Here is a 54,998-nt window from a genome sequence, read left to right as displayed (position 1 = left end):
CGGCAGCAGGCGAACATGTACGGCAGGCGGCAGCCCAACGCGGCGTTGGCGGTGGCGTCCGGATCGTCGTACTCCTCCGGCTTGGCCAGCGACTGCGCGCTGATGAAGGCGGCCATGTCCGAGTTCTTGCGATGCACCAGCGGCATCAGGCCCATCTTGTCCAGCTCCGCCGAGCGGCGGTCGGTGATGGCGATCTCGGTCGGGCACTTCATGTCCACGCCGCCGTCGTCGGTCGGGAAGGCGTGCACCGGCAGGCCCTCGACCGCGCCGCCGGACTCGATGCCGCGGATGCGCGAGCACCAGCCGTAGGCCTTGAACGAGCGATTGATGTTCACCGCCATCGCGTAGGCGGCGTTCTGCCAGGTGTACTTGTTCGAGTCGGCGCCGGCGGTGTCTTCCTCGAAGTCGAACTCCTCCACCGGGTTGGTGGTGGCGCCGTACGGCAGGCGGGCCAGCGTGCGCGGCATCGCCAGCGCCAGGTACTTGGCGTCGTCCGATTCACGCAGCGAACGCCAGGAAGCGTAGTCGGGCGTGGAGAAGATCTTGGCCAGGTCGCGCGGGTTGGACAGCTCGTTCCAGCTCTCCATGCCCATCAGGCTGGCGTTTGCAGCGGCCAGGAACGGCGCGTGCGCGGCGGCTGCCACCTGGGCGATGCCGCCCAGCAGCTCCACATCCGGCGGGCTGTGGTCGAAATAGTAGTCGCCGACCAGGCAGCCGTACGGCTCGCCGCCGAGCTGGCCGTATTCCTCTTCGTACATCTTCTTGAAGATCGGGCTCTGGTCCCAGGCGGTGCCCTTGTAGCGCTTGAGCGTCTTGCCCAGCTCCTTCTTGGAGATGTTCATGACGCGGATCTTCAGCAGCTGGTCGGTCTCGGTGTTGTTGACCAGGTGATGCAGGCCGCGCCAGGCGCTTTCCAGCTTCTGGAAATCGGCGTGGTGCATGATCTCGTTGAGTTGCTCGCTGAGCTTGCGGTCGATCTCGGCGATGTAGGCGTTGATGGTCTGGGCGACGTCGTCGGAGACGATGTCGCCCTTGCCCAGCACCTGTTCGGCCAGCGTGCGGACGGCCGATTCGACCTCTTCCTTGGCGCGCTCGCTCTTGGGCTTGAATTCCTTGCTCAGCAGCGCGGCGAAATCGCCGGCTTCGAGTGTTTCGGTGGCTTGACCGCGTTCGGCAACGGCTTCAGTGGACATGTGTGCTTACTCCCCGTCCGTCGGCTTGGCGGCCGAAACCAGCGACTGCAGCAGCGCCGGATCGTTGATCGCCTGGGCGATCAGCTTCTCGGCGCCGGCCTTGCCGTCCATGTAGGTATTGAGGTTGGCCAGCTGCGTGCGCGCTTCGAGCAGCTTGGCGACCGGGGCGACCTTGCGTGCCACCGCGGCGGGCGAGAAGTCGTCCATGCTCTCGAAAGTGATGTCGACGCTGAGGTTGCCCTCGCCGGTGAGCGTATTGGGCACCGCGAAGGAGACGCGCGGCTTCATCGATTGCAGGCGGTTGTCGAAGTTGTCGACGTCGATCTCCAGCGCCTTGCGCTCCTCGATCGAGGGCAGCTCGGCGTTGTTGGCGCCGGACAGGTCCGACATCACGCCCATCACGAACGGCACCTGCACCTTCTTCTGCGCGCCGTAGACCTCGACGTCGTATTCGATCTGCACCCGCGGCGCGCGGTTGCGCGCGATGAACTTCTGACTGCTTTGCTTGGCCATGCGGCTGTCTCCTGGACGTGAGGTCTTCCGGTTGGAACGCGACGCCTGCGGGCGCGACCGCGAAACCCGTCGCGGCGCAGGCGCGCGCCGTCCCTGCAGCGCATCGGGCCGTCGCGGCCGCCGCGGAACGCATTGGTTCCGCGCACGGCAGTCGCTTCGGACGGGCGTGGCAAAGGGCGGGCTGAACGCCTTCCCACTGTTCTAGTGCGTGGAGGCCTTCACGGATCGGCCACGGAGATGAACGGCTCGTTCAGAGTGCGTTCACGTAGAAACCACGCCCGCCCCAGCCCTGTAGGAGCCCTACGAAGGCAGGGCCTCAGCCCTGCATTTCCCGCTGCAGCCAGGCTCGCGCCAGGCGCCACTCGCGTTGCACGGTGGTGGCGGAAATCCCCAGGGCGGCGGCGATTTGCTCGGCGCTCAGGCCCACGAAAAACCGCATCGAGACGATGCTGGCCTGGCGCGGGTCGATCTGTTCCAGTGCGTCCATGGCATCGATCAGCGCGACATAGTCCACGTCGGGCTTCAGCGAACCGGAGATCTCCGACAACTCGATGCGGTCGCAGTCCTGCGGGCGCTTGGCGGCCTGGCGGCGCCGGGCCGAATCGACCAGCACCTCGCGCATGGCGCGCGCGGCCACGCCCAACAGGTGCCCCCGACTTTCCCATCGCGGCGAGCCGCCGCTGCCGAACACCTTGATGTAGGCCTCGTTGACCAGCGCGGTGGCGCTCAGGGTGCGCTCGCTGGTGTTGCGGCGCAGCTGGGCGCCGGCCAGCCGGTGCAGCGCGGCATACATCTGGCGCAGGGCTTCCTCCAGCGCGGCGGTATCGCCCGCCTGCGCCGAATGCAGCAGCCGCGTCACCTCGACACTGTTGTTCACTGGCTGGCGATCCCTTCCCACCCGGGGGGCCGTGGGCGCGACTGGTGCCGCCCCGGTACGTCACGGCCGCTCGGCCGTGTGCAAAAAAGTATAGGCCAAGGCGTCTGGCCGCGACAGGAACAGTATCCGGATTGCGCACTACAGGGCCCCGGCAGGCGCCCTGCTAGACTCGATCGCATGCTCAAGATCGATACGCACGCGCACATCCTGCCCCGCGACTGGCCCAATCTGGCGGCCAAGTACGGCAACGACCGCTTCCCGGTCATGACCCACACCGACGGCCGCCACCGCATCTACAAGGACGGCAAGTTCTTCCGCGAGGTCTGGGATTCGGCGTTCGATCCGCAGACGCGCATCGACGACTACGCCCGCTTCGGCGTCGACGTGCAGGTGATCTCCACCGTGCCGGTGCTGTTTTCCTACTGGGCGCCCGGCTACCAGGCGCTGGAGCTGCATCGCCACCTGAACGACCACATGGCGCAGATGTGCCAGCAGCACCCGCGCCATTACGCGGGCATCGGCACGGTGCCGCTGCAGGCGCCGGACCTGGCCATCCGCGAGCTGGAGCGCTGCATCGACGAACTGGGCCTGCAGGGCGTGCAGATCGGCTCGCATTGCAACGACTGGAACCTGGACGCGCCGGAGCTGTTCCCGTTCTTCGAGGCAGCGGCCGACCTGGGCGCTGCGATCCTGGTGCATCCGTGGGACATGATGGGCGCCAGCACCATGCCCAAGTACTGGATGCCCTGGCTGGTCGGCATGCCGGCCGAACAGTCGCGCGCCGGCTGCTGCCTGGCCTTCGGCGGCGTGCTGGAGCGGCTGCCGAAGCTGCGCATCATGCTGGCCCACGGCGGCGGCAGCTTCCCCTGGTCGATCGGTCGCATCGAGCACGGCTTCCGCATGCGTCCGGACCTGGTCGCCACCGACAATCCGCGCAACCCACGCGAGTACCTCAAGCGCCTGTATTTCGACTCCTGCGTGCACGACGAGCGGGCGCTGCGGTATCTCCTGGATGTGACCGGCGTCGATCGCGTGATGCTGGGCACCGATTATCCTTTCCCGCTGGGCGAGCAGGAGCCCGGCAGCGGTATCGAGGCCCTGGGGCTGGATGAAACCGACCGCGCGCGGCTGTTCCATGGCACCGCGCTGGAATGGCTGGGCCTGCCTTTGCAGCGTTTCAACCAGGGGATGCGCTGAGCATTCCCTCCATTGCGGAGCGTTCATGAGCATCTATCGCAGCATCCTGGTGGCCGGCGCGTTGCTGCTGGCCGGCCCCGCCTGTGCCACCGAGGTCAGCATGGCCGGCGGCCGCGTGGCTTTCAGCGCACCGGACGCCTGGGTGCCGATCATGCAGACCCAGGGCGAAACGGAAATGCGCGTATTCCAGGTGCCCGACCCCTCGCCTACTGCCCGCGACAACCTGTCCTACGTGACCGTGGTGGTCAAGCAGGTCGGCGACCTGGCGGCGTTCGACCAGTACGTCGGCATCGCCACCCACAAGGCCCAGGCGCTGCCCGGCTACCAGCCCGCCGGCACGCCGGTCGGCCCCAACAGCTACGCCTATACGGCGCAGGAGAACCACGTGGCCTACCGCTACAGCGAGCGCTACTGGTTCGCCCACAATCACGCGATCCAGCTGCGCTGCGCGCGGCCGGCGCACAGCGAAGCCGGCGCCGCCTGGGCGGCTGCCTTCGACAAGGGCTGCGACGCCGTCGCCGCCAGCCTGGCACGATGAGGTTCCACGCATGACCCAATACCACGCGTCCGCGGCATGGGCTGCCGCGGCCGATGACTCCGATCCGCTGCGCGCGTTCCGCGACGAATTCCTGATCCCCCCCCACGAAGGCCGCGATTCGCATTACTTCTGCGGCAATTCGCTCGGCCTGCAGCCGCGCGCGGTGCGCGACGCTGTCGCCTCGGAACTCGATTACTGGGGCGAACTGGCCGTGGAGGGCCACTTCAAGGGCCGCCTGCCGTGGATGGACTACCACGAGTTCGTGCGCGACGACCTGGCGGCCGTGGTCGGCGCACGGCCCGGCGAAGTGGTGGCGATGAACACGCTGGGCGTGAACCTGCACCTGATGATGGTGAGCTTCTACCGCCCCACTCCCGCGCGCCACGCGATCCTGATCGAGGCCGGCGCCTTTCCCACCGACCGTTACGCGGTCGAATCGCAGATCCGCTTCCATGGCTACGACCCTGCCACCGCGCTGATCGAGCTGGAGGCGGACGAAGCCAACGGCACGATTTCCGAAGCCGCGTTCGAGCGTGCGCTGGCCGAGCACGGCGCACGCACGGCGCTGGTGATGCTGCCGGGGGTGCAGTACCGCACCGGCCAGGCATTCGACCTCAAGGCGATCGCGGCACTGGCGCATGCCCAGGGGTGCCAGGTCGGCTTCGATCTTGCCCACGCGGTCGGCAACCTGCCGCTGCAACTGCACGACAGCGAGGCGGACTTCGCCATCTGGTGCAGCTACAAGTATTTGAATGCCGGCCCCGGCGCGGTCGGCGGCGCATTCGTGCACGAACGCCACGCGCGCGCGGCGCTGCCGCGCTTCGCCGGCTGGTGGGGCCACGACAAGACCACCCGCTTCCAGATGGGTCCGCAGTTCATGCCCACGGCCGGCGCCGATGGCTGGCAGCTGTCCAATCCGCCGATCCTGGCACTGGCGCCGCTGCGGGTATCGCTGGAGATCTTCCGGCGCGCCGGCATGGCGCGGCTGCGCGAAAAATCCGAGCGCTTGACCGGCTATCTCGAATGGCTGGTGCGCACGCAACTGGGCGACGTGCTTCAGATCGTCACCCCGGCCGAACCCATCCGGCGCGGTGCCCAGTTGTCCATCCGCGTACTCGGCGGGCGAGCGCGGGGACGGGCACTGTTCGAATACCTGATGGAAAACAGCGTCATCGGCGACTGGCGCGAGCCGGATGTGATCCGCATCTCTCCCGCGCCGCTCTACAACCGCCACGCCGATTGCCTGGCCTTCGCCGAGGCGGTACGGGACTGGGCCGGCGCCTGAGCGCGCGGCCCCCTCAGACCTGCGCGGCGAGCGGATAAGCTCGCGGCCCTCGCGCTGGATGCGCTGGTGCAACGCCTTGAACACGGCATTGGCCTCGTCGCGGAAGCACTGCGGATCGCCGGCCAGCCTGGCCGGCAGGTTCCAGCGCGACACGAACGCGCCGTAGCCCGCCGCGATACCGCCCATTTCCTGCTGGAACTGCTGCCCGACCCGCGCCACGCGCGGGTCGGCGGCGCCCGCCAGTGCTGGATAGAGCACGCGGTCCTCGGCCGCCAGGTGCAGCTTGACGAGCGCGCTCATGGCCACCAGCTGGCGCACGATCGGCTCCGCGTTCGCCGCCACGCCAGCCTGCACCAGTTCACGCAGCGTCGTGACCGACGCCAGCAGGCTGGCGTGCTCCTGGTTGAATTTGTCGATGTTCACGCGAGCCTCCCCGGGAATGAAGATCGCTTAACGGCCCGCACGGCCGATTCTGAGGATTTCATCCTGCCTTGAACGCCGCCGCGCCATCTTCGAAGGCGGACACGCCCGAGGAAACCGCGATGAAAAACGACGCCCCGCACGACGCCGCCGACCTGCGCAAACTCGCCGAACTGATCGAGGACAGCGAGGTGGCGATGCTCACCACCCAGGCGGCAGACGGCTCGCTGGTCAGCCGTCCGCTGCAGACGCTCAAGCTCACCGCCGACGGCGAACTGGTGTTCTTTACCGCCGCCGACAGCGCCAAGGTCGACCAGCTCACCGACGACCTCGACCTCAACCTCGCCTACGCCAACCACGACGACAAGTGCTACGTCTCCGTGCGCGGCCGCGCACGCATCGACCGCGACCCGGCCCTGATCGAAGAGTTGTGGTCGCCGGCACAGAACGTGTTCTTCTCCGGCAAGGACGACCCCAACCTGACCGTGCTGCGCGTACGCGTGCGCGATGCGATGTACTGGGAATCGGCGGATAGCGCAGTCGAACGCGCGCTGGATTTCGCCCGCGGCATGTGGAACGAGCAGCCGAGCGACCTGGGACGGCAGGGACACTTGCACGGTTGACGGCTCGCGGCGCGAGCCCGTCGCCGGTGGAACGGAAACCGTACGTCAGGCGCCTTCCAGGACCTGCCGCAACGTGCGCCCGAGTTCCTCCAGCGTGAAGGGCTTGCCCAGCAGCGGGGCTTCCACGTCCAGCGCGCCGATCTGCCTGGCAGCGGTGGGCGAGTAGCCGGTCGTGAACAGCACTTTCAGGTCCGGATGGTGGCGCCTGGCCTCCGCCGCCAGGCGGCGGCCATCGACGTCGGGCATGACCAGGTCGGTGAACAGCAACTCGATCTGCGGATGCGCGGCGAGCGTGGTCATCGCGGTGTCGGCGCCGTCGGCTTCCAGCACGCGATAGCCCAACTCGCGCAGCGCCTCGGCGTTGACCTGGCGTACGGCGGCCTCGTCGTCCACCAGCAGGACGAGCTCCTGCTGCCCGATCGGCACCGACGCAGACGCAGACATGGCGTCGGCCGCCTCCCGCCTACCCGCCGGTGCGGCCAGCCGCGGCAGGTAGATCCTGACGCTGGTGCCCCGACCGGGTTCCGAATAGATCGTCACGTGCCCACCGGACTGTTTGACGAAGCCGTAGACCTGGCTCAGGCCCAGGCCGGTGCCCTGCCCTGCCTGCTTGGTGGTGAAGAACGGATCGAAGGCCCGGCGGACCACCTCTGCCGGCATGCCGATACCACTGTCGGTCACCGTGACCGACAGATAGTCGCCCGCCTCGAGTTCCGGGTGGTTGGCCACGTAGCGCCCATCGAGCTTGACGTTGGCCGTCTCGATGGTCAGGCGTCCCCCTTCGGCCATGGCGTCGCGGGCGTTCACCGCAAGGTTGAGTATCGCGTTCTCCAGCTGGTTTGCATCGGCCAGCGTCGGCCACAGCCCGTCCGCGGAAAGCACCTCCAGGCGGATTTCGGCACCCAGCGCGTGGCGGAGCAATTCGGACATGCCTGTCACCAGCGCATTGGCGTCGACCGCACGCGGAGTGAGCGGTTGCTTGCGTGCAAAGGCAAGCAACCGCTGTGTCAATACGGCCGCGCGGTTGGCTGCCTCCATCGCGTTCGTGGCCTGGCGCCGCACCGATGCGTCCTCGGGCAGGCGGCGCTGCAGCAATTCGAGCGAGCCGATCACCACGGCCAGCATATTGTTGAAGTCGTGCGCGATGCCGCCGGTGAGATGGCCGACCGCCTCCATCTTCTGGCTCTGGCGCAACGCCGCCTCGGCCCGCGCCAGCGCATGCGCCTGCTCCCTCTGCTCGGTGACGTCGCGGCCGCTGGCGTATACCGTGTCACCCGCCTGGCTGGCCACCCAGGAGATGCAGCGATAGCTGCCGTCCTTGTGGCGCATGCGGTTTTCGAATGCCGGGCCCCTGGCCAGGTTGGAGAAGAAGGGCCGCTCGCCGGCCGGGCGGTCTTCCGGGTGGATGAACCCGTAGGCCCGGTGTCCGCCCAGTTCTGCCGGCTGCCAGCCGAGGACAGCGTACCAGGCATCGCTGACCTCCAGGAAGCAACCGCGGTCATCGATCACGGCCTGCAGGTCGCGCGAGTACTTCCAGGCGCGATCGCGCTCGCGCGTGCGGACCTCGACGCGTTGCTCCAGCGTCTCGTTGAGTTCGCGCAATCGCTCCTCGGCGACACGTCGTTCGTCGATCTCGCGCTGCGCCACGCCATAGAGGTTCGCGTTATCGATCGCGATGGCTGCGTGGGCGGCAATACCCACCATCAGCCGTTCGTGACGCAGCGAAAACCGTCCCGGTTCGGGGTGACCGAAGAAAAGCCCGCCCAGCACCCGGCCCGAGCGGGAAACCACCGGCACGGCCAGGTAGCTGCGCACGGGCGGATGGCCCGGCGGCAAGCCATGGTAGGGCGGGCTCTTGCCGTACCGCGGGTCGCGCAACACGTCCTCGCAGCGGACCACGCTCTCGCCGGCAAGCGTGGGACGAAACATCAGGCTCGCCCGGGGCATCGGGTATCGGTCGAACGCGTGCGGGTCGACGCCGGAGAGGGTGTAGAGCAGCATGCTCTCGCCCGCCTCGTTGGTGGTGCTGTAGAAGAATGCGCCCATGCTGGCGCCAATGAGTGCGACGCCCGCATCGGTGACCGTCTGCACGATGCGCTCCAGCTCCAGTTCGCTGGCCACCGTCGCGCCGACGCGGTTGAGCGTCTCCAGCGCCTGGCTCTCTTCGCGTAGCGCAAGCTCCGTCTGCACGCGCGCCGTGTCGTCATGCATGGTCAGGACGGCGCCCAGGGGCTTGCCATCGGCGTCGTGGATCGGCCGCGCCGAGCCCAGCGCGATGATCTCGGAACCGTCCGGACGGCGGATCCGCCAACGTGCGTCGGTACTGACCACGCCATCGAGCACCGCCCGTGCCAGCGGCAGCTGGCGGGATTCGCATGGCCGTCCATCTTCGGTCAGCAACTGGTAGGCGCGGGCGTAGTCGTCCGGGCCGACCTCGAGCCGACCGACCCCGTGCAATCGCGCCGCGGCCTCATTCACGTAGGTGATACGCCCGGCCGTATCGGCCAGGATGACTCCTTCGGCCAATTGCCCCAGGATCGCCGCCTGTTCGGCGGCCACCAGGGCGCGCGGCATGCCGTCGTGCCGGCCTTCACCCCCGGCCACGACAATCGTCCCCACGCCTTGAGGCGGCATGCCGGGCCCTGCGATATCCCGCTGGCGTGGTAGAAGGCATGGCGCGAGTATCGACCCGCGGTCGTGAACTGGTACTCAAACGGGCTGAACGATTGGTCAGCCCGGAAGGGCGCGCAAGCGGGCGGTCAGTTCCGCCAGCCGCGGATCGGCGCTGCCCCCGGGAGACACGCGCTCAGCCAGGCTGCGCTCCGGCGTGCGTCCCTCGCCGGCCGTAGCGACTGCCGCGGCAGCCTCGCGGTAGGCATCGCGAAAGGGTACGCCCCGGGCGGCCTGCTCGATCGCCACGTCGGTGGCGTACATCGCCGGTTCGATCGCCGTGCGCATGGCCGGCGCGTTCCAGCGCATGCGGGCAACCAGCGCCGGCACCAGTTCCAGCGCGGCCAGTCCGTGGGTCATGCCGTGGAAGATCGATCCCTTGGAAAACTGCAAATCGCGCTGGTAGCCGGTGGGCAGCGACAGCAACTGTTCGATCTCGCAGCGCGCGGCCGCCACGGTGGCGTAGCTGGCGCGCAGCAGTTCGACCACGTCGGGGTTGCGCTTGTTCGGCATGATCGAGCTGCCGGTGGTGTATTCGGGCGGCAGGTGGACGAAGCCGAACTCGGCGGTGGTGAACAGCGACAGGTCCCAGGCCAGGCGGCGCAGGTCCAGCAGCGCGCTGGCCAGGGCTTCCAGCGCGGCCAGCTCGAACTTGCCGCGCGAGAGCTGCGCGTAGATCGGCGACAGCTGCATGCGCGCGAAGCCGAGTGCCTCAGTGGAGTGCGCGCGGTCCAGCGGCAGGTTGACGCCGTAGCCGGCGGCGGTGCCCAGCGGGTTGGTGTCGATCCAGGCCAGCGTCTGGCGCGCGCGCACGGTGTTGTCGATGAACGCTTCGGCGAAGCCGGCGAACCACATGGCGGTGGAGGACACCACGGCCCGCTGCAGGTGCGTGTAGCCCGGCAGCGGCAACGCCGGCTGCGCCGCGCGCTCCAGGCACGCGGCGGCGATCTCGTGGCACCGGGCCGCCAGCTCGGCGAGCTTGTCCTTCAGCCAAAGCCGCGTGGCGACCAGAATCTGGTCGTTGCGGCTGCGCCCGGTATGCACGCGGCGGCCGGCATCGCCAAGGCGCTCGGTAAGTCGCGCCTCGATCGCCGAGTGGCCGTCCTCGTAGCGCTCGTCCAGCACGAAGGCGCCGGCGCGGAAATCCTCCGCCAATGCGTCGAGCTCGCGCGCGAGCGCCGCGGCCTCGTCGGCCGGGACCACGCCGATGTGCGCGAGGCCCTCTACGTGCGCCTTGCTGGCAGTGATGTCGTGCAGGAAGAACTCGCGGTCGAGCAGCACGTCGTTGCCGGCGAGGAAACGCATGATGCGCGCATCCACCTGTACATCGGGCTTCTGCCAGAGGAGGTCGGTCATGTGTTGTTCCTTCGTGTCGTTTTTGCGGACAGAGTGCGCCGGGCCTACCGGTGGTTCACGCGCCAGGAATGCCTTCGAGCTCGGCCAGGCCCAACGCCCGGTTGAGGTTCTGCATCGCTTGCGTGGCCGCGCCCTTGAGCAGATTGTCCAGCGTGGCCACCACCACCACGCGGCGCCCATCCGCGGCCAGCGCGAAGCCGCCGATCTCGGCGTGGTGCCGGCCCGCGATGCGGCTGACCCACGGCGCCTCGTCCACCACGCGCACCAGCGGCTCGCCGTCGTAGGCGTGGCGGAAACGGTTCAGCACGTCCTCGCGTTTCATCGCGCGCGCCAGATACAGGTTGCAGGTCACGGTAAGCCCGCGGAAGTGAGGCGCGACGTGCGGCATGAACTCCACCGGCACGCCCAGCTGCGCCGACGCCTCGCGCTCGTGCATGTGGCCGGTGAGCGCGTAAGGCATGAGGTTGTCGCGCAGCTTCTGCGGATCGTTCTTGTCCGACGGCGTGGTGCCGGCGCCGGAATAGCCGGACACGCCGAAGCACACCGGCGGCGCGGCAAGCAGGTCCTTCAACGGCGCAACCGCCAACTGGATCGCGGTGGCATAGCAGCCGGGGTTGCTGATCCGCCGCTGCCCACGCCAACGCCCGCGGGTCAGTTCCGGCAAGCCGTAGTACCAGCGCTCGTCGAAGCGATAATCGGCCGACAGGTCCACGATCAGCGGATCGGCGCCGGCGTTGTCGAAGGCCGCCACGCAGGCGCCGGCCTTGCCGTTGGGCAGGGCCAGGATCACGACGTCGGCACCGAGCGCCGGCAGGTCCTCGTGGGCGGGCGCGCTGTAGCGCAGGTCGCCGGCGTATTCGGGCACATGGGCGTCCACGCGCTGGCCGTCCAGCTCGCGCGAGGAAACGAAGGCCAGCTCCAGCGCCGGATGCCTCGCGATCAGGCGGATCAGCTCCGCGCCGGTGTGGCCGCGCGCGCCGACGATGCCTACAGTTTTGCTGCTCATGCAACGGACTCCGTGATCAGGCTCCTTCTGCCCCGGCAACGCCCGGGGAGAAGGTTGGAGAGAGGGAAAGGCCTTGGTCCTGGCCCGTGGTCGGCTGCTGCGCCGGAGGAAGCTCTACGTCCATCAGCGTCGGCGTGCGCTGCGCGCAATGCGCCACGCAGCGCTCGATCAGCTGGAAATCGTCGATGCCGTACCAGTACACCTTCCAGCGCGGCTGCTTGAGCGAGCCATCGCATTCGGCGTCGTAGAACGGATTGACGTTGTTGCCATGGCGCGAGCGCCAGAACAGTCGCGGGTTGGCCTCGCGCATCACCAGCCACACCGCGCGCCCCAGGCCCTCGCCCTGCGCCTCGTCCAGCACCGCGAACTTGTCCAGGTAAGCCACGCCCTCCTCTTGCGTCAGAATCATCGCGGCGCGGTAGTTCTCGCTCACGTAGATACGGTGTGGCCGGGTGCGTTCGAAGTAGTCGGGCACCAGCGGGCGGCCGAAACTCGATTCGATCAGCCCGCGCATGCGCGCCTGGTCCACGCCCTCCCAGGAGTCGAACGCGAGCACCTTTTCGCCGCGCCGCACCAGCGTGCCCGAGCCCTTGTGGGTGAACAGCTCCTTGGCCAGTTCCGCCGGCCGCGTGATCGAGATCGACGAGGTGAGCGGCAGGTCGGCCAGCAGGTCGCCGATCTGTTCAAGCTTGAGCCGCATGCCGCCTTCGATCCACGGCTGTGCCAGCAGGTGCTCGTATTCGGTGGAAAGATTGATCGAATCGATCACCTGCCCCTGCGCATCGAGCAGGCCGCCGGTGCCGGTGAGAAACACGATCTTGTACGGCTGCAGCACACGCACCAGCTCGTTGGCCGCCACGTCCGCATTGATGTTGAGCAACTGGCCTTCGGCCGTCTCGCCCAGGCTGGCGATCACGGGAATGGCATTGGCCCGCAGCGCCGCCTCGATCGGCGCCAGCTCGATACCTGTCACGTTGCCGACCATGCCCAGGGCATCGCGGTCCAGGTAATCGGACGTAAAGACGCCTGAAGCGACCGAAACGGCGCGCGTGTCCATGGCGTGCAGCGCGTCCACCAGGCGCAGGTTCTGCTGCTGGAATACGCGGCGCACGATGCCCAGCGCCTGTGGCGTGGTCACGCGCAGGCCGCGGACCGTCTGCTTGGTGATGCCGGCGGCGGCCAGCTCCTGGTCCAGTTGCGGCCCGGCGCCGTGCAGCACGATGGGGCTCAGGCCCACCTGCTGCAGGAAGGTCAGCGACGAAGCCAGCGCCGGCAGGTCGTCGCGCAGCACCGCGCCACCGACCTTGACCACCGCGAAGCGCTTGGCGTCGACTTGCGAGAAGCGCTTCAGGTACTGCTGGATTTCCTTCGCGCCGCCCATGCTCTCGAGCAGGCGCACGATGGTCTTTCGGGTGTGTTTATGCGTTTCCACTGCTCACGATCCGATGGATGGTTTGCGCGTAGCGATCCAGTTGGCCGAGAACGACCCACTCGTCGGCACTGTGCGCCTGGGCGATGTCGCCGGGGCCGTAGACGAAGGCGGTGTAGCCGGCGGCCGAGAACAGCGCCGCTTCGGTCCAGAAGTCCACCGCGTTGCCGACCGGGATCTCCAGTTCGTCGGCCAGGTCGCGCGCCACCAGCCGCCTGGTTTCCGCGCTCGCGGTGTCGCCGGCAGGCAGCGAGCTGCCGCGGAAGGTTTCCTCGCAGTGCGTCGGCGGCACCTCGCCCAGCGCGCGGAAACGTTCGAGCAACGCATCCGGATCCATGGTCGGCAACGGCCGGAAGCCGAAGCGCACCTGCGCCGCCGGCGCGATCACGTTGGCCTTGATGCCGCCTTCGACGCGGCCGATGTTGAAGCGCAGGCCGGTCAGTCCGCCAAAGCGCTCGTGCGATTGCGCCGCGACGAAGTCCAGCGCCGCGGCGCCCCAGCGCATGGCCTGGTGCAAGGCGCTGTCGGCCGGCTTCTGCTCTCCCGAGGCATGTCCGGCCTGTCCGGCGAAGCGCATCAGCACGGATTGAATGCCCCGGTGCGCAAGCACGGCCTCGCCCCGGGTCGGCTCGGCCACGATCACGGCCTCGTAGCGCGCACGACTCCCCTCTCCCGGAGCCAGCGCGGGAAAGGCGCGCAGGAACCCGGCGATGCAACGCGCATCGTTGGCCTCCTCGTCGGTGGAGAACAGCAGTGCCAGCGGACCGTCGGTGGCCTGCGCCACGGCGAGCAGCGCGGCGGCGGCGCCCTTGATGTCGCATGCGCCCAGGCCGATCGCGCAGTCGCCCTCGACACGCAACGCGTGCGGATCGGCGCTCCATGCGGGCGAGTCGGGCACCGTGTCCAGATGCACGTTGAACAGCAGGCGCGGCTGTCCGCGCACGGCGTGCAGCGTCACGGCGCCGGCGCCGTAGTCGTTCACCGTCACCTCGAAGCCGGGCAGTTGCGCGCGCAGGTAATCGAAGATGCCGCCCGTGCCGATGGCGCGCGGCGGGTTGCGCGTGTCGAAGGCGACCAGCGCGCGCAGGTGTTGCAGCGTGGCATCCAGCAACGCGCTCATCGCACGCTCCCGCAAGATGGAGCCGCTCTCCCGGTGGAAGAGGGCCTGGCCTGTCCCGAGCCCGTCGAAGCAGGGAAAGGGACGCAAAGCAGGCCGTTCATGCCTTGGCGCTCCGATTCACTTCCGCCCACAGTGTCGAGCTCATGCCGAACAGCTTGATGAAGCCCTCGGCCTCCTCCACGCCCCAATCAGCCGACTGCGCGTAGGTGGCGCCCCTGGCGTTGAGGATATGCGGCGACTCCACCGCCACCGCGTCGACCGTGCCGCCATGCGTCTGCAACGTCACGACGCCGTTGACGGTGGCCTGGCTGGAGGCCAGGAAGGCTTCCAGGTCGGTCTTCAGTGGATCGTGGAAGAAGCCCTCGTAGACCAGTTCCACCCACTTGCGCGCCACCTCGGGCTTGAACCGGTTCTGCTGTTTGGACAGCACCGCCTCCTCCAGCGCGCGGTGCGCCGCGAGCAGCGCAACGAGGCCCGGCGCCTCGAACACGATGCGGCCCTTCAGGCCGATGGTGGTGTCGCCGGTATACATGCCGCGGCCCACGCCATAGCGGGCGAACAGCGTGTTGAGCTTCGCCAGCAGTTGGTGGCCCGGCAGGCGCTCGCCATCCAGGCTCACCGCCTCGCCGCGCTCGAAGCCGAGCGTCAGCGTCAGCGCGTCGGACGGCCATTCGCCGCGCGGCTTGCACCAGCCGCGCGCGCCCTCGCCCGGTGCCGCCCAACGGTCGATCTCGCCGCCGGACATGGTCAGCCCCAACAGGTTCTCGTTGATGGTGTAGGCCTGCTGCCTGGCGCGCACGCCGAAGCCGCGCTCCTCCAGGTACTTCTGCTCGTAGGCGCGGGTCTGCGTGTGCTGCTTCTGGATCTCGCGGATCGGCGCCACAATGGTGTAATCGCCCAGCGCCTTGACCGCGAGATCGAAGCGCACCTGATCGTTGCCCATGCCGGTGCAGCCATGCGCGATGGCACGCGTGCCGAGCTCGGCGCAGCGCTTCAGGGCGGCCTCGACGATCAGGTAGCGGTCGGACACCAGCAGCGGGTACTGGCCTTGGTAGCCCTCGCCCGCCCACACGAACGGCTTGACGAAGCCGTTCCAGATGGCAGGGCCGCCGTCGACGGTGAGATGGCTGGCCACGCCCAGTTCCCTGGCACGGTTCTCGATGAAGGCACGCTCCTGGTCGTCCACGCCGCCGGTGTCGGCGAACACGGTGTGCACGTTCCAGCCCTGCTCCTTCAGGTAGGGCACGCAGAAGCTGGTGTCCAGTCCGCCGGAGAAGGCGAGGACAATGTCTTTGGAACCGGGATTGGGGATTCGGGAGTCGGGATTGGTAGAAGCAGTGGACATATCGGCAACCTTGTAAGAAGTGAGCGCAAGCGGCTTTTGAAAGCGAATCCCTAATCCCGAATCCCGGATCCCGGCTGCGAAAGCAGCCCGGCCATCACGGCCTTCTGCACGTGCAGGCGGTTTTCTGCCTCGTCGATGGCGATGCAGTACGGCGCGTCCATCACCCCATCGGTGGCCTTGACGTTGCGGCGCAGCGGCAGGCAATGGCTGAACAGGCCGTGGTCGGTGAGGGCCATCTTGGCCTCGTCCACGATGAAGTGCCTGTGTGCCTCGCGGATGGGCTTTTCCTGCTCCCAGCGACCGAAGTACGGCAGCGCGCCCCAGCTCTTGGCGTAGATCACGTGGGCGCCGCGGTAGGCCTCCTCGACATCGTGGCTGACCTTCAGCGAGCCGCCGTTCTGCGCCGCGTTCTGGCGGCCGGCTTCCATGTAGCGCTCGTCCAGCACGTACTCGGGGGTCGGGCACAGCAGCGTCACGTCCATGCCCAGCTTGGTCGCGATCAACAACGCGGAGTTGGCCACCGCGGTATTGAGCGGCTTGGGGTGGTAGGTCCAGGTCAACACGTATTTCCGGTTCTGCAGATCGCCCAGGTGCTCCTTCAACGCCAGCGCATGGGCCAGCTCCTGGCAGGGGTGGGTGATCGTTTCCATGTTGATCACCGGCACCGTCGCATGGCGGGCGAACGCCTTGATGACGCGGTCCTGGCGATCGACCGACCAGTCCTGGAACTTCGGGAAGGCACGCACGGCGATCAGGTCGACATAGCGGCTGAGCACGCGGGCGACTTCGATGATGTGTTCCTCGGCCTCGCCCTCCATCACCGTGCCCAGCTCGAACTCGATCGGCCAGGCGTCCTTGCCGGGCGCCAGCACGATGGCATGGCCGCCCAGCTGGAACGCTCCCAGCTCGAAGCTGGTGCGGGTGCGCATGGACGGATTGAAGAACAGCAGCGCGATCGACTTGCCGGCAAGCTGCTGGCCACGCGGCGAGCGCTTGAACACGGCGGCCTGTTCCAGCAGCGCGTCGATCTCGGCGCGGCTGTAGTCCTGGGTGGTGAGGAAGTGCCGAAGGGCCATCTCGATGCTCCTTTGAGGAGTGCGTGCGCAGATCGGTCTGCGCACAAGAAACCATGGATTCCGGCGATCGCGGCAGGTTTCGTGCAACAAAAAACCCGGCGCGAGGGCCGGGTTTGTTCGTCGTTGCGCCTGATGCGCGTGCAGCGACAGCCTACCCGGCCGAATGTCGGACCAGCGGTCGGCGCGCACGCGAGGTCATGCCAGCGGCCATACGGGCGCTGGTGAGCACGGTAGCGGTGAAGACGGCTGCGGACATGGGAGTTCCGGATAAGCGGACCGGCATCATGCCGGCAATCGTGCGACGACGCAACGACTATTTGCGGCCGTCCATACGAACGGACGTCCAAATGGAAACCGCCGCCCGGAGGCGGCGGTCGATACGTTCATTCGGCCGGGGCCACGCTCACGCGCACCCGCAGGCGCTCGCCCGGGTCGTAGTTCAGCCGCGAGACGTAGACGTCGCCGTGGTAGCGGTATTCGACGTCGTAGCCCATCAGCCGGCGTTGCTCGCTGACCGAACTGACCTGGCGGCAACGGGTCACGGTGTCCTCGTACTCGCGCTCGCCACGGCGCGCCACGCCGTGGCCGACCGCGCCACCGGCGACCGCGCCGGCGACCGTGGCGGCCTTGCGGCCGTCGCCCTTGCCGACGGTGTTGCCGAGCACGCCACCGATCACCGCGCCCAGCACGGTGCCGGCGGTGGTATTGCCGCCGCCCTCCTGGCGCACCACCGGTGCCTCGTAGCATTCCTGCCGCGGTACCTCGGTGCGGGCCACGCCGTAGACGGGATCGACCCGCAGCACGTCGGCCCATCCGTAGTGGGAATTGGCGTCGTCGCCACTGGCGTAACGCCCGTCCTGCGCATGGACGGCACCGGTCGCGAGCACCAGCGCCAGGGCGGGAAGAAACATCTTGTACATGGGACCTCCAACATGGTCCAAAAGCGCGTCTGCGCGGTCGTCATTGCAACAAATTCACGCTGAATCAACGCTTAGAGCATGCCGGGGATGACACGTAGCGCCGAGCCGTTCAGCATCCGGCAACTTTCGCCCGCCCCCGGACCGCGGCAGGCGCCGTGAGCGCCCGGGCGTCCAGCCTCCTCCCACAGCCCGGGGAGAGCAAGGTCGGCTGCTGCTAAGATGCGCGGCTTGGCCGCGCCACCGGTTCGCCCCATGCCGATCTCGCTCTACAACAGCCTGACCCGCCACACCGACGCCTTCGTTCCGCTCGATCCGGAGCGGGTGACGATGTATCTGTGCGGGCCGACGGTCTACAACTACGTGCACATCGGCAACGCGCGCGGCCCGGTGGTGTTCGACGTGCTGGTGCGGTTGCTGCGGCGGCATTATCCGAACGTGGTCTACGCCCGCAACATCACCGACGTCGACGACAAGATCAACGCCGCCGCGCTCGGCCAGGGCGTGGAGATCGGCGCGATCACCGGGCGCTTCACGCAGGCCTACCGTGAGGACATGGCAGCGCTGGGCATCGCTCCCCCGGACCTCGAGCCGCACGCCACCGAGCATCTGGGCGAGATCATCGCGATGATCGAGACGCTGGTTGCCGACGGCCATGCCTATGCGGCCGAGGGCCACGTGCTGTTCGACGTGGGCACTTACCCGGCTTACGGCCGGCTTTCCGGCCGCGATACCGATGAATTGATCGCCGGCGCGCGCATTGAAGTGGCGCCGTACAAGAAGCATCCCACCGACTTCGTGTTGTGGAAACCGTCCACACCCGAACTGCCCGGTTGGGACAGCCCGTGGGGCCGCGGCCGCCCCGGCTGGCACATCGAGTGCTCGGCAATGAGCGCGGCGCACCTGGGCACGACGATCGACATCCACGCCGGCGGCGTGGACCTGACTTTCCCGCACCACGAGAACGAGATCGCGCAATCCACCTGCGCCCACGGCGGCCAGGTATTCGCCCGCTGGTGGCTGCACAACGGCATGCTCACCTTCGACGGACGCAAGATGTCCAAGTCGCTGGGCAACGTGTTGCTGGTACACGAGCTGCTCAAGCGACATCCGCCCGAGGCGCTGCGCCTGTTGCTGTTGCGCGGCCACTACCGGCAACCGCTGGACTGGTCGGACGCCGCACTGGCGCAGGCGGTGAGCACGCTGGATGGCTGGTACCGCGTGCTGCGCGACCTGGCCCACGTACCCGTCGAGGGTGAGCTTCCGGTGCCCGCACCGGTGGAAGCGGCGCTGTGCGACGACCTCAACACGCCGCAGGCGCTGGCCGAGCTGGCGCTGCTGGCCGATGCGGCGCGCCAGTCCGGCAGCGCCGCGGCCAAGGCCGCGCTGCTGGGCGGCGGCGCACTGCTCGGCCTGCTGCAGCAGGATCCGGAAGCGTGGTTCAGGCGCGGCGACGACGCAATCGATGAAGCGCGCATCGAGGCCCTGCTTGAAGAACGCCGCAGCGCCCGTGCCGCCCGCGATTTCGCGCGCGCCGATGCGATCCGCAAGGAACTCTCCGCGATGAGCGTGGTTATCGAGGACGGCGCGCAGGGCACGCGCTGGAGCATCCAGAAGGGCTGATCGCGCATGCTTCGCAAGGCTGGCTTCAGCCCACCAGCCGCAGCCTGCGCGATAATGCGCCCATGAATACGACCGCCCCCAGCGCCGCGCAGGCGCAACAGGACATCGCCGAGGAATTCGCTTTCTTCAGCGACTGGTCCGAGCGCTACCAGTATCTCATCGACCTGGGCAAGCAGTTGCCCTCCTTCCCCGACGAGTGCAAGACCGAGGAATGGCGCGTGCATGGTTGCCAGTCGATGGTGTGGCTGGTGCCCAGCGGCGATGCGCAACGCATGCACTTCGCTGCGATCAGCGACTCGGCCATCGTGTCCGGCCTGATCGCGTTGGTGCTGCGGGTCTATTCCGAGCGGCCGGCGGCGGAGATCGTCGCGACGGAGCCGGCATTCGTGCAGTCGATCGGCCTGGCCAAGCATCTCTCCCCCACCCGTTCCAACGGCCTGGCGGCCATGCTGGCCAAGCTCAGGGGCTACGCGGCACAAGCGCTGGCTTGATACCAGTGGTGCGGAGAATCGGCACGAGCCCACTTGTGGGCGATCGGGCGAGCCAGGAGCATCGCCCACAAGTGGGCTCCTACAACGTCCGGCGGGGGAGGCTTTGCCATGGCGCCATGTCCGTGACCAGCCAGTTCAGGTCGGCTACAGCGGATTCTGCTCACCCCGGAGAACAAAGGCCCCGCACGTGGCGGGGCCTTGTTTCCTGCGCCTTGGGCGGGAAAACTCAGTCGCCCATCTGCTTCTGCAGGTGCTCGCGGCGTTCCTGCGCATCGAGCGACAGCGTGGCGATCGGGCGGGCGTCGAGACGTTCCAGGCCGATTTCCTCGTCGGTTTCTTCGCAATAGCCGTAGCGGCCTTCCTCGATCCGGCGCAGCGCCTTGTCGATCTTGGAGATCAGCTTGCGATAGCGATCGCGAGTGCGCAGTTCCAGCGAGTTTTCGGTCTCGCGGGTCGCACGCTCCGCCTCGTCGCCGACATCGCGCACCTCGTCGCGAAGGTTTTCCATCGTCTGGCGGGATTCCTCCACCAGCTGATCGCGCCAGTCACGCAACTTGTTGCGGAAGTAGGCGAGGTGCCTGGGGTTCATGTACTCCTCGTTGTTGTTGCTCGAGGGACGGTAACCCGGCGGCAGGTCGATGGTAATGGTGGAAGGCAGGGCGTAACGGCCATCCTCGCGGGTCACGCCATTGTCGAGAGTCGTTGCGGAATTATTCATTGAGGACTGCGGGGTCTTCTGTTTCTTGAGTGGAGTATGACGTGCGGTGGCGGTAGCCACGCGCGGGGACGCCATTGCGACGGCACTGGCCACTTTGCCCTTCATGGGCGCAACGGCGGGTGATGGAGATGTTTGCTTGGCCACGACCGATGCGGCCGGCTTCGCCGGCGCCGGTGCCTTGGCGGACTTCGCGGCGGCCTTGGCAGGCCGGGCGGCGGCCGCGGATGGGCGGCGCGCGGCTTTGTCGACAACCTTGTAGGGCACCTTCGGCGTGGCGGCCTTCTTGCTGACGGCCTTGCTGCCCGTCTTCGCGGTCGCCTTGGCTGCTGGCTTGGCTGCCGGCTTGGCCGATACGGCCTTCTTCGGTGCCACCTTTTTCGCAGCGGCCTTTTTCGGCGCTGCCTTGGCTGCGGATCTGGCTGCGGGCCTGGCGGCTTTCGCCACCGGCCTGGAAGCGGGCTTGCTGGCGGGTGTGCCCTTTTTCACGGCCGGCACCGGCTTGCGGGCGGCAGTCTTGCTGGCAGGCGTCTTCGCAGCCGACTTCTTGAGCGGAGCCTTCTTTGCCACGGCCTTGCTTGCGGATTTTCCCGCCGACTTGGCGGCGGCCTTGCCGGCGACCGGCTTGCGTGCCACGGGCTTCTTCGCCGCGGCCGGCTTGCTGGCCGCAGGCTTCCTGGCGGCGCTGCTCTTGCTGGCCCGGGCGCTGGTTGCGGCGACCTTGGGCTTGGCAGTCTTGGCCTGTTTCGCCGGGGCGGCAGTCTTCCCTTTCTGCGCCTTGGCGGCGGTCGAACTACGAGTCGTTTTCGCCATTTCCCTTCACCGTTTTGGCCGTGGCGGCCGGGTGTTATAGCCCATGCGCCTTACACCAGCAACAGGCATCTGGAATACTTGGAGCACTACATGCCGCGAGCCGTTTGGGCTGCGTGAACGAAAGTGACCCGATTCCTGCTCCTCCTGCTTGGCTTGTACAAACGCGTGTTGAGCCCCCTGCTGGGACCGCGTTGCCGCTTCCACCCCAGCTGTTCCGATTATGCACGGATTGCGATTCTGCGCTTCGGCCCGCTGCGCGGCAGTGCGCTGGCGCTGTGGCGCATCCTGCGCTGCCAGCCCTTGTGCACCGGCGGGATGGACCCGGTACCGGAGCATTTCCATTTCACCCGCTGCCGCTCCCACGGGGAGCATTGATCTCCCGCACCGAATACCCGTGTCGCCGCGCATCCCGTAGGGTGGGCTTCAGCCCACCATCTCGCGCCGGCATCGGGGATGGTGGGCTGAAGCCTACCCTACGGCGCGGCAGCCGCGGAACTTACCTGGCGGAACCGTAGCCGCCGGGCACGCCCTTGCTGGCGTAGGCCACGGCGTCGTGCGGGTGCAGGCTTTCCTGGTGCTCCAGGCGCACATGGAAATCGGCGATGCGCGGATCGGCGTCCAGTGCCTTCTGGATGCGTCGCGCCGCGTCCTCGCAGAACATCAGGTTGCCGCCATTGGCCTGCGCGAAGGCCTGCTCGTCCTCGCGCTTGACCGCCGTCTGCACCGGTGTGCCCAGCGCCTGCTCGACGCGATCCAGCGTCGCAATCAGATTGAAGCCCTCGCCTTCGGCCAGGCGCACCAGCAGCCGCGCCACGCTGCGCTGCGCGTGCGGCGTGGCGACGATGCCCTGCTCGCTGCCCAGCCAGGCCAGCACGGCGGCGTGGTCGACCGGACCCGACGCGTCGAAGTCGCGCGCGAACTGTTCCTGGATCAACTGGCGCGACAGCGCCGCCGATGCCGGGCAGGTGGAGGAATAGACCACCTCGGTACCCAGTTCCAGCTGGAAGCCGTTCGCGCCCAGGCTCGCCTCGATCGACACGGGATAGGCGCGCCAGCCGCTGTTGCCGCTGCGCAGCGCGGACCGGCGGACCAGGTGGTCGAAGCGGATGCTGATTCGCGCGTGGTCGGACAGATCCTTGTGCGAATCGAGGAAGGCGCGCAGCAGCGATTCGATCATCGCCGCATCCAGCGGCCGGGCGCTCAGGTACTGGTCCACCAGCAGGTACAGGCGCGACATGTGGATGCCGCGCTTGTCCGGCCGGGTCAGGTTGACGAACGCGCCGACCTGCGCGCTGGCGCGCTCCAGATTGCCGTCGCCCGCATCGAAGCGCACCGGCACCTCGATGCCGTCCATGCCCACCCAGTCCAGCGCCCCGGCCAGGTGCGGCTGTGCCTGGACGGCGACGTCGGGCAGCAGGCGGGCGGTGTTTTCGTGGCTGTGCATGGAATGTCCTTGCGGCAGGCGGTAGCGCCGTGCGGCTTTCTATTTTGGGGCACTGGACGCGGTGGCAACAGGTACGCTGCGGAAACACTGTGTCGAGTGACGGCAACTGCGCGCCGACGCGGGCTCAGGCGCCGCTCGCGCGCCGCCAGCGGCGCGCCGCCTGCCAGGCGGCCAGGGTGGTTGCCAGGCCGCCGGACTGGCGGGCGCGCTGCAGGGTTTCCAGCGGTTCGGCGGCGGCGGCGGCGCGCAGGGCGAGGCGCCCCGCCTCGCGCGCTTCCACGGCACGGAACACGCTGAGCGGCCCGGGCAGTCGCGCCGCCGCGCGCCAGGCCGAGGTGATCTCGCCCAACTGGTCGCGCACGGCCGCGTTGCGCGCCGGACCCGGGCGCCGCAACTGGTCCCTGCTCAAGCCGTGGCGCGCGAGCGCGGCCATCGTCAACGGCAGGCGGTCGCGTTCGGCATCATCGTCCAGCCGGCGCAGCGCGTGCAGCAGGTGGGTGAGCGCGGCGAGCCGGGCGGCCCGATCGGGCGCGGCCGATTCGTCGAACCACCAGGCGGTTTCCAGTGCGGCCAGTGCGCCATGAAGTTGCGCGGCGGCGTCGAGCTGTGCCGTGAAATCGGCCGCGGTGCCCTCCTCCAGCTGCGCCATCGCCGCCAGCACCGGCGCCAGCCAGCGCTCGCTGTCGATACGGCTGGCGCGGTCGTCGTCGAACAGCACCTGGGTCAGCGGATGGCGCCCGCCGCCCTGTCCTGCACCGGCCAGCTCCTCGGCCCACCAGTTGAGCTTGGTGGCGGCCACCTGCGGCTCGCGGATGCCGTAGGCGGCGCCCACGATCTCCTGCTCGAGCGCCGCCAGCGCGATATGCCCGGGCCAGCGCGCCGGCTCGACGAAGGCGAGCGCGATGCGTTGCGCCGGTTGCAGCGCCAGCCACTTGTCGACGTAGCTCTGCAGTGCGTTGCCGCCGGCGTCCATCACGCCACCGCCTGGCCGTTGCGCAGCCATTGGGCGAACTGCACGGGCGTCTCCAGTACGGCATCGGCGTCCCACTCGCGTGGGTCGCCGCCATCCAGGTAACCCCAAGCCACCGCGACGGTGTAGAGCCCGGCCGCGGCACCCGCCATGACGTCGCGGCGGTCGTCGCCGACGAACAGGCTGCGCGCCGGGTCGATGCCGGCGTGTTCGCAGGCCAGGCGTACCGGGGCCGGGTCGGGCTTCTTCACCGGCAGCGTGTCGCCACTGACCACCGCCGCCGCGCGACCGGCCCAACCGATCCGCCGCAGCAGTTCGTCGGTCAGGAAGCCGGCCTTGTTGGTGACGATGCCCCAGCGCACGCCGGCGGCCTCGAGCTGGCCGAGCATGGCCTCGATGCCGTCGAACGGACGCGTGGCCTCTCCCATCACATCGCCGTACAACGCCAGATAGCGCTCGACTCGCGCTTCCACCGCCACTTCGCCGAGCGACCCGAACGCGCAGCGCAGCACCGCGCGCGCACCACGCGAGACGACTTCGCGCACGGGGGCATATGGCGGCACGGGCGCGCCCTCTTCCTCGCACTGGCGCCGGAGCGCCACATAGAGATCCGGAGCGCTGTCGAGCAGGGTGCCGTCGAGGTCGAACAGCACGCCCTCGATCGGGGACGGCAGCGGCCTCATGCCGGCTTGCGCGCGCACAACAGATAGTTGATCGCGGTAACGCGGCTCAACGATGCCTTGCGGGACAGCGGGTTGTAGGCCAGGCCCGACACGTCCTCCAGCTCCAGCCCCGCGTGGCGCAGCAGGCGGCCGAGCTCGGAAGGCTTGAGGAATTGTGCGTAGTGGTGCGTGCCGCGCGGCAGCAGGCGCATCACGTATTCGGCGCCGAGGATGGCCGCGCCGAACGCAGCCGGCGTGCGGTTGAGGGTGGACATGAACAGCCGCGCCCCGGGCTTGAGCAGTGCAGCCAGGTCGTTCACCAGCGCTGCCGGATCGGGCACGTGCTCGATCAATTCCATGCAGCACGCCGCGTCGAAGCTGGCAGGCTCGGCGGCGGCCAGCGCGGCCGATGACTGCACGCGGTAGTCGACCTTCAGCTCCGACTCGAACAGGTGCAGCCTGGCGACCTCGATGACCTTCTCGCCCAGGTCGATGCCGGTCACCTGGGCACCGTCGCGCGCCAGCGCCTCGCTGAGCAGTCCGCCGCCGCAGCCGACGTCGGCCACCTTCGCGTTGCGAAGATCCACGCGGGCGGCCACGTAGGCGGCACGCACGGGGTTGAGGTCATGCAGCGGGCGCGATTCGCCGTCCGGATCCCACCAGCGGGCGGCCAGCTTGTCGAAGCGGGCGATTTCGTCGGGGCTGACGTTGGCGGTGGTTTCGGTCATGACACGGTCCTTAGCAACAAGGCTTTTCGTAGGAGCCCACTCGTGGGCGATGCTCTTGGGCACTCCTACAAGGGATGGCGGATGGTTAGTGCGCCTGCCATTCGTACACCGCCACGTCCCAACCGCCGCTGACGTGCGTCGGATCGCGGTGGGCGATGGTTCGTGCTTCGGCCAGGTCCGCCGCTTGCAACAGATAGGCCCCGCCGGTCCTGTCGGCGAACGGGCCGTAACGTTCGACGCGGCCCTCCGCACGAAGCTCGTCGAGGAACCGTTGGTGCGCCGGCACCACCGCCGCGTCGAACTGCGGGCGGCGCATCACCATGACGAGATAGAGCTTCATGGGCGGCTTTCCTAGGAGAACGCCGCGATGCGCTCGCGCCAGGCGTGCGCCTTGGCCAGAACCTCGGTCGGATCCAGGCCGATCAGTTCGCGCGCGGCCAATTTGCGGCGGCCGGCGATCCACACGTCGGTGACCTGGTGCCGCCCGGCCGCGTAGGCCAGCTGCGAGGCGATATGGAACAGCGGCTGCGTCTCGATGTCGGTCAGCCGCACGGCCGCGAGGTCGGCCTGCTTGCCCGGCTCGATCGAACCGATGCGATCCTCCAGGCCGATCGCCCGGGCGCCGTTGAGCGTGGCTGCGCGCAGCGCATAGGCGGCATCGAACGCGGCCGCGTCGCCGGCGACCGCCTTGGCCAGGATCGCCGCCGTGCGGATCTCGCTGACCATGTCCAGGTCGTTGTTGGAGGCGCAACCGTCCGTTCCCAGTGCCAGATTGACGCCGGCACGGCGCAGTTTCTCCGCCGGGCAGAAACCGGAGGCGAGCTTGAGGTTGGACTCGGGGCAATGCACCACCGACACGCCGGCCTCGGCGCAGGCGGCGATCTCGCCCTCGGTGACCTGGGTCATGTGCACGGCGATCAGGCGGTCGTTGACCAGACCCAGCTTCTGCAGGCGCTGGAACGGGCGCAGGCCGGACTTCTTCTTCTCTTCCTCCACCTCGGTCGCCGTTTCGTGCAGGTGCAGGTGGACCGGGATGTCCAGCTGGTCGGCCAGCACGCGGATGCGCTCGAAGCTGTCATCGGACACCGTGTAGGGCGCGTGCGGTGCGAACGCGGTGCCGACCAGGCCATCGCCGCGGAAGCTGTCGTGCACCTCGCCGGCGCGCTCGAAATATTCGTCCTGGCTCTTGGCCCAGGCGGTGGGAAACTCGATCACCGGCAGGCCGACCACGGCGCGAAAACCCAGCCGCCGGTAGGTCGCGCCGATCACGTCGGGGAAGAAGTAGTTTTCGTTGGCGCAGGTGGTGCCGCCGCGGAGCATCTCGGCCACCGCCAGCTCGACGCCGTCGCGCACGAACTCCGGCCCGATCACCTTGGCCTCGGCCGGCCAGATGTGCTGCTGCAGCCAGGTCATCAGCGGCAGGTCGTCGGCCAGGCCGCGCAGCAACGTCATCGGGTTGTGCGTGTGGCTGTTGACCAGGCCGGGGATCAGCGCGTGCTCGCCAAGCTCCACCCGCTCGCGCGGCGCGTAGGCGGCGCGCGCCTCGGCGATCGGCAGCACCGCCTCGATCCGGCCGCCGTCGATCGCCACCGCGTGGTTGTCGAGCACCACGGCGTGCGGTTCGACGGGAACCACCCAGCGGGCTTCGATGAGTAGGTCGATCTCGATGGCGGCTGGACTCATTGCGGTCTCGCGTGACGGATGGAACGAAAACGGCACGGCGCCTGCGCTGCCGTGCCGTCCGGTTTGCTGCCGCCGGCTGCTTACTTGCCGACGCGGCTGACGTATTCGCCGGTACGGGTGTCGACCTTGATCACCTCGTCGGTGCCCACGAACAGCGGCACGCGCACCACCGCGCCGGTTTCCAGCGTCGCCGGCTTGCCGCCGCCGCCGGAGGTGTCGCCACGGACGCCCGGGTCGGTTTCGGTGATCTTCAGCTCGACGAAGTTCGGTGGCTGCACGGTGATGATCTCGCCGTTGAACAGCGTCACCACGCACTCTTCCTCGCCCTTGAGCCACTTGGCCGCATCGCCGACGCCGGCCTTGCTGGCCTGGTGCTGCTCGAAGGTCTCCTGCTGCATGAAGTGCCAGAACTCGCCGTCGGAGTACAGGTACTGCATGTCGGTGTCGTTGACGTCGGCGACCTCGAAGGAATCGGACGACTTCATCGTCTGCTCGGTGGTGCGGCCGGTCTTCAGGTTGCGGATGAAGATGCGGGTGAACGCCTGGCCCTTGCCCGGCTTGACGAAGTCGGCATCGGTGATGACCCACGGATCATTGTTGTGAAGGATCTTCATGCCCTTCTTGACGTCGTTGAGACCGGCGGTTGCCATGCGCTTTCTGCTCCAGAGAGATGAATACCGCCCCGCGGCGGCTAAAATGGGGTTTGTACGGGCCCGAAGCCCGCCTCAAGGCCGACCATGATAACCGCAAGCCCCGTTGGGCGCCTATCGCCGACCACGCCCGACTGGCGCGAACTGTGGCGCGATGCCATCACCGACGTGAACGAACTGCTGCATTGCGTCGGGCTCGGTCACCTGGCCGACCGGCTGCCGCCGGGCGACGCCGGCTTCGCGCTGCGGGTGCCGCGCGGCTTCGTCGCGCGCATGCGCCCGGGCGATCCCCGCGACCCGCTGCTGCTGCAGGTGCTGCCGCAGCTGGCCGAGCTGGACCAGGTGCCGGGGTTCGTCGCGGACGCCGTCGGCGACCTGGCCGCGCGCGAGGCGCAGGGCGTGCTGCACAAGTACCACGGCCGCGCACTGCTGATCGCCAGTGGCAGTTGCGCGGTCAACTGCCGCTACTGCTTCCGCCGGCATTTCCCCTATGGCGAGGAGATCGCCGCGGCCGGCCAATGGCGGCAGGCGCTGGCCCACCTGCGGGACGACCCGACGATCAGCGAGCTGATTCTCTCCGGCGGCGATCCGCTGGCGCTGGCGACCCCGAAGCTGGAGGAACTCACGCGTGGCCTGGCCGCATTACCGCACGTGAGCCGCCTGCGCATCCACACCCGGCTGCCGGTGGTGCTGCCCGAGCGCATCGACCCGTCGTTCCTGGCATGGCTGGACGCACTGCCGCTGCAGAAGGTGATCGTGCTGCATGCGAACCACGCCAACGAGTTCGACGAGCACGTGGATGCCGCCTGCGCCACCCTGCGCCAGGCCGGCGCCACCCTGCTCAACCAGTCGGTGCTGCTGCGCGGGATCAACGACGATGCCGGCACGCTGGCGGCGCTCTCCGAGCGCCTGTTCAGCGCCGGCGTGTTGCCGTACTACCTGCATCAGCTCGACCGCGTGCAGGGCGCGGCCCACTTCGAGGTGGACGACGCGCGCGCGCTGGCGCTGGTCGAGGCCGTGCGCGGTCGCCTGCCTGGTTACCTGGTGCCGCGACTGGTACGTGAAGTGGCCGGGGACGGCTCCAAGCGTCCGCTGTAGCGCCAGCCGGCCAAGGCAACGTGCGCCTCGCCGCGGCGAGGCGCACGTTGCCTTTATGAGCGTTGCCGCTGGCGCTCGTTCGGGGAATCCGTTACAAACCTTGGACGGGGTGGACGGCCAGGCCGGCTCGCCCTTCCGGTCGCGGCGAGGGGCGCCAGCGACCCCGCCGATCCAGGGGCAGCCGCCAGGGCTCAATGAAAAAAGATTCCGTCATCAAGATCCTCTTCGTCGAGAAATCCGTCGAGGATGCCGAACAGATCATCAGTCTCCTGCGCAACGCCGGCATCGCCGTGCGTCCGGCGCGGGCGACCCAAGCCGAGCAGGTCAAGGCGGCGCTGGACGAGCTGGAACCGGACGTCGTGCTGTTCGATCCGGCCGCCGGCCTGGAGCTGCGCGAGGTCGTCCATTTGCTCGACGCGCATGGCCGCGACGTGGCCCTGGTGGCGCTGGTCAACCAGCTCGACACCCAGAGCGTGGCGGAGATGTTCGCCGGCGGCGTGCGCGGCACCGCGCTGCGCACCCAGCCCAAGCAGTTGATCGCGGTGCTGCAGCGCGAATTCGACGCGCTGAACACGCGCCGCCAGGTGCGCCTGCTGGAGGCTGCGCTGCGCGAGTCGGAGCGCCGCTGCGACGCCCTGCTCGATTCCTCCACCGACGCCATCGCCTATGTACACGAAGGCATGCACGTGCGCGCCAATCGCGCCTATCTGGAAACGTTCGGCTACGACGACTTCGACGACCTGCTCGGGCTACCGGTGCTGGACCTGATCGGCACGGCCGACGCCGAGGCTTTCAAGAGCCTGCTGCGCAGCCATTCGCGCAAGGAAAAGGCGCCCAACCAACTGGAGCTGCAGACCCGGCGCGCCGACGGCGGCAGTTTCAAGGCCACGGTGGAATTCGCCGGCGCCACGTTCGAGGGCGAGCCCTGCCTGCAGATCGTGTTCCGTCGCCAGCAGGTCGACCAGGCACTGATCGAGCAATTGCAGCGCGACGCCGTCACCGGCCTGTTCAACCGCGCCCGCACGCTCGAATACATCGACGAGGCGGTCGCCGCCGCGGCCAAGGGCAAGAAGGGCCAGACCCTGCTGCTGATCGAACCGGACAACTGGCAGACCATCGTCGCCGGCATCGGCCTGGGCCAGGCCGACGAGCTGCTGGCCGCCTTCGCCGGCCGCGTGAGCGCATTGCTGGGCGAGAGCGACATGGGCGGCCTGCTGGCCGAACACACCCTCGGCGTGATGCTCGATTCGCGCAGCGACGAGGCGATCAAGCAATGGATCGAGGCACTGCTGCAGGCCGTCGCCAGCGACATCTTCGATGCCGGCACCCGCTCGATCACCGTCACCGCCAGCATCGGCGGCAGCCTGCTGGGCGAGAAGAACGCCAACGCCGAGCTGCTGCTCAACCAGGCCAGCCAGGCCCTGCGCAATGCGCAGAGCCAGGGCGGCGGGCGCGTGGAGCTGCACGACCCGGCGGCCCGCGAAAAGGCCGAGGAGGAGCGCGAGCGCTACTGGCTGCAACTGCTCAAGCAGGCGCTGACGCAAGACAACTTCATGCTCTACCACCAGCACACCGTCAGCCTGCAGGACGCCGAGGGCGAGTATTCCGAGGTGCTGCTGCGCATGAACGGACCGCAGGGCGAGGTGCTGCCGGGCTTCTTCATGCCGATCGCCGAGAAGCACCAGCTCACCCCGGCAATCGACCGCTGGGTGCTCAACCGTGCCATCGAGACGCTCAAGGCGCGCGACGGCCAGGGCATCCAGACCACTTTCTTCGTCAAGCTCACGGCCGAATCCATGCAGGACGCCACCTTCCTGCCGTGGCTGGAAGACCGGCTCAAGCGCGCCGCGCTACGCCAGGGCCAACTGGTGCTGGAAATGACCGAGAGCAAGGTGGTCACGCTGCTGCGGCCGGCACAGGAATTCATCAACCGCTGGAAGAAGATCGGCGGCCGCTTCGCACTGGAGCAATTCGGCTCGGGGCTCAACTCGTTCCAGTTGCTGGCGCACATCGATGCGGACTACCTGAAGATCGACCGCACCTACATGAACCAGTTGCCCCAGCACCCCGAGAACCAGAAGAAGATCGGCGAGATCTGCGCGCAGGCCCACGAGATGAAACGGCTGACCGTGGCCGAATGGGTCGAGGACGCCACCAGCACCTCGCTGCTGTTCGCCTGCGGCGTCGACTTCGTGCAGGGCAATTTCCTGCAGGAACCGCAGCCGCTGGCCTAGCCGACCTGGCGTCAGACCCATGTAGGAACGCCCTTGGGCGCGACCACCATGCGCCGGCTGGCATGGCGGTCGCGCCCAAGGGCGCTCCTGCAGTCGGACTCCAGGTGCCACGGGACGACAAAAACCCCGCGGATCGCTCCGCGGGGTTTCTGTTCTTGCCTGAAGCGGACCGCTTACTTGGCGGCGGCGGCAGCGGCGGCCTTCGCGGCAGCCTTGGCGGCCGACACGGCGGCGATGTCTTCCTTGATGCGGGCAGCCTTGCCTTCCAGACCACGCAGGAAGTACAGCTTGGCGCCGCGCACCTTGCCCTTGCGCTTGACCTGCACCGAGTCGATCGTCGGGCTGTGCGCCTGGAACACGCGCTCCACGCCCGTGCCGTGCGAAATCTTGCGCACGGTGAAGGCCGAATGCAGGCCGCGGCTGCGCTTGGCGATGACCACGCCTTCGAAGGCCTGCACGCGCTCGCGGTTGCCTTCCTTCACCTTGACGTTGACCACCACGGTGTCGCCAGGGCCGAATTCCGGCAGCTGGCGGGTGATCTGCTCGGCTTCGAACTGTTCGATGATCTTGTTCATGGCAACACCTGATTAGATTTGCAAATTACTGCGGCTTGACGGCCGCTTCGTCGTGCCGCATGTGCTCGCGGCGGAATTCTTCCAGCAATGCACGGGACGTCTTGTCCAGCGCGCATTGCGCCAAAAGGTCGGGCCGGCGCAGCCAGGTCCGTCCCAGCGACTGCTTCAGGCGCCAGCGGCGGATCGCCGCGTGGTCGCCGGAGAGCAGCACTTCCGGCACGTCACCCAGTGCGTCGTGCACCGGCTTCGCGTAGTGCGGACAGTCGAGCAGCCCGTTCGAGAACGAATCCTGCTCGGCGGACTGCGCGTCGTTCAACGCGCCTTCCTGCAACCGGCCCACCGCGTCGATGACCACCGCGGCGCCTAGCTCGCCCCCGGACAGCACATAATCGCCGATGGAGAGCTCCTCGTCGACCTCGTGCGCCAGCAGGCGTTCGTCCACTCCTTCGTAACGCCCACAGAGCAAGGCGATGCGCGGCCGTTTCGCCAGCGCTTCCACCCTGCCCTGCGTCAGCCGCGCTCCCTGCGGGCTGAGGTAAATCACGTGCGCCGGTTCCGGCGCTGCCTCGCGCATGGCCTTCATGGCCGCCCGCAAGGGCTCGATCAGCATCACCATCCCGGGCCCGCCGCCGCAGGTGCGGCCGTCCACGGTACGGTAGTTGTCGGTGGCGAAGTCGCGCGGGTTCCAGGTTTCCACCTGCAGCAACTGGCGCTGCTGCGCGCGTCCCACGACACCGACGGCGGCGCACTGGCGCATGAAGTCGGGAAACAGCGTGACGACATCGATGCGCATCGGATCCCCCGCTTGGCTAGAACTCAGGATCCCAGTCCACCACCATGCGCCCACCGGACAAGTCCACCGAACGCACGTAAGTCCCCTGGACGAAGGGCACCAGCCGCTCGCGCGTGCCGTCCCTCACTACCACCACGTCGTTGGCGCCGGTGGCGAACAGATGGCTCACCCGTCCCAGCGACACGCCCTCGATGGTGACGACCTCCAGACCCTCGAGGTCGACCCAGTAATACTCGTCCTTGCCAGGTGGCGGCAGCAGCTCGCGGGCGACATGGATGTCCTGACCCACCAGCGTCGCCGCCGCATCGCGGTCATCCACGCCCGGCAACTGGCAGACAAGCCCCTTGCCCTGCGGATGTCCCTTGATCCCGGCGACCTCCCTGACCTCGCCCGGCGCCATTTCGAGCAGCCAGGGCTGGTACTTGAAGATCTGCGTGCGGGGCTCGGTCCAGGATTCGATCTTGAGCCCACCCTGCACGCCATGCAGACCGACGATGCGCCCGACCAGGACGCGCCGACCGGCTGCGGCCATGCTTAGGCAGCAGCCTGCTGCTTGCCGGCTTCCTTGAGCAGGGAGGCGACCTTGTCGGTCAGCTGGGCACCCTTGCCCACCCACTCGTTGACGCGCTCGACGTTCAGTTCGAGGCGCTTGTCCTTGCCGGACGCGACCGGGTTGTAGAAGCCCACGCTCTCGATGTTGCGACCGTCGCGCTTGTTGCGCTGATCGGTGACCACGACGTGGTAGAACGGACGGCCCTTGGCGCCACCGCGCGAAAGACGAATCTTGACCATAAATAAAAGCTCCAGAGGTGCCGGTGAGCCGGCAGCACGCACGGGATCCGCGCGCGGTAAACGCGGCATTTTAGTGGATTTTCGGTAAAAGGGAAGAGCCGGGTGAAGGTGCCAGGGGCTGAGGACGGCTAGCGAAGGCGCAAGCTTGCCGGTTCACTCGCCCGTGCAGCGCTTGCTACTCGCCCCTCGTCCGGGTCCTTTCAACGCATCGGCGGGAAGCCGCCGCCCATCCCGCCCATGCCCTTCATGGCCCCGCGCATCTGCCGCATGAGGCCCTTGGTACCGCCCTTGGACAGCTTGGACATCATTTTTTCCATCTGCATGTACTGCTTGAGCAGGCGGTTGACGTCGGCCGGCTGGGTGCCCGAGCCACGCGCCACGCGGGCGCGGCGCGAGCCGTTGAGCAGGTCGGGATGGCGACGCTCCTTCTTGGTCATCGAGCCGATGATCGCGACCATGCGCTTGATCTCGTTGTCGTTGACCTTGGACTTGACGCTGTCCGGAATGCTGGCCATGCCGGGCAGCTTGTCCATCAGCCCGGCCAGGCCGCCCATGTTGTTCATCTGCTCGAGCTGGTCGCGCATGTCGTTGAGGTCGAAGCGCTTGCCCTTCATCACCTTCTGGGCGAGCTGCTGGGCCTTCTCCTGGTCGACCTTGCGCTCGACCTCCTCCACCAGCGAGAGGACGTCGCCCATGCCCAGGATGCGCTGGGCCAGGCGATCGGGATGGAACGGCTCCAACGCGTCGGTCTTTTCGCCAGCGCCTAGGAACTTGATCGGGCGGCCGGTGATGTAGCGCACCGACAGTGCGGCACCACCGCGGGCGTCACCGTCGGTCTTGGTCAGCACCACGCCCGTCAGCGGCAGCGCCTCGCTGAAGGCCTTGGCGGTGGTGGCCGCGTCCTGGCCGGTCATCGAATCGACCACGAACAGCGTCTCGACCGGCGTGATCGCGGCATGCAGTGCCTTGATCTCGCCCATCATCGCCTCGTCGATGTGCAGGCGGCCGGCGGTATCGACCAGCAGCACGTCGACCACTTCGCGACGGGCGGCCGCAATGGCGGCCCTGGCGATGTCGACCGGATCCTGCCCCACCTCGGACGGGAAGAACTTCACGCCGACCTGCTCGGCCAGCGTGCGCAACTGCTCGATGGCGGCCGGACGATAGACGTCGCAGCTGACCACCATCACCTTCTTTTTCTTGCGCTCGGTCAGGAAGCGCGCCAGCTTGGCCACCGTGGTGGTCTTGCCGGCGCCCTGCAGGCCGGCCATCAGCACCACCGCGGGCGGCTGCTGGGCGAGGTTGAGCTCGGCGTTGGCCGTGCCCATCACCTTGGTCAGCTCGTCGCTGACCACCTTCACCAGCGCCTGGCCCGGCGAGAGGCTCTTCAATACCTCCTGGCCTACCGCGCGCACTTTCACGCGCTCGATCAGCGCCTGCACCACCGGCAGCGCAACGTCGGCCTCCAGCAGCGCGATGCGCACCTCGCGCAGCGACTCGCGGATGTTTTCCTCGGTCAGGCGACCGCGACCGCGCAGGCGGTTGACGGTGGTCGAGAGACGTTGGCTGAGCGATTCGAACATGGCGACGGGTACGGTGCGGGGAGAACGCCGGAGTATAGCAATCGCGGAGCGGCCGAAGTCGGCGGCCGCAGGCGGGCACCATGCCTCGTTCACCCGCCGCCGACGCTATGACACACTTGCACGCATGCTACCCGCGCTTTCGATTCTGGCGATCGCCTGCTACCTGCTCGCCTCCGGCCTGCTGGCGTGGCCACTGTTCGCGCAGCGGGCGGCAACGCCAGCGGTCGCCTGGCAACGCCCGGCCCTGGCGGTCGCCATGCTGGCGGTGCTGGCGCATGCGGGCGTGTTGCTTGGCATGCACCGCGGCGCGCTGGATCTGCATTTCTTCGCCGCGTTGTCGCTGGTCGCCTGCGTGGTGTCGGCGCTGACCCTGTTCGTCAGCCTGAGCCGGCCGGTGGCGGCGCTGGGCGTGGTGGTGTTTCCGCTGGCGGCAGTGCTGCTGGCGGTCGACAGTTTCCTGGCGCCGCCGACCATGCCCATGGCGATGGGTTGGCAGATCAAGCTGCACGTGACGGTGGCGCTGGTGGCCTTCAGCCTGCTGTCGATCGCCGCGGTGTTCGCGATCGGGCTGGCGGTGCAGGAGCGCGGGTTGCGCCACCGCCAGTTCGGGCCCTGGCTGCGCGCGCTGCCGCCGCTGACGCTGACCGAATCGCTGCTGTTCCGCATGATCGGCGCAGGCTTTGCCCTGCTGACCCTGACCCTGGTCACCGGCATCCTGTTCGTCGGCAACCTGTTCGGCCAGCACCTGGTGCACAAGACCGTGCTGTCGATCGTCGCCTGGCTGGTGTTCGGGATACTGCTCTACGGGCGCTGGCGATTCGGCTGGCGCGGCCGCCGCGCGGTGAACCTGACGCTGCTCGGCATGGCGGTGCTGGCGCTGGCGTTCTTCGGCTCGAAGTTCGTGCTGGAGCTGATCCTGCACCGGCCGCTGCCGCGCCTGTAGCGCAGGGTGGGCTTCAGCCCACCGTTCCCGTGCGGATCTCGAGCCGGTGGGCTGAAGCCCACCCTACGTCAGGCGTCGCGGCAGGCGTCGATGGCCTGGGACAAGCGCTCCACGCCAACCACTTCCATCTCGCCCACCTTGCTCTTCTTGGGCGCGTTGGCCTTGGGCACGATGGCGCGGCGAAAGCCGTGGGTGGCCGCCTCCTTCAGGCGTTCCTCGCCGTTGGGCACAGGACGGATCTCGCCGGAGAGGCCGACTTCGCCGAAGGCGATCGTCTTGTCCGGCAGCGGCCGGTCGCGCAGCGACGAAAGCACGGCCAGGAGCACCGGCAGGTCGGCGGCGGTTTCCTGCACGCGAATGCCACCGACCACGTTGACGAACACGTCCTGGTCGTACGCCGCCACGCCGCCGTGGCGGTGCAGCACGGCCAGCAGCATGGCCAGGCGGTTCTGCTCCAGGCCCAGCGCCACGCGGCGCGGATTGCCCAGCGAACTCTGGTCGACCAACGCCTGCACCTCGACCAACAGCGGACGGGTGCCTTCGCGGGTGACCATCACCGCGCTGCCGGAGGTCGGCCCGCTATGTGCCGAGAGGAAGATTGCCGACGGGTTGGGCACCTCCCGCAGGCCCTTGTCGGACATGGCGAACACGCCCAGTTCGTTGACCGCGCCGAAGCGGTTCTTGAACGCGCGCAGCACGCGGAAACGGCTGCCCGACTCGCCCTCGAAGTACAGCACCGCGTCGACCATGTGCTCGAGCACGCGCGGACCGGCGATGCCGCCCTCCTTGGTCACGTGGCCGACCAGGAACACGGACGTGCCGGTTTCCTTGGCGAAGCGCGTCAGTTTGGCCGCCGATTCGCGCACCTGGCTCACCGAGCCCGGCGCCGCGGTGAGCAGTTCGGTCCAGATGGTCTGGATCGAGTCGATCACCAGCACGTGCGGACGCGTGGCGATCGCCTGTTCGAGGATGCGCTCGATGCAGGTCTCGGCCAGCGCCTGCAGCGGCTCCAGCGGCAGGCCCAGGCGCTGCGCGCGGGCCGCCACCTGCGAGAGCGACTCCTCGCCGGTGACGTAGACACTGGCCAGGTGCGCACCGAGCGTGCCCAGCATCTGCAGCAGCAGCGTCGACTTGCCGATGCCGGGGTCGCCGCCGATCAGCACCACCGAACCCTGTACCAACCCGCCGCCAAGCACGCGATCGAGCTCACCGATACCGGTGTGCGTACGCGCCTCGGTGGTCAGCGCGACCGCGGTAAGCGGGGTGACCCTGGCCGAACCGGCGGCGGTGCCGGCATAGCTGGAACGCTGCGCGCCCACCGACGCCTTCGCCGTGGAGGCCGGCGCCAGCACCACCTCGCTCAGCGTGTTCCACACGCCGCACTCGATGCACTGTCCCTGCCATTTCGAATGCTCGGCACCGCAATCGGTGCAGACGTAGGCGGTCTTGGCTTTGGCCATGGGGAATTCCGGTAGTCGAGGGCGAAAGCTTAGCCCGGCCCGCTCGCACGGCGCGAGACGGTGAAAGCCGATTCCGTCCGTAGGAGCGCCCTTGGACCCGACCGTGCGGCCTGATCGTGCATGGTGCTCGCGCCCAAGGGCGCTCCTACACGAGAGCGTGGCGTACGCACGCCTGCGCGATCAGCTCTCGTCCTCGACGAACAACACGCGGCGCGTCATGCCGCAGGTGAGGTCGTAGCTGAGGGTGCCGGCGTGGTGGGCGATGGTTTCCACCGGCAAGCCCTCGCCCCACAAGATGACACGGTCGCCGACTTTTGCGTGCTGCGCCGCGCGCAGATCCAGCGTGATCAGGTCCATCGAAACGCGGCCAATCAGCGGCACGGTGGTGTCACCAACCCGCACTGGCGTACCGCTGGCGGCGCTGCGCGGATAGCCGTCGCCGTAGCCGACGGCGGCGACGCCGACGGGCATGTCTTCGGGGCAGGTCCAAGTCCCGTTGTAGCCGATGCGCTCGCCCTTGGCGATGCGATTGATGGCGATCAGCCGGGTGGCGAGGGACATCGCCGGGCGGAAGCCGAAGTCCGCGCCGCTCTTGCCCTCGACGACGGACAGGCCGTACAGCAAACCGCCCGTGCGTACCCAGTCGGCGCGCGCCTCGGGCCAGCCGAGCACGGCGGCCGAGTTGGACATCGAGCGCGGACCGACCAGGTCACGGGTGGCGTCGGCGAAGCGGGCGATCTGGGTGCGGGTCTGCTCGCCTCCAAAAACTTCCGAATCGGAAAAGTGGCTGAGCAGGCCGATCTCCGGATCCAGCCCCGGCATCGCGGCCAAGCGCGCATGCACGCCGGCAACGCGCTCAGGAGCAAAACCCAATCGGTGCATGCCGCTGTCGATCTTCAGCCATACGCGCAGGCGGCCGCGGCCGGGTACGGCCTCGGCCAGCCAGTGCAGCTGCGCTTCGTGATGGATCGCCGCGTCCAGCTGCAGGCGTTGCATCTCGGCGATGTCGCCCGCCTGGTCCGGACCGGAGAGCACCACGATGCGCTGCCGGTGGCCAGCCGCGCGCAGGCGCAGGCCATCGCCCAGGGCGGCCACGGCAAAGCACTCGGCGTCGGCGTCCAGCGCGCGGGCGACGCGCTCCAGGCCGTGGCCGTAGGCGTCCGCCTTGACCACCGCCATCACCCGCGCGGGGGCGGCGATCGCCTTGATGCGGGCGAGATTGTGGCGCAGGGCGCCCAGATGGATGGTGGCGGTGGTGGTGCGGCTCATGGATGCCGGGATTCGCGATTCGGGATTGGGGATTCGATGAAAGGCGAAAGTCTCCCGCATTCCCCGCCGCCCTTCGCCGGATGGCGCCAGGCGCAGAGGGCGTACGAAGCGTCGCGGCTTTTGCGAATCACGAATCCCGAATCCCGATTCACGGCTCTCAATCGAACGATCCGACGAACGAGTCCGCCGCGTAGTTCTCGAACTTGGTGTAGTGGCCGAGGAAGGTGAGCTTCACCGTGTCGGTGGGGCCGTTTCGCTGCTTGCCGATGATGATCTCGGCCAGACCTTTGTCGGCCGATTCCTTGTTGTAGTACTCGTCGCGGTAGATGAACATGATCACGTCCGCGTCCTGCTCGATGGCGCCCGATTCGCGCAGGTCGGACATCATCGGGCGCTTGTCGGCGCGCTGTTCCAGCGAGCGGTTCAACTGCGACAGGGCGATCACCGGCACGTTCAGCTCCTTGGCGAGGCCCTTGAGTGAACGGGAGATTTCTGAAATCTCGGTGGCGCGGTTCTCCTTGTTTCCGGGCACCTGCATCAACTGCAGGTAGTCGATCACGATCAGCCCCAGGCCGCCGTGCTCGCGATGCAGGCGGCGCGCGCGCGAGCGCAGTTCCACCGGCGACAGGCCTGGGGTGTCGTCGATGAAGATCTTGGCCTCGGAGAGGATCGCGATGGCATTGGTCACGCGCGGCCAGTCTTCCTCGGACAGGTCGCCGTTGCGCAGGTGCTGGGCGTGGATGCGGCCGATCGAGGAGATCAGGCGCAGCGCCAGCTGCGAGGAAGACATTTCCATCGAAAAGATGACCACCGCCTTCTTGCCGCGCAGCGCGGCGGCCTCGGCGATGTTCACCGAGAACGCGGTCTTGCCCATCGACGGACGTGCCGCGACGATGATCAGGTCCGACGGCTGCAGACCGGAGGTCAGCTCGTCCAGATCGTTGAAGCCGGTGGAAATCCCGGTGAGCTGGCCGCGGTTCTCGTAGCGCTCGGTGAGCAGGCGGAAGGCGTCCTTGACCGCGTCGCGCATGGACACCGAATCCTTTTTGCCGCGCGCGCCGGACTCGGCGATCTTGAAGACAGCCTGCTCGGCGCTCTCCAGCACCTCCTGCACGCTCTTGCCCTCGGGGCGATAGCCGTCCTCGGTGATGCCGGTGCCGGCGTCGATCAGCTGCCGCAGCACCGACTTCTCGCGCACGATGTCGGCGTAGGCAGCGATGTTGGCCGCACTCGGCGTAGCGTTGGCCAGTTCGATCAGATAGCTGGCGCCGCCGACCATCTCGGCCAGGCCGTTGGCCTCGAACCAGTCGCCGAGCGTCACCGCGTCGCAGGGCATGCCCTTGTTGGCCAGTTCGGTGATCGCGCGCCAGATCAGGCGATGGTCCTTGCGGTAGAAGTCGCCCTCGCCCAGCTTGTCGGCGACCTTGTCCAGCGCGTCGGGGGCGAGCATCAGGCCGCCCAGCACCGCCTGCTCGGCGTCGATGGAATGCGGTGGCACGCGCAGCGCCTCGACGGAGCCAGGGGTGCTCTTGCGCTCGGGGACAAAGGACATGGGCTGAAGGTTCCTCGCAGACGACCGCGCCGCTGGCGGAACGCGCGGGCACGAGGGGAGAGGATACGCGGCGGGCTCTCAGCCGACGAGACAATAAGTCTGTGGATAACCTGTGGGCTGCGGTGGATAACGGGGTGGCGCGAGTTCCTCCTGAAGGATAAGCGCTAAAAGCCCTCCCTTCCGGAGGTCCTCGAATAGCCCCATTTCGCGCGATGCATGTAGGAGCCACTTGCGGGCGATGCTCTTGCGCCTGAACGCACCGCCAAAAGCATCGCCCACAAGTGGGCTCCTACAGGGGTCGCCCGAAGGCCACGGATTTTTTCGAGGTCGCTCTCGGGAGGGGCTTTGCGTGGGAACGGGTCTCCCCGAAGACGTCAGCTCGCCGCGGCCTCCAGCGCACGGTAATCCTCATCCGACAATTCCAGCTGCGCCGCGCCCACGTTCTCGCGCAGGTGCTCCGCGCGCGAAGTCCCCGGGATCGGCAACATCACCGGCGAGCGCTTGAGCAGCCAGGCCAGCGCGACCTGGCCATTGCTGGCGCCCAACCGGGCGGCGATGCGGCTCAGCACCGAGTCGGGCACGGCCAGGTCGCCGGCGGCCAGCGGATACCACGGGATGAACCCGATGCCCTGCGCCTGGCAATGCTCGAGCACCGCCTCGCTCTTGCGATTGGCCAGGTTGTAGAGGTTCTGCACGGTGGCGACGGGAAAGTAGCGCCGCGCCGCCTCGATCTCCTCCACGCCGACCTCGCTCAGGCCCACGTGGCGGATCAGGCCCTCGTTGCGCATCTCGGCGATCACCTCGAATTGCTCCTCGCGGGGAACCTTGGGATCGATGCGATGCAACTGCCACAGATCGATCCGCTCCACACCCAGCCGGCGCAGGCTCATCAGCACGCACTGGCGCAGGTACTCCGGGCGGCCGAGCGGTTGCCAGATGTCCGGGCCGTGGCGGGTCAACCCGCCCTTGGTGGCGATCAGCATGCCGTCGTAAGGGTGCAACACCTGGCGGATCAGGTTCTCGCTCACCTCCGGCCCGTAGCTGTCGGCGGTGTCGATCAGGTTGACGCCCAGCCCCGGCAACGCGCGCAGCGTCTCGCGCGCGCCCTCGGCATCGGCCGGGTCGCCCCAGATGCCCTTGCCGGTGATGCGCATGGCGCCGAAACCCAAGCGGTGGACGGGAATATCGCCGCCGACCTGGAACCGGCCGGAGGCCGCTGCGTTGGCTGAACTGGCCATCGGGAGCTCCTTGCGCAAGGGAAAGCCCCGTTATGGGGCCGCGGAATGACGAGGCAAGCACGTGCCGCGGCGTACCCTGATCTGCTCGAACCGATCGCTCGAGCCCGGGCAGGAGGAGGGCATGGCTTGTGTTGGGTCGCAGGCGGCGTTCCGGACCTCGTGGCAATGCGGTGTCGATGCACCCGCCGTCGGCGGATCATTCGGGCCAGGTCCCGCCACGGCCGATCGCCAGCGTCCCGCGGAACCGGACGCCCGTGCCGGATGGCCGGGTATGGCGCCGCTAACGCAGTTGGCTGTCCTTGCTGCCGCGGCGGTTGTAACCGCTGACGGCGCGCTGCGCCTTGTCCTGCGCCTCCTGGCAGGCTACGCACAGGCGCACGCCGGGCACGGCCTGGCGCCGCGCTTCGGGAATCGGCGCGTCGCACTCCTCGCAGTGGCTCAGGCTCGGGCCCTGCGGCAGCTTGCTGCGTACGCGCTTGATGGCGTCCTTGACGGTCGCGTCGATCTGGTCTTGCACGGCGCCGTCGCCGGCCCAACCGATGGCCATGGCGGTCTCCGGAAATCGTCGGGAACACGAATGTTACCGCGGTCGAGGTGAACGCGGGATCGGTTGCAGCGGGAGGAAGCATGCCCATCACCAGCGCCGGCATCCTGATGTACCGCCATAACGACGGCGGGCTGCAGGTGCTGCTCGCCCATCCGGGCGGCCCGTTCTGGCAGCGCCGCGACGACGGCGCATGGATGCTGCCCAAGGGCGAACGCGTGCCCGGGGAGGCGGCCGAGGAGACCGCGCGGCGCGAGTTCGAGGAAGAACTGGGTGCGCCGGCGACCGGCGAATTGCACTCGCTGGGGCGGCTGCGCCAGCGTGGCGGCAAATGGGTCGAGGCATTCGCGCTGGAGGGCCGGTTCGATCCGGCTGCGCTGCACAGCAACCTGTTCGAGCTGGAATGGCCGCCGCACAGCGGGCGACGGGCGAGCTTTGCGGAGATCGACCGGGTGGCGTGGTTCACGCTGGCGCAAGCGCGGGAGAAGATCCTGCCCAGTCAGGTGGAACTGCTCGATCGGCTGGAGAGTCACCTCTCGCGGGGCCGGTGAGATCAGGGACGGCGCCACCGCTCAGGCGACCACTACCCCTTCGCCCTGCTTCCCCGCCACCACGCAGTTGCGCCCGGCACGCTTGGCTCGGTAAAGCGCGTGGTCCGCGTCCATCAGCAATTGGCGCAGGTCGTGGCCGGATTCGCCGGTGTAAGCCACGCCGAAGCTGGCCGACACCGGAATACCCGGCTCCGCCTGGTGGCTCAACGCGAAGACCGCGCGGCGGATCGCTTCGGCACGCTCGATGCCGCTGTCCATTCCGCACTCCGGCAACAGCACGCCGAACTCCTCGCCGCCCAGCCGCCCGAACACGTCGGTGGAACGCACGTATTCCTGGCAGGCCAGCACCGCGCGCCGCAGCACCTGGTCGCCCATCGCGTGGCCGTAGGTATCGTTGGTGAGCTTGAAGTGGTCCAGGTCGATCAACACCAGGCAGGCGCCGTGCCCGGACCGTTCCGCGTAGCGCAGGGCCTGCCCGGCCTCGCTCATGAAATGCTTGCGGTTGTAGATGCCGGTGAGGCTGTCGCATTGGGCCGCGCGCATGAACTGCAGCTGCGAGCGCTTGAGCCGCAACAGCCACAGACCGATCGCCAGCAGGCCGAGCGCCAGCACGGCGATATAGAGCCGGCTGGCCTCGACCGCCTTGCGATCCAGCGCCTGCTGCAGCCGCAGGATCTGGTTCTTGCGCGCCAGCGCATCGAGCTCGGCCTTTTTGGCCTGCACCTGCTGCTTGACCATCTGGTAGGCCAGCGCCTTGGCGCTGACATCGTCCAGATAGGCCTTGTCCGCGGCCATGTATTTCTCGTGGTAGGCCAGCGCGCTCTGGTAATGCCCGGCTTTCTGGTCGATCCGGTACAGCAGCCGGTAGGCGTCGATCAGCGGCCGGGTGTACTCCCCGCTGATGCTCGAACGTACCGCCGCCAGCGCGTGTTGCCTGGCTTTGTCCGGATCGCCCCGGAGGTCATAGGCACGCGCCAGCTGGGCATCGAAGCGGGAGACCAGATTGCGATAGCCATCCTGACGGACAGCCTGGTAATGGGCTTCCAGCAATGCGATGGCCTCGGCCGTGCGGCCGTGCTCGAGGTAGTAGTCGGCGAGGTACCCCCGCACCGCGTTGGCGAACAGCCTTTCCCCCGCGTCGGTGCACGACCGGATGCCGGCGCGGAAGTCGCGTTCGGGCGCGGCCAGCCGATCGAGGTGGTACTGCGCGTCGAGCGCAAACACATTGGCCTTGCACTGCCCCGCCGCGGTGGACAGCTCCCGCTTCATGCGCTGGGCATAGTCGGCCGCCAGTTCGTACTGCTCCATGCCGCTGTAGAGCTGCGCCGCCTCGGATTCGACCTGGAACCGGGCGGGCCGGTCCGTGACCCGCGGCAGCAGCTTGAGCAGCTCGTCCAGGCGCGAGAAGGCCTCGGCATAGCGGTGTCCCAGCCCCAGCATGTTGACCGAGGTGGCGCCCGCCCGCGCGCGCAGGGTGATGTCGCCGGCGCCATCGGCGACGGCCATCGCCAGCTTGGTGGCCTTGGGATAATCGCCCACCCAGGCGGCCTCCCACGCCTGCAGATAACGCAGGCGCCACCGCTGCGCGGCAGTCAGTTGCGGAGCGTCACGGTCCAGCTGGTCCAGCAGGCGAACGAAACGGACGTTGTCGGTGGTCTTGATGCCGTCGGCGAGTTCGAGCAGCTCAGCCGCGGCCGTCGGCTGTGGCGCAGCGGCCGCGCGCACGGTACCCGCCTGGGCCAGAAGCAGCAGGCCACCGATTGCCAGGAGAAAGGGCCTCGTACGCATGGTCGCGGATGCGAGTGGCCGCCGACAGACGCAATGCCCGGATCAGCGCTGCAGTTCAGGCAGACGCTCGCCAGCGTCGCCCTCGTCCTCGTCGGGTGCTTCTTCTTCCTCCGCGGGGACCTGCAGGCCGATCAGGATGCGCTGTCCCAGCATGCGGTAGACCGCCTCGACATCGCGGGCGACCAGCGCGGATGCCAGCGCCGGATCCATCTGCGAACCGACCGCCGCCTGCAGCACATCCTGCTCGCCGTGAAAGATGCTGGCGTCCGAGCCAGCGCGCTCCAGAAACTCGATCGCGTCCATACTTCCCCCTGGTGAATCCCATGCCGGCCCGCAGAACCTGTCCAGGCGCCCCTGCGGCCACGCCATCGGGGCAGCCAGCAAAGCCGGCGACGGTCAATAATGGCCAATGTCGTGGCGGAAAGCCACTGGACTCCTCCTGCCCCGCACCGCGGCCGGGGCGCCGCCGAAGCGCCTCCGGTGCGCGCTTCACAGCCGACCGACGCCCGCCGGCGTCCAATCGCCCCAGGTACGCCCAGGAGGCTCCCCATGCCCGACATTCTCGACACGCTCAAGAACGAACACGATCAACTGCGCGAACTGTTCGCCAAGATCAACAAGACCGCCGACTCGGAAGCCGATACCCGCCATGACCTGCTCAAACGGATCGAGGCGCTGCTGATCCCGCACGCGAAGTGGGAGGAGACGGTGTTCTATCCCGCTTTCGAGGACCGCGCCGACCACGAGCAGAAACTGATCTATGCCGAGGCGATCCAGGAGCATCGCGCAGTGGAGCTGGCGGTGCTGCCGGACATCCATGCCGCCGACGTGGACTCGCGGCAGTTCGCCGGTTCGGTGCAGGTCTGCGGCGAACTGATCAAGCACCACGCGCACGAGGAAGAGACCAAGATGTTCGACGCCGTGCGACAGCTGTTCAGTGCCGAGGAGCTGGCGGACTTCGACCGCAAGTACGCCAGTTGGAAGGATTCCTCCGGCGCCGACGCCATCACCAGCTACGCCAAGGTGAAGACCGCCGCGATGGCGTTCATGCGCAACCCGGATTCGCCCGCCTGAGTGCGGGCCCGACAACCGCGCATCCAGCCCGCGGATTACCGGATCATGACGCGGACGCCACCTGCCCGTGGGTGATCTGATCGACGCGCTGCAGTGGCCGGCGATGGCGATCACCCTGGTGGCCGCCTGGCTGGTCGGCTCGCTGTCGCGGCGCAAGCGCACCTGGGGGTTCTGGTGCTTCGTGTTGAGCAACGTGCTGTGGGTGGCCTGGGGCTGGCATGACCGCGCCTGGGCGCTGATCGGGTTGCAGGTGGGGCTATTCCTGTTCAACCTGCGCGGGGTAAGCAAGAACGACGACGACGCACCGGCCGCCGATTCAGGCTGATCCGCGGCGCGTTTCCGGAGGCCAACGGTCGGTCCTGGCCAAGTAGGGTGGGCTTCAGCCCACCACGCAAGGGGCGGTGGGCTGAAGCCCCCTACGGTTTGCGGCGCGGCGTGCCTCAGTCGCGGCGGCGCTGGCGCAGCAGCCACCAGGCCAGCGCCACGCCGGCGACGCCGAAGGCGGCGGCACGCGTGCGCGGCGAGCGGCGCACGTCATCGACCAGTCCTTCGGCCACGTTCACGCGGTCGGCCAGCAACAGGAGCATCCAGTGGCGCAGGTCGCTCTCGCTGCGGCGGAAGGCACGCCGGCGGATCCAGCCGCTGACGCCGCTGGGCGGCACGCTGGTGCCGAATACCGGGGTGATGCCGGGGCGTTCGATCGAATGCAGCACCTCCACCGTATGCGGCTGTTGTGCAGGGCGGTCCCAATGCACGCCCTGCAGACGCGAGGGCTGTTCCATCGGTACGGCGGGACGCTTGGCCGGGTCGAGGTCCACGCCCCAGTCGGGGACGTGCGAGTGATCGGTCGACGGGTTCATGGGCGGGCCTTCAATGCAGGTGGGTGGATGCCGGGCGCGCGACCGGCGCCGGCATATCGAGCGGGCCGGCACGCGGCGGGATCAGCACGGTCTTGATGCAGCCGTCCAGCTTGGCCGAGAAGCGATGGTAGGCCTCGTCCACTTCCTCCAGCGGCACGCGGTGGGTGATCAGCTCGCGCGGCTTCAGGCGGCCGGCACGGATGTGCTCGATCAGGTGCGGCAGGTGGCGTTTCACGCTGGCCTGGTTCATGCGCAGGGTCAGCCCCTTGTTCATCGCGCTGCCGATCGGCACGGCGTTGAAGGTGGGCCCGTACACGCCCACGATCGAGACGTTGCCGCCGCGGCGCGCCGAGTTGATCGCCCAGTGCAGCGCGGTGGCAGCACCCGCCTGCAGCTTGAGCTTGACGCCGGTCAGCGTCTGCATGAAATTGCCGTCGGCCTCGCAGCCGACCGCGTCGATGCACACGTCCGCGCCCCGCCAGTCGGTGATCTTCTTGATGTGCAGGGCCATGTCGTCCACGTCGCGGAAATTGACTGTCTCGGCCTGGGCGAAGCGACGCGCGAACTCGAGCCGGTAATCGACTTGGTCGACCACGATCACCCTGCCCGCACCCATCAGCCACGCGCAGCGCGCGGCCATCAGGCCGATCGGGCCGGCACCGAACACGACCACGGTGTCGTTCTCGTGGATGTCGCCCATCTCGGCCGCTTGGTAGCCGGTGGGCACCACGTCGGTGAGCAGCAGCGCGTCCTCGACGTGGATGTCCGGCGGGATCACGGTGGGGCCGATGTCGGCGAAAGGCACGCGCACGTATTCGGCCTGGCCGCCGTCATAGCCGCCGGCGCTGTGCGAATAGCCGTAGGCGCCGCCGATCGCGGTCGCCTGCGGATTGACGTTCTCGCAGTTGCCGTAGAGCTCGTACGAGCACGAAGCGCAGGTGCCGCAGAACACGTTGAAGGGCACCAGTACGTGATCGCCCACTTTCAGGTTGCGCACGTTCGGGCCGACTTCCTCCACCACGCCGGTGAATTCGTGTCCGAAGATCGAGCCGACCCGCGTGTCCGGCACCAGCCCGTGGTACAGGTGCAGGTCCGAGCCGCAGATGCAGGCGCGCGTCACCCGCACGATGGCGTCGTCCGGATGCGCGATCATCGGTTCGGGCACCTGCGCGGCGCGTACCCGGTAAGGGCGGCGGTAGGTGGTGGCCAGCATGTCGTTCTCTCCCGTGCGTGGGTCGCAGAAAGCTAAACGGACGCATGTCGTCGGCGCGGGAAAAGCCTGCGAAGCAAGCTTCGGGCGGCGCATGGATGCCTGCCCGCCAGGCGGCAGGCGAAATCCTTGCGTCCCTGTCACTGCCGCTGAACACGCATCGACCTATAAACGAATGGCCTGCGACTGGCAGGTTTGGAGGCATACCCATGAACGACAATCGCATCGAAGGCACCAAGCACGAGATCAAGGGCGCCGTGAAGGAAGGCGTCGGCAAGCTCACGGGCAACACCTCGAAGGAAGTCGCCGGGAACGTGGAAAAAAACGCCGGCAAGGTGCAGAACAACGTCGGTCAGGCCCAGGACGAGATCGAGGATCTGGACGACTGAGGATCGGATTGGCGATCGGAGACGACAGTGGATGCAGCGGCGGGCCGTAGCGCCCGGCCGCCTGCCCCACCCCGGCTTCCGATAACAATCGGCGCACGTGTCGATCACCCGGGCGCGAGAAAGATACCGGCATGGCCGCCCGGTCGTGCCGGACGGGCCGTCCCACCGGGAGATGCCCATGAAAACCCGCTGCGTATTCAGCACCACCGACCTCGCCGCCGCGCGTGCCGCCATGGCCGCCGCCCGCCAGGCCGGCATTCCCGACGATGACATCTCGCTGATCGCCCGCGAGGACATCGAACTGCAACACATTCCCGACCACCTGATGGTCGGGCGCACCGATTTCTATCCCGCCGCCGCCCGCGGCGCCGCCTGCGGCGGAGGCACCGGCGTGCTGCTGGGATTGATCGCCGTCGCGGTGCCACCGCTGGGCGTCACGCTGGCGGGCGCCACCGCCATTGCGCTGGCTGGCGCGGCGGTCGGTTGCTGGACCGGTGCGCTGGTGGGCACCGACGTGCCAGATGCGGTGCACCGCAAGTTCAAGGGCGACATCGAGGCCGGCCGCATCCTGGTGGTGATCGATGCCACGCGGGAGCGTCTCGCCGCCGCCTGCCCGTCGCTGCTCGCCACCGGGGCCCGGCACCTGCCGCTGCACGCGCATCCGGAAGTGCCGCAACTGGCAGCCTGAAGGGCGAACGATGGCCACTCTGCCCGTCGGGTTCCGTCGCCGTTTCTAGGCCCGGTGGTACGGATGCCCTGCCAGCAAGGTACTGGCGCGGTACAGCTGCTCGGCCAGCACCAGGCGCACCAGCATGTGCGGCAACGTGAGCGGCCCGAGCGACCACCGCTGATCGGCACGCGCCAGCACGTCGGGCGCGTGGCCGTCGGGCCCGCCGATCAGGAAAGCCAGGTCGCGCCCGGCCATGCGCCAGTTCGCCAGCTGGCCGGCCAGCTCTTCGCTGGACCAGGTCTTGCCGCGGCCATCCAGGGCGATCACATGGGTATCGCGCGCAAGCGCCGCGAGGATCGCCGCCCCCTCGTCGTGCGTGGCGCGGGCATCGTCGCGGCCCTTGCCGCGGGCGCCAGCCTTCAGCTCGACCAGCTCCAGCGGCAGTTCATGCGACAGGCGCTTGCGGTATTCGGCGAAGCCCTCGGCCACCCAGCCGGGCATGCGTTCGCCGATGGCAAGTAAGCGGGCTCGCACGAGCCCGCTTAATCGAACAAAGCGGCGCGCAGCGCCACGTTCGCCTCCTCTCCCCTCCGGGGAGAGGATTGAGGTGAGGGGGCGGGGCTCGCGGGAATGTTCATAGTGAGGATGGTTCTAAAGCAGCACACGCTTCGTAGCCACTAAATTGCAAGAGCGACCCCTCACGCCAACCCTCTACCCGGAGGGGAGAGGGAGAACGTCAGCCGGCGTTCGCCGCATCCATGCCCGGCTCGCGGTCGCCGACGGTCCACAGGCGCTCCAGGCCGTAGAACTCGCGGATGCGTGGCAGCATGACGTGGACGATCACATCGCCGAGGTCGACCAGCACCCATTCGGCTTCCTGCTCGCCCTCGACGCCGAGCGGCATCACGCCCGCCTTCTTGGCGAACTTGACCACTTCGTCGGCGATGGATTTGACATGGCGGGCCGAGGTGCCCGAGGCGATCACCAGCAGGTCGGCGATGGAGGTCTTGCCGCGGACGTCGATCTCGCGGATGTCCTTGGCCTTGAGCTCTTCCAGCGCGTCGATCACGAGCTTGCGCAGGTTGTGGGTATCGACCGCTTTCCCGGCGGTAACGGCAGGCTGGCTACGGGGAGACGTGCTCAAGTTCTGGTGCCTCGGGGCTTGCATAGGGCGCGGAATGGCGCCGGCGCAGTATACCCGGCCCTGCTCTATGGCACGTCAAGCGGGCGTGCAGCGCGCCGCCGCGTACTCGCGCATCAGCATGCGGACCAGTTCGGCGGCCGGCATCGGGCGCACCAGCGCCGCGGCCTGCCCGCACCATTCGGAGATCAGGTCGCCCCGCCCGGCCGCGGCGGCCGCACGGCGCAGCGGCGCGGTCAGCGCGTTGAGGACCGGATACGGCGGCAGTTCGCCGGCAAAGGGCTGCATGGCTGCCACGTAGCGGTTGCGCAGTCCGCGCGCGGCGCGGCCGGAGAAGCTGTAGATGGTGCCGATGCGATGATCTGCCGCCTGCGGCAGGTCGCGCTTCCAGGCCTCGGCCGCGGCCGATTCCGGGCAGGCCAGGAAGGCCGTGCCGAGCTGGCTGGCGTCGGCGCCCAGCACTTCGGCGGCGACCATGCCGCGCCCGTCCATGATGCCCCCGGCGGCGAACACCGGGATGTCGACCGCGGCGACGGTGAGCGGCAGCAGGGCGAACAGGCCGACCAGCGCCTCTTCAGGCGCATGCAGGAAGGTGCCGCGGTGGCCGCCGGCTTCGGCGCCCTGCACGCAGATCGCGTCGGCGCCGCGTTCGGCCCAGGCGCGTGCCTCGGCTACGCTGGTGGCGGTGCCGACCACGCGGACGTTCCGCGCCTGCAGCTCGCGCACCTGCGCCGTGCTCAACAGGCCGAAGGCGAAACTCGCCACCGCCGGACGCGCCTCGCGCAACGCTGCGAGCTGGTCGGAGAAGCGAGGCGCCCAGCGCGCGGGACGCTCGGTTCGCACGGCCAGGCCCTCACTCTCCATCAGCGCGTCGAGGCGGCGGCGAGCGGCATCCACTTGCGCCTCGTCCACCTCGAAGTCGTCGGGCAGCACGAACAGGTTGAGGGCGAACGGGCGGTCGATGGCGGCCCGGATCTGTGCGGCCTGTTCCAGCAGCGCCTGCGGCTCCAGGTAGCCGGCGCCGAGCGAGCCGAGCCCGCCGGCACCGCTTACCGCGGCAACCAGCGCGGGCGTGTTGGAGCCGGACATCGGCGCCTGCACCAGCGGATGCTCGACACCGAGTGGACGAAGAAAGGCGGACATGGCGTGTCTCCGGGCGGCGAACGGCCATTGTCGCGCCGGATCAGCCCGCGCGGCAGGCCGGCTCACCGGCCAGCGCGTGCATGCGCTCGACCTCGATCTCGATCGCCGGCGCCATCGCCGAGCCACGCTGCGTGAACAGGTCGGCGAGCAGCCGGTAATAGGTCAGCGTCCCGTCGCGCCCGCCGGTGAAGCGCTGGAACACGCGCGGCCCGACCGCCGCCCGCTCCAGGTCGCCGACGATCGCGCGCGCGTTGTGCAACTTGTCGCAGCCGGACACCAGCAGCATCTCGTCGGATGCGTGCGCAAGGTGGTTGAGGTAGCCCTGCTTGCGCCGCAGCCAGTCACGGCGGCGGGCGCCGGGATCCGTGAGTCCCGCCTTGGCTTCGGCGGTGCCGTCGGTGCAGCCGCGCACGATCGCCAGCACGCGCGCGCCGAAACGCTCGCCGATGGCGCTGGCGTGCGCCTCGCCGCAGTCCTCCAGCACATCGTGCAGCAGGCCGGCGATCGCCTGGTCCTCGTCGCCACCGTACTCGAGCACAAGGCTGGCCACGCCCAGCAGGTGTTGCAGGTAGGGAATGGCGGTGCCCTTGCGGGTCTGGTCCGCGTGGGCAATGCGCGCGTAATCGATGGCCGCGGTGAAGCGTTCGCTGAGCATGGCTGTCCTCCCTGGTTAGGCGGCCAGCCTGCGGCAGGCGCGTCTCAGGCGGCGCGACGCACGTGCGCCGAGAGCAGCCGTCCGCCGAGCGCGGCGTTGAGCGCCACGACCACCGCTACGGCCAGCGCGTGCATCAGCAGGTCGGTCGCGGCCGCATCGAAGGCATGGCAGATCTCCAGCAGGCTGGCCGAGGCGGCGGCGCTGGCCAACCCCACCAGAACGGCGGTGAGTACCGGTCGCAATGGGCAGGCCCGGCGCAGCAACGCGATCAGCAAGGCCGACAGCGGCAGCGAAAACCCGATGATGAAGAACACGCAGTCGCCCGCCTCGTGCGCGCTGGCCACGTGCGTGGCCGGCGCGACCCACTCGCGCAGGCAGCCCAGCCCGCTGGCGCCGATCCACAGCAGCGCCGGCGCCAGCGGCAGCCATGCCCAGGTGGTACGGCGTCCCGGCACGGCCAGTGCAAATGCGGCCCAGGCCGCCGCGATGGCGGTCAGGCCCGCGCCCAGGCCGGCCCAGCCCAGGTCCGGCGCGCCGGCCCAGCGCGCCAGCATCGGCGCGCTTCCGTAGCGATCAAGCAGGATCACCGCGATGGCGGCCACCACCGCCAGCCAGCCCAGCGTGCGCAGCCATGGCGGGCGCAGCCGGCGCACCGGCGCCAGTTCGGCGCCGAGCGCGGCGATCAGGCGATCGTGGGCGCGTGGGTCGGCCATCGTTCTAGTCGTCTCCGTGGATGCGGCCGCGCAGGGCCTTCAGCGCGCGATGCAGGTTGACCTTCAGCGCGCCGGTACTGCGACCGGTCCGCGCCGCGGCCTCGTTCAGCGACAGCTCCTTCAGGCCTAGTTGCTCGACCGCCTCGCGCTGGCCCGGCGGCAGTTCGTCGATCGCCGCGCGCAGGCGGCGGGCCTGCTGCGCGCGCTCGCTCTCGGCGCTGGCGTCCTGCTCGTCCGGATGCAGTGCGACAGCGCGCTCGTCGCCGACCTCGCGGTGTGCCTGCCGGCCGCTGCGGCGCATGCCGTCGATCGCGCGACGGCTGGCCAGCGCGGCCAGCCAGGCGTCGTAGGAGCGTGTCGGGTCGTAGGTGTGGCGCACGCGGTGCACGGTGAGCAGGGTTTCCTGCACCACGTCGTCGAGCTGATCGTGCGCCACGCCCTGGCGGCGCGCGACCGCGCGGATCAGCGCCACCGAATCGGCCAGCACGCGCTCGTAGGCGCGCCGGTCACCGGCCTGGGCAGCCGCCATCCACGCCGCACGGCGGCGTTCGGGGGTGTCGCTGGCAGGCTCGGCTGGCACGGTCGACTCGACGCTCGCCCAAGGGGAAGAGCGGTCATCTAGGACCAGGGTGCCGGTGGCGGTCAAGCCCTGCATGGCGAAGATGCGGAGTGCATGCCGGACGTTCGCTGCATCCGGCCGCCGGGTTACCTCGCAGGAAGCGAAGCGTAGGGTGGGCTTCAGCCCACCGCTGCTTCCGGACACCAGGGGGGCCGAAGCCCGCCCGACGTAACCGGCCGGGACCCACCGTCGAATACCAACCACACTCCCGCGGAAACCTCACCTCATGCTGTTGCTGATCCTCGCCTACCTCGGCGGCGTACTGACCATCCTCAGCCCCTGCATCCTGCCGGTGCTGCCGTTCGTGTTCGCGCGCGCCGACCGACCGTTCGCGCGCAACGGCCTGCCGATGCTGCTGGGCATGGCGCTCACCTTCGCGCTGGTGGCCACGCTGGCGGCGGTGGGCGGCGGGTGGGCGGTCCGTGCCAACCAGTACGGCCGCGTCATCGCGCTGGTGGTGCTGGCACTGCTGGGTCTGACGCTGCTGTCCACGCGGCTGGCCGAGTGGCTCACCCGCCCGTTCGTGGCGCTGGGCAACCGGTTGTCGCAGCATCCGGACGACGAAGGCTCGGCATGGTCGGCCACCGGTCTGGGCATCGCCACCGGCCTGTTGTGGGCACCCTGCGCGGGGCCGATCCTGGGCCTGCTGCTGACCGGCGCGGCGCTCAATGGCGCCAGCGTGCAGACCACCTTGCTGTTGCTCACCTACGCGGCCGGTGCGGCCACTTCGCTGGCGCTGGCGCTGCTGCTCGGCGGCCGGGTGTTCGCGCTGATGAAGCGCTCGCTCGGCGCTGGCGAATGGGTGCGCCGCGCGCTCGGCGTGCTGGTGCTGGCCGGCGTGGCGGCGATCGCGCTGGGGCTCGATACCGGCGTGCTGACCCGCGTGGCGCTGGCGAACACCGGCGGCCTGGAGCAGAAGCTGCTCGACGCCGCGCGCCCGCCGCCCGCGCCGGAACCGGCCCACCGGGCCGGCGCGCCGCTGCCGGTGGAAGGCGAGATGCCTTCGCTCGCCGGCGCCACCAGCTGGCTCAATTCACCGCCACTCACCCGCCAGTCGCTGCGCGGCAAGGTGGTGCTGGTCGACTTCTGGACCTACTCCTGCATCAATTGCCTGCGCGCGCTGCCCTACGTGCGCGGCTGGTACGACAAGTACAAGGACGACGGCCTGGTGGTGATCGGCGTGCATGCGCCGGAATTCGCCTTCGAGAAGGACCCGGGCAACGTGGCGCGCGCGGTCAAGGAACTGGGCGTGGATTACCCCGTCGCGCTCGATAACGACTACGCCATCTGGCAAGGCTTCAACAACCAGTACTGGCCGGCGCACTACTTCATCGACGCCAGCGGCCGCATCCGCGCGCATCACTTCGGCGAGGGCAATTACGCCCAAAGCGAGGACATCATCCGCCAGCTGCTGACCGAAGCCGGCCACACCGACCTGCCCGCGGGCTACGTGCAGCCGGGCGCGAAGGGCGCGCAGGCGGCCGGCTCGGGCGATGCCATGCGTTCGCCGGAAACCTACGTCGGCTACGCCCGAGCCGCGCACTTCGCCGGCGGTGCGGTGGCCCACGACGACGCCTGGGACTACCGCGCACCGGCCACGCTGACGCCTGGCCAATGGTCGCTCGATGGCCGCTGGAACGTACACGCCGAAAATGCCGTGCTCGAACACGCCGGCGGGCGCATCGTCTACCGCTTCCGCGGCCGCGACCTGCATCTGGTGCTGGGACCCGGCGCGAACGGCAAGCCGGTGCGCTTCCGCGTCACGCTCGACGGCAAGCCGCCGGGAGACGACCACGGCATGGACGTCGATGCGAACGGCTACGGCACCGTCACCGAACAGCGGCTGTACCAGCTGGTGCGCCAGAAGCACGGCAACGGCGAGCGGCTGTTCGAGATCACCTTCCTCGACCCGGGCGTGCGCGCGTACGCCTTCACCTTCGGCTGATCACCTTCGGAGACTGCCATGTCACGTACTCACGACATCGTCGCCATGGAACGCCGCCGCTTCCTGGGCGCCGTCCTCGCCGGCGGCGCGCTGGCCGCGGTAGGCGGTGGCGCGCTGATCCCCCGCCTGTCGGCGCGTGCGGCGCCGGCCACACCCGCCGCGGCCGGCGGCAAGGACCTGCTGCTCGAATGCTTCGCCAACGACGGCCACCGTCTCGGCCCCTGCCACGTGCGCAAGCTGGTGCTCACCGACGCGCAGTGGCGTGCACGCCTGCCCGACGCCTCCTACCGGGTCATGCGCCACAACGGTACCGAACGCGCCTTCAGCGGCCAGCACGAAAGACCGCCGGTGCCCGGACTGTTCCGCTGCCTGGCCTGCGACACCGCGCTCTACGACGCGGCCACCGAGTTCGATTCGGGCACCGGTTGGCCCAGTTTCTGGCAGCCGATCGCCCGGCAGAACGTCATCGAGAGCACCGACCGCATGTTCGGCTGGACCCGCACCGCGATCAGCTGTGCCGGTTGCGACAGCCACCTGGGTCACGTTTTCACCGACGGCCCCGAGCCGACCGGCCTGCGCTACTGCATGAACTCGGTGGCGCTGCGGTTCGTGGCACGCGTGGGCTGACACTCGCCCGCTGCGTAGGGTGGGCTGCAGCCCACCGCTTCCTCATCGGGGCGATGCAGCAAGGTGGGCTGAAGCCCACCCTATGTATGGACTCGCCTCCACGGTCAACCCCCGTTTGCTGTCAAGAACGACCGGCTGCGTCTATGTATGAGGCCTCGTCGAGGTGGTCGCAGGGACCACGGGCCGGC

At 68.5% G+C, this 54,998-nt stretch carries 56 protein-coding genes and 1 pseudogene (1 of these 57 running past the window's edge); 17 read left to right on the top strand and 40 right to left on the bottom strand.

From position 1 onward, the window contains the following. The 3 genes from tssC to OSC30_RS11130 all read right to left on the bottom strand — a co-directional run. A protein-coding gene (tssC, locus tag OSC30_RS11140; RefSeq protein WP_267171922.1) for a type VI secretion system contractile sheath large subunit crosses the window boundary here: on the bottom strand, positions 1–1,193 show its 5' portion. The gene continues 301 nt to the left of window position 1, outside the view; 1,193 of the gene's 1,494 nt are visible here — the first part of the coding sequence; it begins with the start codon at positions 1,191–1,193; the stop codon falls past the left edge of the window. Between the two features lie 6 nt (positions 1,194–1,199). Beyond that, complete coding sequence (gene tssB / locus OSC30_RS11135) at positions 1,200–1,706, bottom strand: type VI secretion system contractile sheath small subunit (protein WP_267171921.1); 507 nt, start codon at positions 1,704–1,706, stop codon at positions 1,200–1,202. A 316-nt stretch (positions 1,707–2,022) separates the two neighbouring features. Next, complete coding sequence (locus OSC30_RS11130) at positions 2,023–2,583, bottom strand: ECF-type sigma factor (RefSeq protein WP_267171920.1); 561 nt, start codon at positions 2,581–2,583, stop codon at positions 2,023–2,025. Between the two features lie 177 nt (positions 2,584–2,760). Between OSC30_RS11130 and OSC30_RS11125 the strand changes: the two genes are divergently transcribed. From OSC30_RS11125 to kynU, 3 genes are read left to right on the top strand one after another with little or no spacing between them, the layout of a single operon-like run. Next, the gene (locus tag OSC30_RS11125; protein WP_267171919.1) at positions 2,761–3,780 is read left to right on the top strand and encodes an amidohydrolase family protein; all 1,020 of its coding nucleotides are present in this window, start codon (positions 2,761–2,763) and stop codon (positions 3,778–3,780) included. 25 nt (positions 3,781–3,805) lie between these two features. Next, positions 3,806–4,318 (top strand): hypothetical protein, encoded by a 513-nt coding sequence (locus tag OSC30_RS11120; RefSeq protein ID WP_267171918.1) that lies wholly within the window; start codon positions 3,806–3,808, stop codon positions 4,316–4,318. A 10-nt stretch (positions 4,319–4,328) separates the two neighbouring features. Further along, complete coding sequence (kynU, locus tag OSC30_RS11115; protein ID WP_267171917.1) at positions 4,329–5,603, top strand: kynureninase; 1,275 nt, start codon at positions 4,329–4,331, stop codon at positions 5,601–5,603. A gap of 96 nt (positions 5,604–5,699) precedes the next feature. On the opposite strand, the pseudogene OSC30_RS11110 reads toward kynU, so the two are convergent. After that, a pseudogene (locus OSC30_RS11110) lies at positions 5,700–6,026 on the bottom strand (hemerythrin domain-containing protein); the annotation flags it as partial. 119 nt (positions 6,027–6,145) lie between these two features. Between OSC30_RS11110 and OSC30_RS11105 the strand changes: the two are divergent. Then, positions 6,146–6,646, top strand: coding sequence for a pyridoxamine 5'-phosphate oxidase family protein (locus tag OSC30_RS11105; RefSeq protein ID WP_267171916.1), 501 nt, complete (start codon positions 6,146–6,148; stop codon positions 6,644–6,646). A 45-nt stretch (positions 6,647–6,691) separates the two neighbouring features. Here the strand turns inward: OSC30_RS11105 and OSC30_RS11100 are convergent, their stop codons facing one another. The 8 genes from OSC30_RS11100 to OSC30_RS11065 form a co-directional block, all read right to left on the bottom strand. Continuing rightward, a complete protein-coding gene (locus tag OSC30_RS11100; protein WP_267171915.1) occupies positions 6,692–9,220 on the bottom strand; it encodes a PAS domain S-box protein in 2,529 nt (842 codons plus the stop codon). Between the two features lie 156 nt (positions 9,221–9,376). Continuing rightward, positions 9,377–10,672 (bottom strand): argininosuccinate lyase, encoded by a 1,296-nt coding sequence (gene argH / locus OSC30_RS11095; RefSeq protein ID WP_267171914.1) that lies wholly within the window; start codon positions 10,670–10,672, stop codon positions 9,377–9,379. A 55-nt stretch (positions 10,673–10,727) separates the two neighbouring features. After that, a complete protein-coding gene (gene argC, locus OSC30_RS11090; protein ID WP_267171913.1) occupies positions 10,728–11,678 on the bottom strand; it encodes an N-acetyl-gamma-glutamyl-phosphate reductase in 951 nt (316 codons plus the stop codon). A 16-nt stretch (positions 11,679–11,694) separates the two neighbouring features. Continuing rightward, positions 11,695–13,059: an acetylglutamate kinase gene (locus OSC30_RS11085; RefSeq protein ID WP_425474747.1), complete on the bottom strand. Its 1,365-nt coding sequence runs from the start codon at positions 13,057–13,059 to the stop codon at positions 11,695–11,697. Between the two features lie 37 nt (positions 13,060–13,096). Further along, entirely contained in the window at positions 13,097–14,227 is a 1,131-nt protein-coding gene (locus tag OSC30_RS11080) for an acetylornithine deacetylase (protein WP_267171911.1), read from the bottom strand. 97 nt (positions 14,228–14,324) lie between these two features. Further along, complete coding sequence (locus OSC30_RS11075; RefSeq protein ID WP_267171910.1) at positions 14,325–15,572, bottom strand: argininosuccinate synthase; 1,248 nt, start codon at positions 15,570–15,572, stop codon at positions 14,325–14,327. Positions 15,573–15,622: 50 nt separating this feature from the next. After that, positions 15,623–16,648 carry an N-acetylornithine carbamoyltransferase gene (locus OSC30_RS11070; protein WP_267171909.1) on the bottom strand — a complete coding sequence of 342 codons (1,026 nt, stop codon included), beginning with the start codon at positions 16,646–16,648 and terminating at the stop codon, positions 15,623–15,625. A gap of 383 nt (positions 16,649–17,031) precedes the next feature. Beyond that, the gene (locus OSC30_RS11065; protein ID WP_267171908.1) at positions 17,032–17,568 is read right to left on the bottom strand and encodes a glycine zipper 2TM domain-containing protein; all 537 of its coding nucleotides are present in this window, start codon (positions 17,566–17,568) and stop codon (positions 17,032–17,034) included. 252 nt (positions 17,569–17,820) lie between these two features. Between OSC30_RS11065 and cysS the strand changes: the two genes are divergently transcribed. Further along, entirely contained in the window at positions 17,821–19,188 is a 1,368-nt protein-coding gene (gene cysS, locus OSC30_RS11060) for a cysteine--tRNA ligase (RefSeq protein ID WP_267171907.1), read from the top strand. 62 nt (positions 19,189–19,250) lie between these two features. Next, the gene (locus OSC30_RS11055) at positions 19,251–19,679 is read left to right on the top strand and encodes a SufE family protein (RefSeq protein WP_267171906.1); all 429 of its coding nucleotides are present in this window, start codon (positions 19,251–19,253) and stop codon (positions 19,677–19,679) included. Positions 19,680–19,905: 226 nt separating this feature from the next. Here the strand turns inward: OSC30_RS11055 and dksA are convergent, their stop codons facing one another. Next, positions 19,906–21,207: an RNA polymerase-binding protein DksA gene (gene dksA, locus OSC30_RS11050; protein ID WP_267171905.1), complete on the bottom strand. Its 1,302-nt coding sequence runs from the start codon at positions 21,205–21,207 to the stop codon at positions 19,906–19,908. A gap of 123 nt (positions 21,208–21,330) precedes the next feature. Between dksA and yidD the strand changes: the two genes are divergently transcribed. Continuing rightward, complete coding sequence (gene yidD / locus OSC30_RS11045) at positions 21,331–21,582, top strand: membrane protein insertion efficiency factor YidD (protein WP_267171904.1); 252 nt, start codon at positions 21,331–21,333, stop codon at positions 21,580–21,582. A gap of 121 nt (positions 21,583–21,703) precedes the next feature. On the opposite strand, the gene folE2 is transcribed toward yidD, so the two are convergent. The 7 genes from folE2 to efp form a co-directional block, all read right to left on the bottom strand. Continuing rightward, the gene (gene folE2, locus OSC30_RS11040) at positions 21,704–22,651 is read right to left on the bottom strand and encodes a GTP cyclohydrolase FolE2 (protein WP_267171903.1); all 948 of its coding nucleotides are present in this window, start codon (positions 22,649–22,651) and stop codon (positions 21,704–21,706) included. Between the two features lie 124 nt (positions 22,652–22,775). Then, complete coding sequence (locus OSC30_RS11035) at positions 22,776–23,624, bottom strand: squalene/phytoene synthase family protein (protein WP_267172022.1); 849 nt, start codon at positions 23,622–23,624, stop codon at positions 22,776–22,778. Continuing rightward, the gene (gene gph, locus OSC30_RS11030) at positions 23,624–24,304 is read right to left on the bottom strand and encodes a phosphoglycolate phosphatase (RefSeq protein ID WP_267171902.1); all 681 of its coding nucleotides are present in this window, start codon (positions 24,302–24,304) and stop codon (positions 23,624–23,626) included. Before gph ends, OSC30_RS11035 begins: the two co-directional genes overlap by 1 nt. Beyond that, positions 24,301–25,011 carry a bifunctional 2-polyprenyl-6-hydroxyphenol methylase/3-demethylubiquinol 3-O-methyltransferase UbiG gene (ubiG, locus tag OSC30_RS11025; protein ID WP_267171901.1) on the bottom strand — a complete coding sequence of 237 codons (711 nt, stop codon included), beginning with the start codon at positions 25,009–25,011 and terminating at the stop codon, positions 24,301–24,303. The genes gph and ubiG overlap by 4 nt, the downstream gene beginning before the upstream one ends. An 85-nt stretch (positions 25,012–25,096) precedes the next feature. Then, entirely contained in the window at positions 25,097–25,351 is a 255-nt protein-coding gene (locus tag OSC30_RS11020) for a YciI family protein (protein WP_267171900.1), read from the bottom strand. An 11-nt stretch (positions 25,352–25,362) separates the two neighbouring features. Beyond that, positions 25,363–26,694 (bottom strand): TRZ/ATZ family hydrolase, encoded by a 1,332-nt coding sequence (locus OSC30_RS11015; RefSeq protein WP_267171899.1) that lies wholly within the window; start codon positions 26,692–26,694, stop codon positions 25,363–25,365. An 80-nt stretch (positions 26,695–26,774) separates the two neighbouring features. Beyond that, positions 26,775–27,344 (bottom strand): elongation factor P, encoded by a 570-nt coding sequence (gene efp / locus OSC30_RS11010; RefSeq protein ID WP_267171898.1) that lies wholly within the window; start codon positions 27,342–27,344, stop codon positions 26,775–26,777. An 87-nt stretch (positions 27,345–27,431) separates the two neighbouring features. Between efp and epmB the strand changes: the two genes are divergently transcribed. Both epmB and OSC30_RS11000 read left to right on the top strand, forming a co-directional pair. Next, on the top strand, positions 27,432–28,442 hold the full coding sequence (gene epmB / locus OSC30_RS11005; RefSeq protein ID WP_267171897.1) for an EF-P beta-lysylation protein EpmB: 1,011 nt from the start codon (positions 27,432–27,434) through the stop codon (positions 28,440–28,442). Positions 28,443–28,636: 194 nt separating this feature from the next. After that, positions 28,637–30,676 (top strand): EAL domain-containing response regulator, encoded by a 2,040-nt coding sequence (locus OSC30_RS11000; protein WP_267171896.1) that lies wholly within the window; start codon positions 28,637–28,639, stop codon positions 30,674–30,676. Positions 30,677–30,849: 173 nt separating this feature from the next. Here the strand turns inward: OSC30_RS11000 and rplS are convergent, their stop codons facing one another. The 5 genes from rplS to ffh form a co-directional block, all read right to left on the bottom strand. After that, positions 30,850–31,251: a 50S ribosomal protein L19 gene (gene rplS, locus OSC30_RS10995; protein ID WP_267171895.1), complete on the bottom strand. Its 402-nt coding sequence runs from the start codon at positions 31,249–31,251 to the stop codon at positions 30,850–30,852. A gap of 25 nt (positions 31,252–31,276) precedes the next feature. Further along, positions 31,277–32,044 carry a tRNA (guanosine(37)-N1)-methyltransferase TrmD gene (gene trmD / locus OSC30_RS10990; RefSeq protein WP_267171894.1) on the bottom strand — a complete coding sequence of 256 codons (768 nt, stop codon included), beginning with the start codon at positions 32,042–32,044 and terminating at the stop codon, positions 31,277–31,279. 16 nt (positions 32,045–32,060) lie between these two features. After that, entirely contained in the window at positions 32,061–32,576 is a 516-nt protein-coding gene (gene rimM, locus OSC30_RS10985) for a ribosome maturation factor RimM (RefSeq protein ID WP_267171893.1), read from the bottom strand. 2 nt (positions 32,577–32,578) lie between these two features. Then, positions 32,579–32,836 (bottom strand): 30S ribosomal protein S16, encoded by a 258-nt coding sequence (rpsP, locus tag OSC30_RS10980; protein ID WP_267171892.1) that lies wholly within the window; start codon positions 32,834–32,836, stop codon positions 32,579–32,581. 200 nt (positions 32,837–33,036) lie between these two features. Next, complete coding sequence (gene ffh / locus OSC30_RS10975) at positions 33,037–34,419, bottom strand: signal recognition particle protein (protein WP_267171891.1); 1,383 nt, start codon at positions 34,417–34,419, stop codon at positions 33,037–33,039. Between the two features lie 124 nt (positions 34,420–34,543). On the opposite strand from ffh, the gene OSC30_RS10970 reads away from it, so the two are divergent. Next, entirely contained in the window at positions 34,544–35,362 is an 819-nt protein-coding gene (locus OSC30_RS10970) for a cytochrome C assembly family protein (protein ID WP_267171890.1), read from the top strand. A 68-nt stretch (positions 35,363–35,430) separates the two neighbouring features. Here the strand turns inward: OSC30_RS10970 and radA are convergent, their stop codons facing one another. From radA to OSC30_RS10945, 5 genes are all read right to left on the bottom strand, one after another. Further along, complete coding sequence (gene radA / locus OSC30_RS10965) at positions 35,431–36,822, bottom strand: DNA repair protein RadA (RefSeq protein WP_267171889.1); 1,392 nt, start codon at positions 36,820–36,822, stop codon at positions 35,431–35,433. A gap of 180 nt (positions 36,823–37,002) precedes the next feature. Beyond that, positions 37,003–38,091 (bottom strand): alanine racemase, encoded by a 1,089-nt coding sequence (alr, locus tag OSC30_RS10960; protein WP_267171888.1) that lies wholly within the window; start codon positions 38,089–38,091, stop codon positions 37,003–37,005. A gap of 157 nt (positions 38,092–38,248) precedes the next feature. After that, positions 38,249–39,643, bottom strand: a complete 1,395-nt coding sequence (locus tag OSC30_RS10955; RefSeq protein WP_267171887.1) for a replicative DNA helicase — start codon at positions 39,641–39,643, stop codon at positions 38,249–38,251. 374 nt (positions 39,644–40,017) lie between these two features. Beyond that, positions 40,018–40,881 (bottom strand): aldo/keto reductase, encoded by an 864-nt coding sequence (locus tag OSC30_RS10950; protein ID WP_267171886.1) that lies wholly within the window; start codon positions 40,879–40,881, stop codon positions 40,018–40,020. Positions 40,882–41,161: 280 nt separating this feature from the next. Continuing rightward, on the bottom strand, positions 41,162–41,428 hold the full coding sequence (locus OSC30_RS10945) for a DksA/TraR family C4-type zinc finger protein (protein WP_267171885.1): 267 nt from the start codon (positions 41,426–41,428) through the stop codon (positions 41,162–41,164). Positions 41,429–41,508: 80 nt separating this feature from the next. On the opposite strand from OSC30_RS10945, the gene OSC30_RS10940 reads away from it, so the two are divergent. After that, positions 41,509–41,976, top strand: a complete 468-nt coding sequence (locus OSC30_RS10940) for an NUDIX hydrolase (protein WP_267171884.1) — start codon at positions 41,509–41,511, stop codon at positions 41,974–41,976. Between the two features lie 21 nt (positions 41,977–41,997). Here OSC30_RS10940 and OSC30_RS10935 read toward each other — a convergent pair whose 3' ends face one another. Both OSC30_RS10935 and OSC30_RS10930 read right to left on the bottom strand, forming a co-directional pair. After that, on the bottom strand, positions 41,998–43,764 hold the full coding sequence (locus OSC30_RS10935; RefSeq protein ID WP_267171883.1) for a GGDEF domain-containing protein: 1,767 nt from the start codon (positions 43,762–43,764) through the stop codon (positions 41,998–42,000). A 42-nt stretch (positions 43,765–43,806) separates the two neighbouring features. Further along, on the bottom strand, positions 43,807–44,067 hold the full coding sequence (locus tag OSC30_RS10930) for a hypothetical protein (protein ID WP_267171882.1): 261 nt from the start codon (positions 44,065–44,067) through the stop codon (positions 43,807–43,809). A gap of 246 nt (positions 44,068–44,313) precedes the next feature. Here OSC30_RS10930 and OSC30_RS10925 point away from each other — a divergent pair, with 246 nt between their 5' ends. Both OSC30_RS10925 and OSC30_RS10920 read left to right on the top strand, forming a co-directional pair. Next, positions 44,314–44,838 carry a hemerythrin domain-containing protein gene (locus tag OSC30_RS10925; RefSeq protein ID WP_267171881.1) on the top strand — a complete coding sequence of 175 codons (525 nt, stop codon included), beginning with the start codon at positions 44,314–44,316 and terminating at the stop codon, positions 44,836–44,838. Between the two features lie 67 nt (positions 44,839–44,905). Then, positions 44,906–45,163: a hypothetical protein gene (locus tag OSC30_RS10920; protein WP_267171880.1), complete on the top strand. Its 258-nt coding sequence runs from the start codon at positions 44,906–44,908 to the stop codon at positions 45,161–45,163. 115 nt (positions 45,164–45,278) lie between these two features. Here OSC30_RS10920 and OSC30_RS10915 read toward each other — a convergent pair whose 3' ends face one another. Continuing rightward, on the bottom strand, positions 45,279–45,698 hold the full coding sequence (locus OSC30_RS10915) for a hypothetical protein (RefSeq protein ID WP_267171879.1): 420 nt from the start codon (positions 45,696–45,698) through the stop codon (positions 45,279–45,281). 10 nt (positions 45,699–45,708) lie between these two features. Next, on the bottom strand, positions 45,709–46,911 hold the full coding sequence (locus OSC30_RS10910; RefSeq protein ID WP_267171878.1) for a zinc-dependent alcohol dehydrogenase: 1,203 nt from the start codon (positions 46,909–46,911) through the stop codon (positions 45,709–45,711). Positions 46,912–47,117: 206 nt separating this feature from the next. Here OSC30_RS10910 and OSC30_RS10905 point away from each other — a divergent pair, with 206 nt between their 5' ends. Together OSC30_RS10905 and OSC30_RS10900 are read left to right on the top strand one after the other, a co-directional pair. Next, complete coding sequence (locus tag OSC30_RS10905) at positions 47,118–47,297, top strand: CsbD family protein (RefSeq protein ID WP_267171877.1); 180 nt, start codon at positions 47,118–47,120, stop codon at positions 47,295–47,297. A 178-nt stretch (positions 47,298–47,475) separates the two neighbouring features. Further along, on the top strand, positions 47,476–47,985 hold the full coding sequence (locus OSC30_RS10900; protein WP_267171876.1) for a hypothetical protein: 510 nt from the start codon (positions 47,476–47,478) through the stop codon (positions 47,983–47,985). Positions 47,986–48,030: 45 nt separating this feature from the next. On the opposite strand, the gene rlmH is transcribed toward OSC30_RS10900, so the two are convergent. The 6 genes from rlmH to OSC30_RS10870 form a co-directional block, all read right to left on the bottom strand. Continuing rightward, positions 48,031–48,501 carry a 23S rRNA (pseudouridine(1915)-N(3))-methyltransferase RlmH gene (gene rlmH, locus OSC30_RS10895; RefSeq protein WP_267171875.1) on the bottom strand — a complete coding sequence of 157 codons (471 nt, stop codon included), beginning with the start codon at positions 48,499–48,501 and terminating at the stop codon, positions 48,031–48,033. A gap of 202 nt (positions 48,502–48,703) precedes the next feature. Further along, complete coding sequence (rsfS, locus tag OSC30_RS10890) at positions 48,704–49,048, bottom strand: ribosome silencing factor (protein ID WP_267172021.1); 345 nt, start codon at positions 49,046–49,048, stop codon at positions 48,704–48,706. A 138-nt stretch (positions 49,049–49,186) separates the two neighbouring features. Continuing rightward, the gene (locus tag OSC30_RS10885; protein ID WP_267171874.1) at positions 49,187–50,251 is read right to left on the bottom strand and encodes an NAD(P)H-dependent flavin oxidoreductase; all 1,065 of its coding nucleotides are present in this window, start codon (positions 50,249–50,251) and stop codon (positions 49,187–49,189) included. Between the two features lie 40 nt (positions 50,252–50,291). Beyond that, the gene (locus OSC30_RS10880; RefSeq protein WP_267171873.1) at positions 50,292–50,906 is read right to left on the bottom strand and encodes an HD domain-containing protein; all 615 of its coding nucleotides are present in this window, start codon (positions 50,904–50,906) and stop codon (positions 50,292–50,294) included. A 44-nt stretch (positions 50,907–50,950) separates the two neighbouring features. Continuing rightward, a complete protein-coding gene (locus OSC30_RS10875) occupies positions 50,951–51,619 on the bottom strand; it encodes an NrsF family protein (RefSeq protein ID WP_267171872.1) in 669 nt (222 codons plus the stop codon). Between the two features lie 4 nt (positions 51,620–51,623). Beyond that, complete coding sequence (locus OSC30_RS10870) at positions 51,624–52,148, bottom strand: RNA polymerase sigma factor (RefSeq protein WP_267172020.1); 525 nt, start codon at positions 52,146–52,148, stop codon at positions 51,624–51,626. 316 nt (positions 52,149–52,464) lie between these two features. Here OSC30_RS10870 and OSC30_RS10865 point away from each other — a divergent pair, with 316 nt between their 5' ends. Continuing rightward, positions 52,465–54,183: a cytochrome c biogenesis protein DipZ gene (locus OSC30_RS10865; protein ID WP_267171871.1), complete on the top strand. Its 1,719-nt coding sequence runs from the start codon at positions 52,465–52,467 to the stop codon at positions 54,181–54,183. 18 nt (positions 54,184–54,201) lie between these two features. Then, complete coding sequence (gene msrB / locus OSC30_RS10860; protein WP_267171870.1) at positions 54,202–54,810, top strand: peptide-methionine (R)-S-oxide reductase MsrB; 609 nt, start codon at positions 54,202–54,204, stop codon at positions 54,808–54,810. Positions 54,811–54,998: the final 188 nt, after the last annotated feature.

This window comes from Frateuria hangzhouensis (assembly GCF_026410505.1).
GTDB classification, from domain to species: Bacteria; Pseudomonadota; Gammaproteobacteria; order Xanthomonadales; family Rhodanobacteraceae; genus Frateuria_A; species Frateuria_A hangzhouensis.
The sequence above is the reverse complement of the archived record's forward strand: the minus strand, read 5'-3'. Positions and strand labels throughout refer to the sequence as shown.

Bases quoted from the DNA above. Each gene is read 5' to 3' on its own strand.
- tssB (WP_267171921.1), bottom strand. From the start codon at position 1,706: ATGGCCAAGCAAAGCAGTCAGAAGTTCATCGCGCGCAACCGCGCGCCG.
- OSC30_RS11125 (WP_267171919.1), top strand. From the start codon at position 2,761: ATGCTCAAGATCGATACGCACGCGCACATCCTGCCCCGCGACTGGCCC.
- OSC30_RS11120 (WP_267171918.1), top strand. From the start codon at position 3,806: ATGAGCATCTATCGCAGCATCCTGGTGGCCGGCGCGTTGCTGCTGGCC.
- kynU (WP_267171917.1), top strand. From the start codon at position 4,329: ATGACCCAATACCACGCGTCCGCGGCATGGGCTGCCGCGGCCGATGAC.
- OSC30_RS11105 (WP_267171916.1), top strand. From the start codon at position 6,146: ATGAAAAACGACGCCCCGCACGACGCCGCCGACCTGCGCAAACTCGCC.
- OSC30_RS11100 (WP_267171915.1), bottom strand. From the start codon at position 9,220: ATGCCGCGCGCCCTGGTGGCCGCCGAACAGGCGGCGATCCTGGGGCAA.
- argH (WP_267171914.1), bottom strand. From the start codon at position 10,672: ATGACCGACCTCCTCTGGCAGAAGCCCGATGTACAGGTGGATGCGCGC.
- argC (WP_267171913.1), bottom strand. From the start codon at position 11,678: ATGAGCAGCAAAACTGTAGGCATCGTCGGCGCGCGCGGCCACACCGGC.
- OSC30_RS11085 (WP_425474747.1), bottom strand. From the start codon at position 13,059: ATGGGCGGCGCGAAGGAAATCCAGCAGTACCTGAAGCGCTTCTCGCAA.
- OSC30_RS11080 (WP_267171911.1), bottom strand. From the start codon at position 14,227: ATGAGCGCGTTGCTGGATGCCACGCTGCAACACCTGCGCGCGCTGGTC.
- OSC30_RS11075 (WP_267171910.1), bottom strand. From the start codon at position 15,572: ATGTCCACTGCTTCTACCAATCCCGACTCCCGAATCCCCAATCCCGGT.
- OSC30_RS11070 (WP_267171909.1), bottom strand. From the start codon at position 16,648: ATGGCCCTTCGGCACTTCCTCACCACCCAGGACTACAGCCGCGCCGAG.
- OSC30_RS11065 (WP_267171908.1), bottom strand. From the start codon at position 17,568: ATGTACAAGATGTTTCTTCCCGCCCTGGCGCTGGTGCTCGCGACCGGT.
- cysS (WP_267171907.1), top strand. From the start codon at position 17,821: ATGCCGATCTCGCTCTACAACAGCCTGACCCGCCACACCGACGCCTTC.
- OSC30_RS11055 (WP_267171906.1), top strand. From the start codon at position 19,251: ATGAATACGACCGCCCCCAGCGCCGCGCAGGCGCAACAGGACATCGCC.
- dksA (WP_267171905.1), bottom strand. From the start codon at position 21,207: ATGGCGAAAACGACTCGTAGTTCGACCGCCGCCAAGGCGCAGAAAGGG.
- folE2 (WP_267171903.1), bottom strand. From the start codon at position 22,651: ATGCACAGCCACGAAAACACCGCCCGCCTGCTGCCCGACGTCGCCGTC.
- OSC30_RS11035 (WP_267172022.1), bottom strand. From the start codon at position 23,624: ATGGACGCCGGCGGCAACGCACTGCAGAGCTACGTCGACAAGTGGCTG.
- gph (WP_267171902.1), bottom strand. From the start codon at position 24,304: ATGAGGCCGCTGCCGTCCCCGATCGAGGGCGTGCTGTTCGACCTCGAC.
- ubiG (WP_267171901.1), bottom strand. From the start codon at position 25,011: ATGACCGAAACCACCGCCAACGTCAGCCCCGACGAAATCGCCCGCTTC.
- OSC30_RS11020 (WP_267171900.1), bottom strand. From the start codon at position 25,351: ATGAAGCTCTATCTCGTCATGGTGATGCGCCGCCCGCAGTTCGACGCG.
- OSC30_RS11015 (WP_267171899.1), bottom strand. From the start codon at position 26,694: ATGAGTCCAGCCGCCATCGAGATCGACCTACTCATCGAAGCCCGCTGG.
- efp (WP_267171898.1), bottom strand. From the start codon at position 27,344: ATGGCAACCGCCGGTCTCAACGACGTCAAGAAGGGCATGAAGATCCTT.
- epmB (WP_267171897.1), top strand. From the start codon at position 27,432: ATGATAACCGCAAGCCCCGTTGGGCGCCTATCGCCGACCACGCCCGAC.
- OSC30_RS11000 (WP_267171896.1), top strand. From the start codon at position 28,637: ATGAAAAAAGATTCCGTCATCAAGATCCTCTTCGTCGAGAAATCCGTC.
- rplS (WP_267171895.1), bottom strand. From the start codon at position 31,251: ATGAACAAGATCATCGAACAGTTCGAAGCCGAGCAGATCACCCGCCAG.
- trmD (WP_267171894.1), bottom strand. From the start codon at position 32,044: ATGCGCATCGATGTCGTCACGCTGTTTCCCGACTTCATGCGCCAGTGC.
- rimM (WP_267171893.1), bottom strand. From the start codon at position 32,576: ATGGCCGCAGCCGGTCGGCGCGTCCTGGTCGGGCGCATCGTCGGTCTG.
- rpsP (WP_267171892.1), bottom strand. From the start codon at position 32,836: ATGGTCAAGATTCGTCTTTCGCGCGGTGGCGCCAAGGGCCGTCCGTTC.
- ffh (WP_267171891.1), bottom strand. From the start codon at position 34,419: ATGTTCGAATCGCTCAGCCAACGTCTCTCGACCACCGTCAACCGCCTG.
- OSC30_RS10970 (WP_267171890.1), top strand. From the start codon at position 34,544: ATGCTACCCGCGCTTTCGATTCTGGCGATCGCCTGCTACCTGCTCGCC.
- radA (WP_267171889.1), bottom strand. From the start codon at position 36,822: ATGGCCAAAGCCAAGACCGCCTACGTCTGCACCGATTGCGGTGCCGAG.
- alr (WP_267171888.1), bottom strand. From the start codon at position 38,091: ATGAGCCGCACCACCACCGCCACCATCCATCTGGGCGCCCTGCGCCAC.
- OSC30_RS10955 (WP_267171887.1), bottom strand. From the start codon at position 39,643: ATGTCCTTTGTCCCCGAGCGCAAGAGCACCCCTGGCTCCGTCGAGGCG.
- OSC30_RS10950 (WP_267171886.1), bottom strand. From the start codon at position 40,881: ATGGCCAGTTCAGCCAACGCAGCGGCCTCCGGCCGGTTCCAGGTCGGC.
- OSC30_RS10945 (WP_267171885.1), bottom strand. From the start codon at position 41,428: ATGGCCATCGGTTGGGCCGGCGACGGCGCCGTGCAAGACCAGATCGAC.
- OSC30_RS10940 (WP_267171884.1), top strand. From the start codon at position 41,509: ATGCCCATCACCAGCGCCGGCATCCTGATGTACCGCCATAACGACGGC.
- OSC30_RS10935 (WP_267171883.1), bottom strand. From the start codon at position 43,764: ATGCGTACGAGGCCCTTTCTCCTGGCAATCGGTGGCCTGCTGCTTCTG.
- OSC30_RS10930 (WP_267171882.1), bottom strand. From the start codon at position 44,067: ATGGACGCGATCGAGTTTCTGGAGCGCGCTGGCTCGGACGCCAGCATC.
- OSC30_RS10925 (WP_267171881.1), top strand. From the start codon at position 44,314: ATGCCCGACATTCTCGACACGCTCAAGAACGAACACGATCAACTGCGC.
- OSC30_RS10915 (WP_267171879.1), bottom strand. From the start codon at position 45,698: ATGAACCCGTCGACCGATCACTCGCACGTCCCCGACTGGGGCGTGGAC.
- OSC30_RS10910 (WP_267171878.1), bottom strand. From the start codon at position 46,911: ATGCTGGCCACCACCTACCGCCGCCCTTACCGGGTACGCGCCGCGCAG.
- OSC30_RS10905 (WP_267171877.1), top strand. From the start codon at position 47,118: ATGAACGACAATCGCATCGAAGGCACCAAGCACGAGATCAAGGGCGCC.
- OSC30_RS10900 (WP_267171876.1), top strand. From the start codon at position 47,476: ATGAAAACCCGCTGCGTATTCAGCACCACCGACCTCGCCGCCGCGCGT.
- OSC30_RS10885 (WP_267171874.1), bottom strand. From the start codon at position 50,251: ATGTCCGCCTTTCTTCGTCCACTCGGTGTCGAGCATCCGCTGGTGCAG.
- OSC30_RS10880 (WP_267171873.1), bottom strand. From the start codon at position 50,906: ATGCTCAGCGAACGCTTCACCGCGGCCATCGATTACGCGCGCATTGCC.
- OSC30_RS10875 (WP_267171872.1), bottom strand. From the start codon at position 51,619: ATGGCCGACCCACGCGCCCACGATCGCCTGATCGCCGCGCTCGGCGCC.
- OSC30_RS10870 (WP_267172020.1), bottom strand. From the start codon at position 52,148: ATGGCGGCTGCCCAGGCCGGTGACCGGCGCGCCTACGAGCGCGTGCTG.
- OSC30_RS10865 (WP_267171871.1), top strand. From the start codon at position 52,465: ATGCTGTTGCTGATCCTCGCCTACCTCGGCGGCGTACTGACCATCCTC.
- msrB (WP_267171870.1), top strand. From the start codon at position 54,202: ATGTCACGTACTCACGACATCGTCGCCATGGAACGCCGCCGCTTCCTG.